Below are 57671 nucleotides of genomic sequence, written 5' to 3' on the forward strand. Positions count from 1 at the left end.
ATTCGGGCTCGTGTTGCCACCTTAATCCTTCCAGATATCCAATACAGGCTTCCTGAGTTGAAAATCTCGTAAATACTTCACTTACATTCATTTGCATAAATATACAAAAATTAAATGTCTATTCATGGGCTATTACTCTCTCGAGAGGGGCAGGGGGTGTGTCCTTTTGCGCCTCTCGTTTCGCCAAATTGCTCAAACCATAGCGATGGGTTTCATACCCATCGCTTTACGGATTGAAAAAGTACTATTTTTGACCAACAAAACAACCCTATGCCCGCAAACCTTACCATACGCCCCGTTACCCCCGCCGATTACCAGCAATGGCTGCCCTTATGGGATGGCTATAACGAATTTTATGGCCGATCCGGCGATACCGCCTTACCCCTCGAAATCACCCAAACCACCTGGTCGCGCTTTTTGGATGCCGGTGAACCCGTACACGCCCTCGTAGCCGAAAGCGAAGGCCAACTCGTCGGCCTGGTACATTATATTTTCCACCGTACCACAACATCCATTGCGCCAACCTGCTACCTGCAGGATCTGTTCACCACCCAGGCCACCCGAGGCAAAGGTGTAGGCCGCGCGCTTATCAATGCCGTATACCAAAAAGCAAAACAGGCTGGTTCAGCCCGCGTATATTGGTTAACCCACCATACCAATACCACCGCCATGCAGCTATATGATAAAGTCGCCGAACATTCCGGTTTTGTGGTGTACAGGAAGATGATGTGATAAACACAGGTGCCCGCGTTAGCGATTGTAGCGGAAAGCCCGGAGTCCCAACCCTTCGTCGGGACGAGGACTTGTAACGAAAAGCGCGGCCCGCAGGGAACGCCCAAATTATCGTCTTCAGTTTGATATTTGCCTCAAACAATCAATTCCCCAAACCGGCTGCCCGCTGCAGGCCAAGAGAGGGTCGACAAGCGCAGCGATGTCGGGGTGAGTCAATCCCGCCATCCGCCCAACCATTTCCCCCAAAAATGCCCCGTCAGGGGCTACCCACCCACCATTCATCCCCCGCAAATAAGAAACAAACCACTCACCCAATCAACCACTCATCCAATCAAACCATTCCTATCCTAACCCTCTGATAACCAAAATTCACCCTCTGTCGCAATACGCAAATCGCCATACGCACATCACCCCCAAGTGGTAAACCTTAACAAATTTTCGTTTGTTGAAAACTTTTAGTGGGAAAAAGTGGTAGAAAGTGGAAATAGTATTTACTTTTACGTTACAAATAGTAGAGAACCGTTAGGTATGTCCCAATTTTTAGGTGAATTTGATTGTAAACTGGATTCCAAACTGCGGATGATGATCCCTGTTGGCCTCAAAAAGCAGCTTCCCGAAGCTGACGCTGAGGGCCTTGTCATCAATCGTGGCTTTGAGAAACACCTCGTCATTTACACCCGGAAGGAGTGGAACAAGATTGTCGACGACCTGAGCAAGCTTAACCAATACGAAAAAAAGACCCGCGAGTTCATCCGCTACTTTACCCGCGGCGCGTCCGAACTCTCGCTCGATTCTGCCGGCCGCGTGCTGTTACCTAAAACACTGTTGGAATATGCAGGTATCGATGCCGATGTGGTATTATCCTGCCAGTTCAACAAAATTGAGGTTTGGGCCAAAGCGGCATACGATTCGCAACTGGATAACGAACCCGAGAACTTCGCCAATCTGGCCGAAGAGGTAATGGGCAACAAAGGAAAGGGGGAGCAAAATGGCTGAATACCATAACCCCGTAATGCTTGCAGAGTGTATCGAGGGTTTAGCCATTAAGCCTTCCGGGAAATATATCGACGTAACTTTTGGCGGCGGTGGCCACTCCAAAGAAATATTAGGACACTTAGGTAAGAATGGATTGCTGGTCGCTTTCGACCAGGATGTAGATGCGCAGCGCAATATCATTCATGATGACCGCTTTGTCTTTGTCGACCAGAATTTCCGCTACCTTAAAAACTTTAGCCGCCTGCACGGCGCTGTTCCTGCTGATGGTATCCTGGCCGATCTCGGCGTATCGTCGCACCAGTTCGACCAGGCCGACCGCGGTTTTTCTACCCGCTTTGATGCCGAACTGGATATGCGCATGGACCAATCGGCTACACTAACGGCAAAACAGGTAGTGAACACTTACGATGAAGCCACGCTCCACAAAATATTCGGCATTTACGGCGAAATACAAAACGCCAAATCGTTGGCGCGTACCATCGTAACCGCGCGCTTAAACGCGCCCATTAATACCATTGCCGATTTAAAAACCGCTATAGCGGGACTCATCCCACGCGGAAAAGAAAACAAATACCTGGCCCAGGTTTTTCAGGCGCTGCGCATCGAGGTAAACCAGGAGTTGGAAGCCTTGCAGGATTTTTTAATGCAAACCGCCGATGTATTGGCGGTAGGGGGCAGGCTGGTGGTGATGAGCTACCATTCGCTCGAAGACAGGCTTGTGAAAAACTTCATCGCCAAAGGCAAATTCAGCGGCGAACTGGAAAAAGATATTTACGGTAACGATAACCGCCCTTTCGATGCGGTAAGCCGCAAGGCCATCACAGCGTCGGACGAGGAGATAAAAACAAACAACAGGGCACGCAGTGCCAAACTAAGGATAGCAGTTAAACGATAAAAGCGTAAAAAGTATGACAAACCGATTGCGTGAAAATATTGAGGTAGCCGACGAGGAGCCAGTTGTAGCCGAGAAGAAGCAGGTAAAAGAAATACCCGACAACTTTTTTACCCAATTGTTTACCAAAGGCATCATCTCTACCGATACAGCTACCAAGGCATTGCCTTTTATTTTATATCTGGCCTTTTTGGGCATGCTGTACATAGCCAACATGCACCTGGCCGAAAAAAATATCAGGCTGATTGATAAACTGGGTAAAGAAGTAAAAGAACTGAACTGGGACTATAAAACCACCAAAGCCGAACTGGCCTTTAAGAGCACCTTAAGCGAGGTGGAAAAACGGGCAGATACGCTCGGCATTAAAGCCTCGGTACAGCCGCCACAAAAATTAACAATAGAAGAAGACAAATGAGTATCAGAACAAATATATTGCTGCGGGTGTACCTGGCATTTGGCCTGATACTGGTCTTTGCCATCGCCGTTATTGTACAGCTGTACCGTGTGCAGTTTGTGCAGGGCAAAAAATGGCGCTCCATGGCCGATAGCCTCACCACCCAGTACAAAAACATCGAAGCAGCGCGTGGCAACATCTTTTCGGTGGATGGCAGTTTGCTGGCCACATCCGTACCCGAGTATGATTTGCACATGGACATGCTGGCTGGTGGCATCGCCGATGACCATGTGTTTTACGAAAAGGTCGACTCGCTGGCGTTCAAAATGGCGCAGTTTTATGGCGATAAATCGGCTTCCGAGTACTCACGCATATTCCGCGAAGCACGCAAGGATAGTTCGCGCTATCAGTTGATCCATAAAAACGTTTCCTTTAAAGATTTAAAGACGATACGCACTTTCCCCATTTTTAATATGGGAAAGAACAATGGCGGCTTATGCGTGGAGCCACACAACAAAAGGATTTTGCCTTTCCGCACATTGGCGCAACGTACCATTGGGTATAAAAACGAAAACGTTAAAAACCCCGTAGGCCTCGAAGGTGCTTACGCCGACTATATCAACGGCGAAAATGGCAAACGCCTTATGCAGCGCGTGGCCGGCGGCGTATGGGTACCGGTAAATAATGGTGTTAATGAAGAGATAGCCGCTAAAGATGGCGCCGATATCATATCCACCCTCGACGTAAACCTGCAGGATGTGGCCCAGGCCGCCCTGAAAGACCAATTGATAAAAAGCCAGGCCGACCACGGCTGCGTGGTGCTGATGGAAGTAGCCACAGGCGAAATTCGCGCCATAGCCAACTTTACCCATACCAAAGACGGCGATTATAAAGAGGAACTGAACTACGCCATCAGCGATGCCGCCGACCCCGGCTCAACATTCAAGCTGGCTACCTATATGACGGCTTTCGACCAGCATAAAATTGATACCAACACCGTAGTGAATGTGGATGGCGGCAGATTCAAGGTGCCAAAAGGCCCGACCATTAGCGACGTGGAGCACGACAACTATGCCATGACAGCCAAAAAAGCCTTCGAAGAATCATCCAACGTGGCAGCGGCCAAATTTGTGTACGAGCATTATTACGATAACCCGCAACAGTTTACCGATAAGATATACAGCTATCACCTCAACGAAAGGCTCGGCCTGCAAATTCCCGGAGAAGGCAGTCCGCTCATCAGAAATCCGCACAGCAAAGGATGGAACATTAATTACTCCCTGCCCGAAATGGCTTACGGTTACGAAATGAAGATGACGCCCCTGCAAATGCTCACCTTCTATAACTCGGTGGCCAACAACGGTAAAATGATCGCGCCCATTTTTGTGAAAGAGATCCGCCGCCTCGGCAATACCGTCGAGCAATTCCACGCCCGCGTCATTAACGAGAAGGTATGTTCGGATGCCACTTTAGGTAAGATGAAAGCCCTGCTCGAAGGTGTGGTTACCGAAGGTACCGCCAAAAATGTATTGACCAGTAAGTTATATACGGTAGCCGGCAAAACAGGCACCGCGCAAATAGCCAATGGTACACATGGTTATGGTAACAAAGCCGGTGGTGGCGGTGGCACAACATACCAGGCATCGTTCTGCGGGTATTTCCCGGCCAATCATCCCAAATATTCCATGATTGTGGTGGTCAACAATCCCAAAACTATTTACCTGGCGGCATTGGTGGCCGGTCCGGTTTTCAAAACCATTGCCGACAAAGTATACAGCAGCGATTTGGATATCAACCAAGGCAACAACATCCGCTTTGTAGGCAACACCCAACCGCCAAAAGCAAAAACCGGCGATACAAAAGCGATACAACAGGTATATACCAAATTGGGTATCAAACCGCTATACGCCTCCAATAATGTTACCTCGGCCGTTGATACCAGCGGCGGCTTACCATACGATGAGGCCACCTATAAAAAAGGCACTGTGCCCAACGTAACCGGCATGGGCCTGAGCGATGCCCTGTACATTATGGGCAACGCGGGTTATAAAGTAACTGCCCGGGGCAGTGGCGTAGTAAAAAAACAATCGGTAACGGGCGGAAGCATGATTCCCCGCGGCTCAAAAATATTGATAGAACTGGAATGAGGTATTTAAGCGACATATTGAACGGCATACCCGCAAGCGAATTGCAGGGCAGTCCCGATGTGGAAATTGTTTCCATCGCTTCCGATTCGCGTAAAGTGGTTCCCGGTTCGCTGTTCATCGCCGTAAGGGGTACATTGGTGGATGGTCATAACTTTATCGAAACCGCCATAAAAAGCGGTGCGGTTGCCATTATTTGCGAAGAACTGCCCGCCCACTTAACCGGCGAAGTATCCTTCATTATGGTTGCCGATTCCGCCGTGGCCCTGGGTCTGCTCGCCTCCAATTTTTACGACAGGCCCTCATCAAAACTAAAATTGGTGGGCGTTACCGGTACAAACGGCAAAACTACCGTGGCTACCTTATTGTACCAACTCTTCCGCGACCTGGGTTATAAATGCGGCCTCCTGTCAACCGTCGAAAATCAAATTAATGGCGAGGTCATCCCCGCCACCCATACCACGCCCGACCCGATCGAACTGAACCGCCTGCTCGACGATATGGTAGCCAAAGGCTGCGATTATTGCTTTATGGAAGTCAGCTCGCACGCCGTGGTGCAGCACCGTATCGATGGTTTAACCTTTTCGGGAGGCATCTTCACCAACATCACGCACGACCATCTCGACTATCATAAAACTTTCGATAACTACTTAAAAGCCAAGAAAGGCTTTTTCGATGCATTGCCGAAAAATGCCTTCGCCCTCACCAATATTGATGACCGCAATGGCGAGGTAATGCTGCAAAACACCAAAGCCCACAAAAAAAGCTACGCCCTGAAAAGCATGGCCGACTACCGCGCAAAAATATTAGAGAATCAATTCGGCGGCCTGCTGCTGCAGATAAACAACGAAGAGGTTTGGTTTAAAATGGTAGGCAGCTTTAATGCCTACAACTTGCTGGCCGTTTACGCTGCCGCAATGCTGCTCGACCAGGATAAAGCCAAAGTACTCACCTCGCTCAGCAAACTAAAGGGCGCCGAAGGCAGGTTCGACTATTTCATTTCGCCCGACAAGGTGATTGGTATTGTGGATTACGCCCACACACCTGACGCTGTTCAAAATGTATTGAGCACCATCCACAACATCCGTAAAGGCAACGAGAAAGTAATTACCATAATAGGTTGCGGCGGCGACAGGGATAAAACCAAACGCCCCGTAATGGCCAAAGTAGCCTGCGAATGGAGCGACAAAGTGATATTGACATCAGACAATCCCCGCTCGGAGGACCCGGCTCAAATTATTAAGGATATGGAGGCCGGCGTGGGCCCCTCACAACAAAAAAAGACCATCAGCATAACCGACAGGCGCGAGGCCATAAAAACCGCCTGCCATTTGGCGGCGCCAGGCGATATTATCCTGCTTGCAGGTAAAGGACATGAGAAGTATCAGGAAGTAAAAGGAGTCCGCACCCATTTTGATGACAAAGAAGAATTGATAAAAGCATTTGCAAATGTGTAAATGTGCGGATGTGCAAATGAAGAAGACAATAAAGGATAAAATAAATGAATGATAAGCCAAACTTGATAGTTGACCTGACATTTAAGTTCGCTTTAAACATTATAGAGTTTACTGAAGAGCTTGAATCCAGAAGAAAGTTTAACATGGCTAATCAACTATTCAAATGCGGCACATCAATAGGGGCGAACATAAGAGAAGCACAAGGTGCGGAAAGTAAAACCGATTTTGTACATAAATGTAAAATAGCATATAAGGAAGCAGAGGAATCAGAGTACTGGTTGCAATTATGCCAATTCTCAAAAAATTATCCCTTTGAAGAAGCATTATTAATTGAAGTAGAAAATATTAAAAAGGTGTTGGGCAAAATCATTTCAACATCAAAAAATAAAACGAGTTGAGAACGACATTAAAACATAAAAAGCATCTGCACATCTGCAAATCTACTCATTTGCATATTCAGGCATTTGCACATTTACACATTTACACATACGCACATTAGCATGTTGTACTATCTGTTTAATTACTTAGACCACAATTTTAACGTACCCGGTGCAGGTGTGTTCCAGTACATTACTTTTCGTACGGCCATGGCGGTGGTTACCTCCTTGTTCATCACAACGGTTTATGGCCGCAGGCTGATTGATTATCTGCATGCAAAACAAGTTGGCGAAACGGTGCGTAATTTAGGTTTGGAAGGCCAGATGCAAAAACAAGGCACCCCAACCATGGGCGGTCTCATTATCCTGCTGGGTATTTTGGTACCGACTTTACTTTTTGCCAAGTTGGATAACGTCTACGTTATTTTGATGATTATCACTACCGTATGGCTCGGTTTTATTGGTTTTCTTGACGATTACATCAAAGTTTTCAAAAAAAATAAAGAAGGCCTTGCCGGTAAGTTCAAGGTGATTGGTCAGGTTGGTTTAGCGGTTATCATCGGCTGGACAATGTACTTTAGCCCCGATATCGTTATCCGCCAGGAAGTGAAGCTGCCTTTAAAATACGATTTGCCGGTTTCTTATCACCTGCGTGGTAATCACGAGGTTTTGACCCAGGAGTACAAATCCACCAAAACCACCATGCCTTTCTACAAAAACAACGAGTTCGATTACGCCAAGGTACTCAAATTTGTAGGTGCCAAAACCGACCATTACTCGCTCATTGTTTTTATGGTCTTCGTTATCGGTATCGTAACTTTTATCTCCAACGGCGCCAACCTCACCGATGGTATTGACGGACTTGCAACGGGCACTTCCGCTATTATCGGGGTAACGCTGGCTGTTTTGGCCTATGTATCGGGTAACACCGTTATTGCCGATTACCTCAACATCATGTACATCCCCAACTCGGGCGAACTGGTGGTGTTCATGGGTTCCTTCGTTGGAGCATGTGTAGGTTTTTTATGGTACAACTCGTACCCCGCACAAGTTTTTATGGGCGATACCGGTAGCCTCGCCATCGGCGGCATCATCGCGGCCTTCGCCATCATGATACGTAAAGAACTGATGATACCTCTCCTCTGCGGCATTTTCGTTATCGAGAATGTTTCGGTAATGATGCAGGTATCCTGGTTTAAATATACCCGCAAACGTTTCGGAACTGGCAGGCGCATTTTTTTAATGGCGCCCCTGCACCATCACTTCCAAAAGAAAGGCTTTCACGAAGCAAAAATCGTAACCCGCTTCTGGATCGTGGGTATCATACTGGCCGTACTAACTATTGCAACATTGAAATTGAGATAATTAAATGGACCAAAATACACACATAACATCACCACAAACCACTCCAAAGGGGGGCAGGTTGGTTGTGCTCGGCGCAGGCGAAAGCGGCGTTGGTGCGGCTTACCTCGCCAAACAGCAGGGGTATGATGTTTTTGTGTCCGATTTTGGCACCATTGCCGATAAATACAAAGCGCAGCTGAACGACTGGGGCATCCGCTACGAAGAGCAGCAGCATACCGAAGCCGAAATATTAAAAGCCGTCGAGGTGGTAAAAAGCCCTGGTATCCCCGAAAAGGCACCCATCATAAAAAAACTGAAAGAGAATAACATCTCCGTCATCTCCGAAATCGAGTTTGCCGGCCGCTATACCAATGCCAAAACCATTTGCATCACCGGCTCCAATGGTAAAACCACTACCACCAGTTTAACTTACCATATCCTTAGTCATGCAGGAGTTAACGTTGGCTTGGCAGGCAATATCGGCAAAAGCTTTGCCTACCAGGTGGCTACACAAAAGTTCGATTGGTATGTGCTCGAGATCAGCAGTTTTATGTTGGATGATATGTACAAATTCAGGGCCGATATCGCCGTGCTGCTCAACATCACGCCCGACCACCTCGACCGCTACGAATATAAAATGGAAAACTACGCGGCCTCCAAGTTCCGCGTAACGCAAAATCAAACCGGCGCCGACTATTTCATCTACTGTGCCGACGACCCCGAAACCATCAAAGGCATGGCCGAACGCACTTTTAACGCACAACTATTACCATTCTCCATCGAAAAAAAAGTGGAACCTGGGGCATACCTCGATCACGACCAAATCATTATAAACACCTCACCTTTAGCACATTTAAAAATGTCATTAACAGAGCTGGCCCTGCAGGGTAAACACAACATTTACAACTCAATGGCCTCGGGTATAGTCGCCAAAATACTCGAGTTGCGCAACGACACCATACGCGAAAGTATGGGCAGCATGCACAACATTGAGCACCGGTTGGAGTTCGTCGCGAATATCTCGGGTATCCGCTTCATCAACGACTCCAAGGCCACCAATGTCAACTCCACCTGGTACGCCCTCGAAAGCATGAGTACCGAAGTGGTATTGATTTTAGGGGGTGTGGACAAGGGTAACGATTACTCGATGTTGAAAGAATTGGTAAAGCAAAAAGTAAAAGCCATTGTTTGTCTCGGTAAAGACAATAAGCGCATCCACGAAGCTTTTGATGACGATGTAGAGGTGATCGTCAACACAACTTCGGCTTCCGAAGCGGCTCTGGTGGCTTTCCATCTCGCCAAAAAAGGCGACACAGTATTATTATCACCCGCCTGCGCCAGTTTCGACCTGTTCAAAAACTACGAAGACCGCGGCAACCAATTTAAACAAGCAGTAAAAGAATTGTAAATGTGCAGATGTGCAAATGAGTAAATGTGCAAATGAATAAAAAAGATAATCAGCGAAATCACAGGAATCAAATTATTCAGCGGTCATGGAAATAGCAGCAAAACGATATATGGACAACATTCTGAGCAAAACCCGCGGCGACCGCTGGATTTGGCTCATCGTTATTTTGCTGTCTGTTATTTCGATGCTCTCGGTATACAGCGCTATCGGTACCCTGGCCTACAAACAAGGCCGCATACCCGAGTCCATATTAATGAAACACTTCGCCATGATATTGGGCGGCATCGGCCTCATGTACATTTCGCATAAGCTCGACTACCGTTATTATGCCGGTATATCCAAGCTGTTGATGTACATCACCATCCCACTGTTGTTGTACACCCTGGTATTTGGCAGCCGCATTAACGATGCCAGCCGTTGGATAGCCATCCCCGGCACAGGCTTAAGTTTCCAGTCTTCCGATTTGGCAAAACTGGCCTTGATAACCTATCTCGCCCGTTTGCTTTCGCGCAAGCAGGAAAACATAAAGGATGTTAAAGAGTCATTCGTCCCCATCATGGGTTCGGTTTGCGTGGTTTTTGTATTGATAGCCCTGGCCAATCTTTCAACCGCTTTAATGCTGTTTGGTGTAAGTATTTTGCTGCTTATTATTGGCCGCGTTAGCATTAAACAAATATCTATTGTATGTTTGGCCGGTGCCGTTTTATTGGTTGGCATTGTTTTCTTCGGTCCGCGCAAGTCTACGTACGCCTCCCGTATGCATACCTTCCTGCACCACGAAAAAGCCAGTACTGATAAAACTTTCCAGTCCGACCATGCCAAAATAGCCATCGCAACCGGCGGCATCCTGGGTAAAGGCATCGGCAAAAGCACCGAAATCAACTACCTGCCCGAAGCTTATTCCGATGAGATATACGCCATCATTGTGGAGCAAACCGGCTTGATAGGAGGGGTAATACTCATCTTTTTATACCTGTTTTTGCTATACCGATGTGTAAAAATTGTAACCAAAGCGCCAAAAGCCTTTGGCGCCTTACTGGCGGCGGGTTTAAGTTTTAGTTTAACCATACAGGCATTTGCCAACATGGCTATCGCTACAGGCATGGGTCCGGTATCGGGTGTGCCGCTGCCGCTGGTGAGTATGGGTGGTACCTCTATACTGTTTACCAGCATAGCCTTCGGCATTATCCTGTCGGTAAGCAAGGATAACGACGAAACACAAAAAGTAGTGGTAGGAGAGATAACCGACAATGTGCAAATGGCATAATGTGCAGATATGCAAATGAAGAACAAATAAAAGAAATCAGCGAAATCACAAGAATCAATAAAAATCAGCGGTCAACAATCAGCGAAATCAAGTAAATCAAAAATAATCAACGGTCAACAATGGCAAAAAAAATAATCATAAGCGGTGGCGGAACAGGAGGACATATCTTCCCGGCTATTGCTATTGCCAATGCCCTCAAACGTCTCGACCCTGCTACCGAGATACTCTTCGTCGGTGCCAACGGCCGTATGGAGATGGACAAAGTGCCCGCTGCCGGCTACAAAATTATTGGTTTGGATATCCAGGGCATACAGCGTAAGTCCATCATCAAAAACCTGATGTTCCCGGTTAAGTTGTACAACAGTGTGCGCAAGGCGCTCGCCATCATTAAAGATTTTAAACCCGACGCCGCGGTAGGTGTTGGCGGTTACGCCTCGGGCCCTTTATTATACGCGGCTTCTATGCGTGGCATACCCACCTTGATACAGGAGCAGAACTCCTATGCCGGCATCACCAATAAATGGCTGGGCAAAAAGGCCAATAAAATTTGTGTGGCTTTTGATGGCATGGATAATTTTTTCCCGGCCGATAAAATCATTAAAACAGGCAACCCTATCAGGCGCGAATCGGTGGATATTGCCGGCAAACGCATACAAGCACTGGAGCTGTTAAAGCTATCTGCCCATAAAAAAACCATACTCATTACGGGCGGGAGCCTGGGCGCCGGTACATTAAACAAAGCTGCGCTGGCTGGTCTCGATAAAATAATAGGCGCCGATGTACAGCTGATATGGCAAACAGGTAAGTTCTATTATAAAGGCATCATTGAAAAGCTGGGGCCCGATTATCACCCCAATATCTGTGTGCTCGAGTTTTTAAACCGCATGGATTTGGCCTACGCCGCTGCCGATGTCATTATCTCGCGCGCAGGTGCAGGTACCATTGCCGAACTGTGCATGGTTAAAAAGCCGGTCATTCTGGTGCCCTCGCCAAATGTGGCTGAGGACCATCAAACCAAAAATGCCCTGGCTTTGCTGCAAACCAACGCCGCAGTTTTTGTTGCCGACCGCGATGCCGAAGAAAAACTGATTGACAAAGCCTTAGAGCTTTTAAAAGATAAAGAATTACAAAAAGAACTGAGCAATAACATCGGCAAACTGGCTATGCCCAATGCTGATGAGGTTATTGCGAAAGAGGTTATCCAAATAACAAATAACAATTAAAGCTAAGCCCCCTCATCCAAAAGGGGGGCTTTTTAAAACAAAAAAATGGAGTTACGCAATATAAAACGGGTTTATTTGGTAGGTATCGGGGGCATTGGTATGAGCGGCCTTGCGCGGTACTTTCACCACATGGGCTGCGCTGTTTGCGGATACGATAAAACATCCACTCACTTAACCGATGAGCTGCAGCACGAAGGCATGCCCATTGTGTTTGAGGATAAAGTGGAACTGATACCGGCCGAGTTTCATCAGCCGGATAGCGCTACGCTCATTATTTATACCCCGGCCATCCCTAAGGATTCGCTGATTCTTAACTTTTTTAAAGATAAAGGTTTCGACCTCCAAAAGCGTTCGCAGGTATTGGGCATCATCAGCAAGGGCATGTTTGCCATCGCTGTTGCCGGTACACACGGTAAAACTACCACGTCGAGCATGATAGCGCATATCCTCAAGGCTGCCGGTAAAGATTGCTCGGCATTTTTGGGCGGCATCGCGTCAAACTATAACAGCAACGTGCTGTTTGGTAAAAGTAATATCGTAGTGGTCGAGGCCGATGAGTACGACCGTTCGTTCCTGACTTTACATCCTGATATCGCCATTATCACTTCCATGGATGCCGACCACCTCGACATTTACGGCGACCACGCGCACCTCACCGATTCGTTCAAACAATTCGCATCGCAGTTAAAGCCGGGCGGTAAACTCATCCGCAAAAAAAACCTGCCCTTAACCGATGGTATCAGCTATTCTATTAAAGATGAAGCCGATGCAATGGCCCAAAACGTGAGGATTGAAAACGGTTCTTTCTGGTTCGATTTCAAAAATGCTGATGTGAGTATTAAAGACATCGAACTAGGCATACCCGGCACACATAATGTGGAGAATGCTACAGCCGCTACGCAGGCAGCTTTGTACGCAGGCGTCAGTGCCGCCGATATTAAGGCTGCGCTTACTTCGTTCCGTGGGGTAAAGCGCAGGTTCGAATACATTGTTAAAACCGACAAACACATCTATATCGACGATTACGCGCACCACCCCGAAGAGCTTCGCGCTTGTATATCGTCGGTAAAAAAACTATATCCCGATAAAAAACTGACTACCATATTCCAGCCGCACCTGTTTACCCGCACCCGCGATTTTGCCGATGGCTTTGCCGAGGTTTTGGCAATGAGCGATGAACTGATATTGCTGGATATTTACCCTGCCCGCGAACTGCCTATTGAAGGTGTGGATTCGGATATGATTTTGGGCCGCGTAAAAATGTTGAATAAACGCAAATGTGGAAAAAAGGAAGTGGTTGATTTAGTGAAACTTGAGCAGCCTGAACTACTTTTGACAGTAGGCGCGGGCGATATTGATACATTGGTTGAACCCTTAAAACAAGTTTTGACAAATGTTTAAAAAACCCATTTGGAGGTACATTTTGATTGGATTTGCATGGGTAACCTGCATCAGTGGCCTTGTTGTGCTGATGAGTTTTATCGAGGTAAAGAAGAACAGCGTTGTATGCTCAAAAGTGGTCATCTATATTCCGGGCAACCAGTATTTTATCGATAAAGACGAAGTAGACCATATTTTAGGTGTTACCGATAACGGTTTGGTGGGATTGAAACTGGAAAATATCAACATTCACGCCCTCGAAAACAAGTTGAAGGCCAACCCTTTTATTGAGTTTGCCAAGGTTTATAATGATATGGATGGGGTAATTACGGTCGAAATCAGCCAGCGCCAGCCCATCCTGCGGGTGATGAACCGTTTCGACCAGGATTTTTATATCGACCAGCACGGGTTAAAAATACCCTTGTCCGATAATTTTACCGCGAAGGTATTGGTGGCCAATGGCTTTGTCGATGAATTGTTCACCAACCGTGTCGATTCCCTGCATACCGATATCGCGCAGCAACTGTTCCGCACCGCCGATTTTATCCGCAAGGATTCGCTTTGGAGCGCGCAAATTGTGCAGATATACGTCAACCAGGACCACGAACTGGAGCTGATACCGCGCGTAGGCAACCACCGCATATTGCTCGGCAATTCCGATTCGCTGAAGGTGAAGTTTGATAACCTGCTGGCTTTTTACAAACAGGCATTGCCGCAAGTGGGGCAGGATACTTATAAAACCATTAACCTCAAGTATACCAACCAGGTGGTGGGCATTAAAAACGAAAATTTAAAAACAGATACGGCAAAGGTAAAACCCAAAGCCGACAGTGTTAAAAAAGCTAATAACAATACAAATACAACATTAACGAATCATTGATATGGACAAGGCTTCACCAAACGAAAAAAGTTCGCCTATTGTAGTAGGTTTAGACATCGGTACTACAAAAATCTGCGCCATTGTAGGGCGTAGAAGTAAAAACGGCAAAATAGAGGTATTAGGCATCGGCAAGGCCGAGTCTGCCGGCGTAACGCGCGGCATGGTATCTAATATTGATAAAACCGTACAAGGCATAACGGCAGCGGTTGATATCGCCGGCACACAGTCAAATGTCGAAATCAAGGTGGTGAATGTTGGCATAGCCGGCCAGCACATCAAAAGCCTGCAGCACCGTGGCTTGATAACCCGCGGGCGCGAGCTCACTACCGAAATTTCCCGCAAGGATATCGAGAAACTCGTGGAAGATATGTACAACCTCGTAATGCCTCCTGGCGAAGAGATTATCCATGTGTTGCCGCAAGAGTTTACAGTAGATAACGAACCGGGTATAAAAGACCCTATAGGTATGGCCGGTGTTCGCCTCGAAGCCAACTTCCATATCATTTCGGGCCAGGTAACCGCCATCAAAAACATTGTAAAATGCGTGAACAAGGCCGGTCTCGAAAGCCAGGACCTGATACTCGAGCCATTGGCATCGTCCGAATCTGTTTTAAGTGAAGAAGAAAAAGAAGCAGGTGTGGTATTGGTGGATATCGGTGGTGGTACTACCGATGTGGCTATTTTCCATGAAGGTATCATCCGCCATACTTCGGTTATCCCTTTCGGTGGTAATAGCATCACCGAAGATATCCGCGAAGGCTGCTCGGTAATGCGTAACATAGCCGAGCAACTAAAAGTGCGTTTTGGTTCTGCTTTGGCCGATGAGAACAAGGATAACGAGATTGTTTGTGTACCCGGTTTACGTGGCCGCGAACCCAAAGAAATATCGGTGAAGAACCTGGCCTACGTGATACAGGCCCGTATGGAAGAAATTGTAGAACATGTTTACTACGAAATCAAAACATCGGGTTACGAAAAGAAACTGATCGGTGGTATCGTCATCACCGGTGGCGGCGCGCAGCTAAAACACCTGCCGCAATTGGTGGAATATGTTACCGGCCTCGATTGCCGCGTGGGTTACCCTAACGAGCACCTGGCCAAAAACGAAGTACTGCCAAAAGGCACTTACGAAGATTTGCAAAGCCCTATGTTTGCTACTGGTATCGGTTTATTGATAAAAGGTATCCAAAAAATGGAAGATATGCTGCAACCCGTACACATCGAAACCAAGGTGGAAAAACCTAAGTTTTCGGAAGATAAAAAGTTCGGTTTGTTTGGTAAAATATTGGAGTCGGGAAGGAAATTTATTAAGGATGATATCAAGGATGAGGACTTTTTGAAGTAGTTTTCAACAAAGGGCAAATTCTCCACATTATACACAGTTGTGGATAAACATTGTGGAAAAAGAGCTAATATTACATGAGTTAAAATCTGATTTATCGTCAATCACATATAACTGAATATAAAGATTATGCAGTTCGAGATGTTAAAAGAAAAGTCGTCTATCATCAAAGTAATTGGTGTAGGCGGTGGTGGGGGCAATGCTGTAAACCACATGTACAAGCAAGGCATTACAGGTGTCGATTTCATTATCTGTAATACCGATGCTCAGGCATTGGAGTTAAGCCCTATACCCAACAAGGTACAACTGGGTGCCAGTTTAACCGAAGGAATGGGCGCGGGCTCTATCCCCGAAGTAGGAAAAAATTCAGCGATTGAAAACATCGACGATATCAAACGCATGCTGGGTTCAAACACCAAAATGTTGTTTATAACAGCAGGTATGGGTGGTGGCACAGGTACCGGCGCAAGCCCTATCATTGCCAAAGCAGCCCGCGAAATGGACATCCTCACCGTAGGTATCATCACTACGCCCTTCTCGTTCGAAGGAAAACGCCGTAAAATGCAGGCCGAAGAAGGTTTGGAGGAATTTAAAAAACATGTGGATTCTTTCCTCGTCATCTCCAACGACCGCCTGCGCGAAATATTTGGAAACTTAACCTTAGGCTCGGCATTTGCCCAGGCCGATAACATATTGACCACGGCCGCCAAAGGCATCGCCGAAATCATTACATTGCCCGGCTATATCAACGTTGATTTTAAAGATGTGCGCACTGTAATGAAAGACAGCGGCGTAGCCATCATGGGCAGCTTTTCTGCCGAAGGCGATAACCGCGCACTGAAAGCCGTTGAAGGCGCTTTGTCATCACCATTGTTAAAGGATAATGAAATTGAAGGTGCACGTTACATCCTGTTGAACATTACTTCCGGCGAAAAGGAAGTAACCATGGATGAAGTAAGCATCATTACCGACTTTATCCAACAGGAAGCCGGTTTAGCTGCTGACTTAATTTGGGGTAACTGCCGCGACGAAAGTTTGGAAGAAAAACTCACCGTTACCATCATAGCCACAGGTTTCCAAACCAAAGATGAGCGCGAAAAAGAGCAAAGCACCAAAAAGGTGGTTTCGATGTTGGAACCTGAGAAACCATTTGTAAGGCCGGTAAACGAGTTTATCACCATCCCTAAACAGGAAGATGAACCGAACGAAATGTACATCAAAGGCGCAAAAGAAGAACAAAAACAAACAGGTTTGTTCGACCTTTTCGCTAAAGCGGATGATACTCCACCGGCTATAAAGAAAATGCCATTGTTTGAAGAAGAGCCCGAAGAAGGCATGGAAGTTTCCGAAATGCCGGAGATGACTTTCAAACTATCGGAGCCCGAAGTTTCGTTTAAACTCGAAGCCGAAGAAGAATATCCCGAAATGATTGTTGATCCAAAACCTGCTCCCGTGGTTGGCGCCGATGACCATAAAACAGATGATTCAATTGAGGAGCAGTTACGCAAATCGCGCGAGCGCATCATGAGGCTAAAAGACCTGAGCATGAAACTGCGCAACGGCGGTATCCAGGAGCTCGAAAATGTACCTGCCTACAAACGTAAAGAAATAGCGCTGCAGGATACGCCCTCATCATCCGAAAGCCAGATATCAAGGTTCAGCTTATTAACCGACGAGGACGGCAAAACGGAGATAAGGAACAACAATTCCTTTCTGCATGATAATGTAGACTAACCGTTAAAACTTTTATCAAAACCCTTTGTAGTATAACAAAGGGTTTTTTCGTTATAACCTATTATAAAAAGTTATACCTATTTGTAAATCCTACGCTTAACTGTTATCTTTGAGGCTAATGCCAAAATAAAAAAGTACTGATTTGGATCTGTTTAAAAAAATATCAAAAAACATGGGCCCCTTGGGCCAGCACCAGAAATGGGCACATGGTTACTTCTCGTTTCCCCGCCTGGAAGGTGATATTGCGGCCCACATGCAATTTATGGGCAAAGAACACCTGGTTTGGAGTTTAAATAACTATTTGGGCCTTGCCAACCACCCCGAAGTTCGTGAGGCGGATGCCCGGGCTGCCGCCGATTACGGTATGGCTTATCCTATGGGCGCTCGTATGATGTCTGGCAACTCGGTACATCATGAATCATTGGAGAAAAAGCTCGCTGCCTTTGTTGGTAAAGAAGATGCTTTTCTATTGAATTATGGCTATCAGGGCATGGTATCTATTATCGACACCTTGGTGGATCGTAATGATGTCATCATCTATGATGCCGAATCGCATGCCTGCATTGTCGATGGTGTTCGCCTGCACATGGGTAAACGCTTTGTTTACGTACATAACGATATTGAAAGCTGCGAAAAGCAGTTGGAGCGCGCCACTAAAATGGTTGCCGAAACCGGCGGCGCTATCCTGGTGATAACTGAAGGTGTTTTCGGTATGTCGGGTGCTATGGGTAAACTAAAAGAAATCATCGCGCTAAAAGATAAATACGATTTCCGCCTGCTTATCGACGATGCACATGGTTTTGGTACCATGGGCAAAACCGGCGCAGGCACACACGAGCAGCAAAACTGTATTGATGGTGTGGATATCTATTTCGGTACTTTCGCCAAATCAATGGCCGGCATAGGCGCATTCGTTGCCTCTACCGAAGAAATAGTGAACTACCTGCGCTATAACATGCGCTCGCAAACTTTTGCCAAAGCATTGCCAATGCCAATGGTAATCGGTTTGCACAAACGTTTCGAACTGTTGAAATCAAGCCCAGAACTGCGCGAAAAACTTTGGGAAATAGCCAAAGCGTTGCAAGATGGTTTAAAAGCCCGCGGCTTTGATACCGGCGTAACCGACACCATGGTAACCCCGGTATTCCTTAAAGGCGACCTGAATGAGGCCACCGCCTTAACTATGGACCTGCGCAAAAACTATGGCATATTCTGCTCTATTGTAATGTACCCGGTTATCCCGAAAGGTTTGATTCAACTGCGTTTGATACCAACTGCCGTACACTCGCTCGAAGACGTGGAGCGTACCCTTACCGCCTTTACCGAAGTGGGCGAAAAACTGCAATCCGGCTATTACCGCGAACAAAAGGTGGCTTACGCCTGATAAACATAAAACTTATTTTAAACGACCGTTGAAGCATCATCGGTCGTTTTTTTTGCAATGTATTTTGTCAGTATTAATAACTATTTATTAATTAAAAATTAATTGATTTTTGTATTAAAAAACACGTATTTTCTGTAGTTGTTGCAAGTGTGGCAAATAGTTTTTGTATTACAATGGTATACTTCGGTATTTGGTAGATTAAATAGGTATTTTGTGATATTTTAAGTTAATTAATAATATATTATTTTTTGTTTAAATGCGCAAGAATGTGGAAAAAAACCGCCTTCAAGGCGTTATTTTGTGCTTTAAATGTTTTTTTTTGACGAAAAAACATTTTACATTAGCAATAGTTTAAAACAATTTTAACCTCATTATTAAAAGGAGTAACTTACAATGACAAAATTCAACGAAGTAAAGGCACTGATCGCTTCATTAGAAGGTGATGCCGACAAGTTCTACAACAAAGGTAACAGTGCTGCTGGAACCCGTGTTCGTAAAGGAATGCAAGATTTGAAAAACCTGGCTCAGGCTATCCGTCTGGAAGTACAAGAATCAAAAAACGCTAAATAATTGGTGTTTTGATCAAATAAAAAACCCGGCCTAAAGCCGGGTTTTTTTATTTAACTATCTTTTGTAGTTCAGTAACTATTTTCGCCTCAGCAAGGCTGCTGATGTTGGCTAACGGCAATCTTACCGTATCGCCGCAAATACCTAAATGTTTCAAGGCGTACTTAACCCCTGCCGGGCTGCCTTCGGCAAACATCAGGCGGGTAAATTCTATCATACCATAATTCAATGGTCGCGCTGCTTCATAGTTGCCTTTCAGGCACAAGCGCACCATATCCGAAAACGCCTTCGGTATGGCATTGCCTATCACCGATATCACGCCCGATGCCCCCATGGCCACCATCGGCAAAGTAACCGGGTCATCGCCCGATATTAGCATAAACTCTTCAGGCTTGTCGCGCATAATCTGGTTAAACTGCTCAAAACTGCCCGATGCTTCTTTCGTCGCTATAATATTCTTAAAGTCATGTGCCAAGCGCACGGTAGTTTCGGCACTCACCATACTCCCCGTGCGGCTGGGTACATTATATAGTATAATAGGTAATGGCGAATTTTCGGCCACAGCCTTATAATGGCGGTAAATACCTTCCTGCGTTGGTTTGTTGTAAAACGGACTAACTGAAAGGATGGCATCGTACCCGTTAGTATCAAATTCTTCGATGCTTTTCAATAGTTCGTACGTATTGTTACTGCCTATCCCTGCAACCAGTGGCACACGTCCGCGGGTAAATTCAACGGTCTTTTTCCATACGTCCTGCTTCTCCTGCTTGCTTAGAGTAGCGCTTTCGCCGGTGGTACCTAATATCACCAAATACTCCACTCCGCCTCCAATAATATGGTTAATTACTGCCTCGAGGCCACCAAAATCAACTGCTCCGTCCGCATGAAAAGGAGTTACCATAGCAACCCCGGTTCCGTAAAATTTGTTCATTAGTTAGTTTAAAGGGTGCTAAGATAATAAATTGACCGCTGATTACAATTGATGATTTTTATGATGACACTGATTTGAGTTTATTCGCACTATATAATCTCTTTGTGTTCTCTGTGAAAAAGCGCTGTGCTGCTCTGTGGTTAAATTAACCACGGAGTTCACGGATGAAAATGCACAGAGTTACACTGAGGCTATCATCTTCAATAACTCCTCATCACTGATAATAGGTATATTCAACTTATTCGCCTTCTCCAATTTAGCAGGCCCCATATTATCACCCGCCACCAGATAGTTTAGCTTGGGCGATATGCTGCTCAATATCTTACCACCGTTTTGCTCTATCATATCCTTCAGCTCATCGCGCGAGTACTTTTCAAACACGCCCGAAATGATGAACGTTTTGCCCGACAAGCTCTCGCTCGCCAGCACCACTTCTTTCTCTTCGGCCACCATTTGTAAACCCTGAGCACGCAGTTTTTCTATTTGTTCAATATGCTGCGGGTCGGCCCAATATTCCACTAAGCTTTCCGCTATCCGGGGACCAATCTCTTCAACGGCGTTCAATTCTTCAACCGATGCCTTCATCAGCGCGTCGATATTTTTAAAATAAGCCACCAGCTTTTTTGCCACCGTTTCGCCAACATAGCGTATGCCCATGCCGAACAGCACTTTTTCAAAAGGCATCTTTTTCGATTGCTCAATGCCTTCCAGCATATTCGTTATCGAGCGTTCGCCAAAGCGGTCCATCTGTTTCAGCTCATCAGCATGGGTATGCAATTCGTATATATCGCTGATGTGTTTAATAAAGCCTTTTTCGTACAGCGTAACAATGGTTTCATCACCCAACCCGTCAATATTCATCGCCTTGCGGCCGATAAAATGCTGCATTTTGCCCATAATTTGCGGCGGGCACCCCTCATCATTGGGGCAATAATGGTTGGCCTCACCTTCCTTTCGCACCAGTTCGGTGCCGCACTCCGGGCAATGCGTTATATAATCAATTGGTTTGGCGTCGCTTTGCCGTTTAGCCACGTTCACGCCCGTAATTTTGGGGATAATTTCGCCGCCTTTTTCAACATACACGCTGTCGCCTTCGTGCAGGTCGAGGCGTAATATCTCGTTGGCATTGTGCAAACTGGCGCGTTTTACCGTGGTGCCTGCCAATAGTACCGGTTTCAAATTGGCAACAGGAGTAACCGAACCTGTGCGGCCCACCTGATAACTCACGCTCTGTAATATGGTCTCGACAGATTGCGCCTTAAATTTATAAGATATGGCCCATCGCGGCGATTTAGCCGTAAAACCCAATTCCTGCTGCTGTTCTAAGCTGTTTACCTTCAATACAATGCCGTCAATGTCATAGCTCAGGTCGAAGCGTTTTTTGTCCCAAACGGCAATAAAGGCCAACACCTCATCGATATGCCTGCACAATTGGGTATGTTCGCACACATGGAAACCCCAGCTTTTTACCGCGTTCAGGCTTTCCCAATGAGTTTTAAACAATTGTTTATCGGTATATAAAAAGTATTGGAACGAGTCCAGTGGCCGTTTAGCCACCTCGGCCGAATCCTGCATCTTGATGGTGCCCGACGCGAAATTCCTGGGGTTGGCATAGGGCTGTTCACCTATTTCAATACGCTCGTTGTTCAGTTTTTCGAAGGCCTTGCGGTGCATAAAAACCTCGCCGCGTATCTCAAAATGGTCGGGGTAATCGCCCGGGTGCAGTTTTTTTGGTATGCTTTGTATAGTGCGCACGTTTGTAGTTACGTCATCGCCCTGTACCCCATCGCCGCGCGTTACGGCCCGTTCCAGCTTACCGTTTTGGTAAGTGAGACTCATGGACAGGCCGTCAAACTTAAGCTCGCATACGTACTCAAAATCATCGCCAATAGCTTTGCGTACCCGCTCATCAAAGTCAATCAGTTCCTGTTCGTTATAAGTATTTCCTAACGACAGCATCGGCCATTGATGCTTTACGGTTTCGAACTCCTTCGTGATATCCCCACCCACCTTTTGCGTTGGCGAATCACCGTCGGCAAACTCCGGAAACTGCTTTTCCAGCTCTGCCAGTTCCTTCAGCTTAAAGTCGAAATCCATATCTGTTATGGTAGGCATAGCCAGCACATAATAGTTATAGTTATGCTGTTTCAATTCAGCCGTAAGGGCTTCTATCCTGTTCTTTGCTTCTGTAGGCGACATGGAGCGAAGATAATAATTTGATGTGCAAATGAGTAAATGTGCGTATGTGCAAATTAAAATTATGGGTATTTATGGGTACTGATCCGATAGAACATACATCTTCCGTCTTCCATTTTACATCTTCCATTGAACCTGGCTCTTTTTCTCTATCTCTGCCTTCAAACAATCATAACACAAACAATCCTCGTTATCCACCAAAGGCATAATATTTGGCAACTCGCTGCACCAGCAATTATTGGTACAACATCCAAACCCGGCTCCGCATCGTGGACAATTCTTTTTTCGCTCGTCAGTGTTTGTTTCCATGGGCAACTTCTTATCGGGAGACTAAGTAAGAACTATACAAAAACATTTCCATCCAAACTCCCAACTTTTTGACTTTTGACTTTTGACTTTTTTTCAAATAGGGGGGAAAAAGTAAGATAGTTTTCAACCTTTCCTAAACCCTGTTCCAATTTTCATTATTCCATACAATATACCAAAAATCAGCAAGAAAAGCAAAAATGTGACGCCATTTTCACCTTTGATGAAGTCGTCAACAGTATACCTGAAGTTGGCGATATGCGATAACCATAAAAACATTTTCAATTATTTAATGTGCCGGCGCGAGGCTCTGCCTCGTGACTTACTATCTTCAGGCCTCCGGCCTGAGGTATCTAAACATCAACGCTTTGCGCCCCGCGCCATGCGCCTTGCTCAATTCTCCCCTTCCAACTGAAACAGCACCTCAACCGTTGTCTCAAACACCTTCGCCATGCGCAAAGCCAATAGGGTAGAAGGGATAAACTTCCCGGTCTCAATCGAGTTTACAGCTTGCCGCGATATGCCGATATGGGTAGCCAGGTCGGCCTGGGTCCAGTTCTTTTTGGCCCGTTCAACTTTTATCGTGTTTTTCATGCCGTGTATTTCCTTTTCGATATAAAGTAACCGATATAGTAAAATACCATGCAGTAAAGCAGCACAAAGCCATAGCCAAAATAATCATAGTTTAATACGTTGGCCACATCGAGCAGGCACAATATCATCAGCAACAGCAGCCCCAACGCAAACCCGATAACCGCGGCTTCAAAATGGATGCGTTGCTTCACCTCGTCCATAGTGGCTATGCTTTTGATGTAGCGGTAAACATAAATAACGAAGGCTGCTATAGGCACCACGGCAATTGCCATGGCCAAAAAGGTATTCAAATGACTGTGTTTAAACAACAACAGCGATCCGTCATAAGTAATCGCCCAAACAATGGCCCATATAATGGTCAGTTTTCTTGCTTTTTTCTTTTCAGTTTCCATGATCTTTGTTTTAAATATAAAACAAAGATAAGTAAACATTTCATAATGTCAAGTAAACATTACAAAAAGATATATATAGTAGTCAATTTAGTGAAATTAGATTTGACAACTTTCAAAAGTTGTCAAATCTTTACAGTAAACCATTTTATTCCGGAAAACCCTTGCCCTCGTCAACCAGTTTTACAAAGCTATCTTTTAAATGGTGCGTCCAGCCGGGTTTGCAGCTCTCGTAACATTCAGCTTCGGGGTTCAGGCCTTTGTGCACAAAATCAACTTGTGTTTTGCCATCTTTCTCGGTAAGCGTCCAAATTACTTCCGTATTTTTCCACTCCTTCTTATCGTTTATCCAGTGCAGGTTGCAGTCGGTAACCAGCCAAACTATTTTTTTACCGGGAATAAACTCCGAAATTTTAAAATCAACAAAAGTATCGGCGGGCCCGCCAAAATATACCGAGAACTCATCATTCAATTCGCTGGCCTTGCCGCTGAATTTTTTTGCCCACCACAAATCAACCTGAGCTATCCTTTTCAAAGTTTCCTCTGCCGAAGCATTGACTACCATACAGTAGCTGAAGTCTTCCGTTGCTACGCTCATTGTCGCGTTGTCGTTTTGATTTTTCATTTTGCTAATGTTTTATTGTTTAATAATGTTTCTAATTTGTTCAGTTTACCGGTCCAGAATTTATCAAAGTAGTCGATAAATTCCTGCAGCTCGTTAAAACCGTCCTGTTTCAGTGTACAATAGCGTTCGCGGCCAACGTCGGTAATCGAAATAAAACCTGCCTTGTGCATTATTTTCAAATGCTTCGAAACAGCGGGCCGGCTCATCTCAAAATTTTCGGCCAGGGCGTTTATCGTCATGCTATCGTTCGATAACAGGTGCATCATCGCCCGGCGGCTGGGGTCGGCAATTACCTGAAAAACATCCAATTGCGGTGCTGCGCTCATTTTTCAACCGCGCTTAAAAGTTCAACCATTTTGTGGCTTAACCTTGTCCAGCCATCGTTGTGTGTGGCCACATCCTCCACCGCTCTAAAGCCGGTATGCAACAGTTCCAATGCGGTTCCGCTGCCTTTGGGTGTGAGGGTCCAGATCACGGTCGAATCAAAAGGTTGATTGTCCAGCGCCGAAACCGCCTGCCACGAATACGAAACCCGTGTATGTGGTTTTAATTCCAACACTTCGCAATGGGCAGCGGCTTTTTCGTCCCCGCCATGGTCGCATCCGCCAACAAAGCGGAACTTGTGACCAACAACAGGTTGAAAGTCGCACTTCATCAACCATTGTTCCAATAATTCGGCTTGGGTAAGGTATTCCCAAACTTCTAAGGGCGACTGGCTAAACTGCCAGTTCTTTTTAATTTCTTTTTCCATAATGCGTAACTTTTGAGTTACCCAAATATAGGTAACTTTAAAGTTACGTGTCAAGTGTTTTTGAAAATATTTTTTTATGGGATTAAATGCTGCTGGCGCGAGGCTCTGCCTCGTGACTTGCTATTATTAGGTCTCCGGCCTCAAAGGGATGCATCTAAAAGCTTTTCCAAATCTCCCGGCTTAACAACCCCCACAACCTCACCCTTCACCTCCACAACAATTCCATCTCCATCCTTCACCAACTGCAAACGCCCCATAAACGCCCGTCCCTCGTCCAAAGCCAAAAACTGTTTTACCTTATAAATGCTTTCTTTCCGGCAAACGTATTCCTCACCGTTTTTAAATACAATCAGCCGTACACGTAGCTTTTGGTAATGCGCTATGCCGAGGCTGTAGTTGGGCGTGATGGGGATGGTGGTCATGGCGCAGACTATTATTTCAATAACTCTTCAACTTCGGTCTTCAAAACAGGCAAATGGTTCATCACTACATTCCAAATCACCATATCATTCACGTTATCATAAGCGTGAATGACCTTGTTGCGCAGGTCGACAATGATTCTCGAATAAGATATAGCAATATCAGGTGATAGTTTCAATAACTTATTTACCGCTTCACCGATTATTTCCAGTTCGCGCTCAACCGCACGACGTTTGGTTTTATTGGCTTTATACTCATCAAAAATACGCCGCCATTCTAAATGCTCATCAATAGAGATGATGGCTTCCAATACATCGGTAAGCAGCTTTTTTTCCTCAATACTCATATAACATCCAGCGTTTGCCTGTTTATACTTTCTATCAGGTAGGGGTTGGTCAAGGTTTCTTCGGCAACCAGTTCAACATCTTTTTTAAGCAGGTTTTGCAGGGCATACAATAGCTTAAAATAGTTGTTTCCGTAGGTCTCGTAGTCCATATCAGGCGCAAAACGTATCACAAAATCAACATCGCTGCCCGCATGCATATTACCGTTTATTGCGCTGCCAAAAGCATAGGCTTTCTCCACGCCATAACTCAGCATGAGTGCCTTTATTTGTTGCAGATTAGTTTGCACGATGTTTTGCATAGGATAAAAATAAGGATTTAATCGCTAATCGCATAAAAACAAAAAAAGCGATGAGAAACCTCTCATCGCTTTTTAATGTATTTCTTCAAGTCTCCCCAACCGGGGGAGATTTAGAGGGGGCTAACGCCTTTGTTGGTGTTATCACCAACAAACCTACGCCGCAAAAACCTCTTTCACCCTATCCGCCGCTTCTTTCAGCAATATCGCCGATTTCACCTTCAAACCTGATTCATCCAACAGCTTCTTAGCTTCCTCGGCATTGGTACCTTGCAAACGAACAATAATTGGTACAGGTATATCGCCAATTTCTTTGTAAGCGTCAATAACACCCTGTGCCACGCGGTCGCAACGAACAATACCACCAAATATGTTGATGAGGATGGCTTTCACGTTCGGGTCCTTCAAAATAATGTTGAAAGCCGCTTTAACTGTTTGCGCGTTGGCAGTTCCGCCCACGTCCAAAAAGTTGGCTGGCTCACCACCGGCAATCTTGATGATGTCCATGGTGGCCATCGCTAAACCCGCGCCGTTCACCATACAGCCCACGTTACCGTCAAGCTTCACATAGTTCAGGTTCGAGTGGCTGGCTTCCACTTCGGTTGGGTCTTCTTCGCTTTCGTCGCGCATCACCGCGTAATCCGGGTGGCGGAACAAACCGTTATCATCCAGGTTCACTTTCGCGTCAACCGCCAATATTTTATTGTCCGATGTTTTCAATACCGGGTTTATTTCAAACATCGCCGAATCCGTCGCGTCATAAGCCTTATATAAAGCGGCAACAAATTTTGTCATCTCTTTAAAAGCCTCGCCGCTCAAACCTAAGTTAAAAGCAATTTTACGTGTTTGGAAACCTTGCAGACCAACTTTCGGGTCAATTTCTTCTTTATGTATCAGGTGTGGGGTATGTTCGGCAACCTCTTCAATATCCATACCGCCTTCGGTGCTGTACATAATAATGTTACGGCCTTTGGCACGGTCTAACAATACACCCATATAAAACTCCTTGGTTGGGCTTTCGCCGGGATAATAAACATCCTGCGCTACCAAAACTTTGCTCACCAATTTACCTTGTGGGCCCGTTTGCGGGGTAACCAAAGTCATGCCCAAAATAGCGCCTGCTTTTTCCTTCACTTCGTCAAGGTTTTTGGCCAGCTTAACGCCGCCGCCTTTACCGCGACCACCCGCGTGTATCTGCGCCTTAATAACCACCCAGTCCGACCCAAAGTCGGCCTTCATTTTCTTCGCGGCCTCAACAGCCTGCTCAACGGTATCGGCAACAATGCCTTCCTGAACCCTTACACCAAAACTCTTTAGTATAGCTTTACCCTGGTATTCGTGAATATTCATTTTTCTTGAAGTATTTTATGTGGTAAAGCTATTAATTTCAACCATTACAAAGAAACTGTAGGTGCTTTTTTACACAATATTTTGCCAAATCCGGTGTAATGTCACATTATTTGCCCGGTGCTTTAGAAAGTAATTTTATTTAGTGGGGTAGGGGTGGGAATACTTTGAAGTTTAATTGAGGAGAATGAATTATTTATATGAGGTTGAGATATGAATATTGAGGTTAGCTATAATGTAGATAATTAGGGCGTTGCCTGCGGCCCGGGCTATCCGCTACAAGTCCTCACCGCTGATAGAAGCGGTTCCGGGCTTTCCGCTGCTATCCCTAACGCAATACCGTCTTAATTCTTGATTCTCCCTCCAAACCCCGTCAGCAAAAAAGCTTCGGCCAAAGCGGGCATAACGTGTGATAGCTTAAATCAAAACGAGCGCCGGCCTTGTCGCAACGGAGCGGGCCGGGCGTATGGCGGGAATGACGGTTTAGCCGCACTGAGTGGAGCATAGCGGAACGGTGCGGCGTTAAGAACCGGCAGGGCGGGCAAGGTAGCAGCGTTGCGACTTGATTTTTTGTTTCTTTTTTATCAAGAAAAAAGAAATAGGCCTCTCCGGCCATCGGGAGTAAGCACCATGCTTTCAAACCATGCAAATAAACCACCCCAATCCCTAAACCTCTTTTTTCAAAAAAATCACTATTTTGCCCTTCTAAACACACTATATGCGTTTCCCACTCATCACCCTGCTCATAGCATGCCTATATATAACGGCAAACGCCCAAACCACGGTCGAAACCGGCGTATCGCGTACCCTCGCCGACTACCGCGCCAAACACATCAGCAATACCCAATACACGCTCGACTTGACTATCCCCGCCGATAAAACCACCGATATCCGTGCAACAGAGACCCTCACGTTCGACTATAAATCAAGCGGACAAGACCTGCAGTTAGATTTTAAGGAAGACCCCATCCGCATCAAAGCCATTGCCATCAACGGCAAACTGGTACCCGTCAATTTTTCAAAAGAACATATCCTGCTTGATGCCAAATATTTATTGGATGGCAAAAACAACATATCCTTCCAGTTTTTGGCAGGCAACGGCGCCCTCAACCGTAACGACGATTACCTGTATGCCCTCTTTGTGCCCGACCGTGCCCGCACCGTTTTTCCCTGCTTCGACCAGCCCAATTTAAAAGCTGTTTTTGCGCTTACACTGCATATTCCCCCAACATGGCGGGCCTTGGCCAACGCGCCCATCCAGGATTCTGTGGCCCGTGCCGGCATGCCCAAAACCTACCTATTTAAAAAGAGCGATACACTAAGTACCTACCTGTTTTCGTTCACCGCCGGTAAGTATGCGTCGGCAAAACAGGATATCGGCAACCTTCACCCCGAATTTTTATACCGCGAAACCGACCCCGTTAAAATAAAACTGAGTACCGATGCCATATTTAAGGCCCATGCCGATGCGGTCAATTTTTTACAGAACTGGACAGGCATCCCGTTCCCTTTCCAAAAAATGGGTTTTGTGGGTATCCCCGATTTCCAGTTCGGTGGTATGGAGCACCCGGGCGAAGTACAGTATAAAGCATCAAGCCTGTTTTTAGATGCCAGCGCCACACAGGAGCAGGTCATCGCCCGCATCAACCTCATCTCGCACGAAACCAGCCACATGTGGTTTGGCGATATGGTAACCATGGACTGGTTTAACGATGTATGGATGAAGGAAGTCTTCGCCAACTTTATGGCCGACAAGGTAACGGGCTCATTAATGGGCGACGAAACCTTCAACCTCAAATTCCTTACCGACCATTTCCCCGCCGCTTATGGCATCGACCGTACACCCGGCGCCAACCCCATCCGCCAAAACCTCGATAACCTGAAAGATGCAGGCTCATTGTATGGCAATATCATCTACCACAAAGCCCCCATCATGATGCGCCAGTTGGAACTGCTGATGGGCAAAGACAACTTCCAGGCCGGCGTGCGCGAATACCTCAAAACCTACGCCTACCATAACGCCACCTGGCCCGAACTCATCAAAATACTTGGTAAATACACCACTTACGATTTAAATGAATGGAACAATACCTGGGTAAACCAGCCCGGCAGGCCGGTATTCAATTACAGCCTCGTATCGCGCAATGGAAAAATTAAGCGTTTCATCCTGTTGCAGCATGCCGAGCGTGGCACTGCCCGGGTATGGCCGCAAAGTTTCGAGGTGACTTTATTTTATAACGGTTCAACAAAAGACATCCACGTCAACATGACCAAAGGCGTGTACGACTTGAAAGAGACCGAAGGCATGAAAAGGCCCAATTTTGTACTCTTTAATTCAGGCGGCGAAGGCTACGGCCTGTTCCCCACCGATGCCGACTTGTATAACCAACTGTCGGATATACAAAGCCCCTTGCAGCGCACCTCGGCCTATATTTCGCTATACGACAACATGTTGGCAGGCCGCTACATCAAACCCGAAACCCTGCTCAATCTGTATACCAACGCGCTGAGCACCGAAAAAGAAGAAATGACCCTGCGCCTCATATCGGGCTATATCAGCAGCATTTACTGGCAGTTTATCACGCCCCGCGACCGCCAAAAAATGAACGCCGCCCTCGAAAACAGTGTATGGCAGGCCATGCTTAGCCAACCAACGGCTAACAATAAAAAAATATTGTTTGGCACCTATCAAAGTATTTACCTGAGTGCCGATGCACGCAGCACGATATATAATGTATGGAAACAGCAGCAGCCACCCGCCGGCGTAAAACTATCAGAAGAGGATTATACCGGTATGGCGTTTTCGCTGGCCCTGCGCAATGATGCCGATACCAGCATCCTTAGCCAACAATACGCCCGCATCACTAATCCCGACCGTAAAAAACGCTTCCAGTTTATCCGCCCCGCGCTTTCGCCCGATGTAAAGGTGCGCGATGCATTTTTCGCCAGCCTCTCCGACCTGAAGAACCGCGCCAAAGAAGCCAATGTGCTCACCGCATTGGGCTACCTGCATCACCCGCTAAGGCAATCCACTTCAGTAAAATACTTAGCCAAGAGCTTAGATATGCTCGAAACCATCCAAATAACCGGCGATATTTTCTTTCCGCAATCATGGTTGTCAAGTACCTTCGGCAGCTACCAAAGCAACGAGGCCGCGCACATCGTCAACGAGTTCTTAGCCGCACACCCCAATTACAACGAAAAATTAAAGGCCAAAATACTCCAAAGCACCGATAACCTGATGCGCGCCAGCGGCAAACTATTGCCAAAAAACGTGGAAAATTAGATTTGTCAACTTTTTGATAGTTGTCAAATCTTTATTCAACATAGGGCCAATGATGTGGATCCGGGTGACTCCCGGTATGTTTTACCTCCCACCAAACGCGTAAAACAATGTAGACCAATATTGCCCAAGCTGTTATACCAAAAGCAGGAGGCCAATTTTCGTAAGTGGTAGTGGTACGCGAATATTGTCCACCAGCCAAAGGGACTTGCAAAAATATGAGGGTTAACTGCGTATACATAATTTTTTTATTGCCCTTGCAATCTAATAAATCATTTACACATCTTCACATTTGCACATCTTCACATTCAAAATCATTTGCACATCCGCACATATACTCATTTGCACATTTATATTAAATTTGCTCCATGCTCAAAGTCCGCTCCATTAAAAAGTCGTACGGTAATTTACAGATATTAAAAGGTGTCGACCTCGATGTGCAGCATGGCGAAATCGTTTCCATCGTAGGCGCGTCCGGCGCGGGCAAAAGCTCACTGCTCAATATTATCGGCACGTTAGACAAAGCCGACTCCGGCACCGTCCTCATCCGCGACCAGGACATCAGCAAACTCAGTAAGCGCAACCTCAGTAACTTCAGGAATAAACACATCGGTTTTATCTTCCAGTTTCACCATTTGCTGGTGGAGTTTAACGCCCTCGAAAATGTATGTATCCCGGCCTATATCGCCGGCCTTTCAAAATCCGAAGCAGAAAAGCGCGCTAAAAACCTGTTGGATCTGCTCGGTTTAAGCAACCGCCTCGACCATAAGCCCAACCAACTATCAGGCGGCGAACAGCAGCGTGTAGCCGTGGCCCGCGCGCTCATCAATAACCCGGCTTTGATACTGGCCGATGAACCATCCGGCAACCTCGACTCTACCAACGCCCGCGAATTGCACCAGTTGTTTATCGACCTGCGCCGCGATTTTAAACAAACCTTTATCATTGTTACCCATAACGAAGAACTCGCCAACCTTTCCGACCGCAAGGTACTGATGAAGGATGGTCTCATCGTCGACCATATCTAAATTGTTATGAGCGTTTTAATTACAGCAGCAAACTCGGCACAGGCTTACCGCCTCAAGGGCATATTGCATATCGACGAACCCGTTCTGTTGGGCGACTTCCAGCCCATTCCCGACCTGATGCTGAAAAACGGGGCCATCCTCAAAACACCCGACCCGCAAAGCCCGTCGTTCGCGCATCAAATGTTGGCCCTTTGCCTGGATAAGGGCATCAACATGCTCTTCCCCTTGCGTAAAGAAGAACTATTGCCGCTGGCCGAAGCCAGGGTATTGTTTATCGAGTTTGATGTGCAAATTATTTTGCCGGCAACACAACAAATGGAGGGCCATTTTACCCCGGTTGAAGGCAGTTTGGTGGTATTGAACAGGAGCGAAGTGATAGGTGGCGATATGGATGCCGCTATCGCCCATCAACTGACTGATGGTGCATTTTTGATTGGTAAAACGGGCGAATACCAAATTTTTACCGCCGACTGATGTTCACTTACGCAGATATCGACCCGCGCAAAAAGGCGTATGTGTTTGAACTGGATAATGTTCTCTATCCCGAAAAGGATTATCTGCTACAGGTATATTACCTGTTCGCCGGTTTTTTGGAATACAAAGAACTGTACGATGCCAAAGTATTGACTAAACTGATGACCGAAACTTACGAGCAGGAGGGAAGCGAACATATTTTCGACCGCGTGCAAGAGAAGTTTTTGATCGACGAACAATACCGCCATAACTTTAACCTGCTGCATTTAACCGCCCGTTTGCCCTTAAAGCTGTTGCTCTATAAGGATGCGTTAACCCTTTTGCAGGATATCGTTATCGATCGCAAACAAATATTTATACTCACCAACGGCATACCCGAGCAGCAGCTCAATAAAATAAAACAAACCGAGTGGCACGGTCTCGAAAACTACCTCACCTGTTATTTTGCCGATGAAATAAAACCCAAGCCCGAGCCCGATGCCCTGCATTATATCTTAAAAACGCATAATCTGGAGCGGCGTGATATTATTATGATAGGCAATAACGAAAGCGACGAGCTTTGCGCTGCCGCCGCCAGGGTGGATTACCTTACTTTTTATCAGTAACAGGCAATATATTGCGCTTTTGCCGTTTATCATTTGGATGATGACCAAATGCCCTTAATGGCAAACAATTAATTAAATACGCTTACATTTGATGACAACTATACCTTTCCTTATTCATGGCATTTAAACAAACCGGTCGTTCTTGCATCAGGCTATGGCTTGCGTTTGTTTGTTTGATGCTCCTGCTCACCAATACTCCGCTGTTTGCCCAATCCAGGTTTACCATTAGCGGCACGGTTAAAGATACATTAACCGGCGAAACCCTCATCGGTGCCACGGTAAGGATAACCGGGCCTGTTAAAAAAGGCGCGACAACTAATACTTACGGCTTTTACTCGTTAACTGTGCCGAAGGGCCAGGATACCTTGAGCTTTAGCTATGTAGGTTATAAAACCATCATTATAAGGCTTTTGGTAACCAAAAACACCACCTTGAATATTGACCTCGGTGCATCTAACGCTTTAAACGAGGTAGTGGTAACTGATAAAGCCGCCAGTAATAACAATATCCTCGAGCCGCAAATGGGTGTAAACAAGCTCGATATCAAAGAAATAAGCAACGTGCCGGTTTTATTGGGCGAAAAGGATGTCATCAAAACCATCGAATTGCTGCCCGGTATTGAAACCACCGGCGATGCCAACACAGGCTTTTATGTGCGCGGCGGCGGGTCCGACGAGAATCTGATTTTGCTCGATGGTGCCCCCGTGTACAACGCGTCGCACCTGTTCGGCTTTTTCTCCACCTTTAACTCCGACGCGATAAAAGACATTACCCTGTATAAAGGCGGTATGCCCGCCGAGTATGGGAGCAGGATGTCCTCGGTACTAGATATAAAAATGGACGAGGGCAATAACAAACAATACACCGCCGAAGGCGGCATCGGCCTTATCGCCTCTCGTTTAAAATTGGAAGGGCCGATAGTGAAAGACAAAGGCTCGTTCATGATTAGCGCCCGCCGCACTTATGCCGATGTTTTTTTAAAGCTTTCTTCCGATTCAACCCTCAACTCGGCCAGTCTTTATTTTTACGATATCAACTTCAAAGCCAACTACCGTCTCAACGATAAAAATGGCATCTACCTTTCGGGATATTTCGGGCAGGACGATATCGGCCTTAAAAACAATTTTTCTACAGCCTGGGGCAATACCACAGGTACCCTGCGTTGGAACCACCTGTTTAGTGGCAAGTTGTTCTCCAATACATCGTTGATTTACAGCAACTATAATTATACTATTCAAAATTTCGATAAAAACTCCAACTTTCAGGTGGTTTCAAAAATCGAGGATGTGAATTTAAAAGAAGACTTCGAGTATTACCTTGGCGGGAACCAGTCGCTGCGTTTTGGTGTAAGCGCGGTACACCATACCATCGAACCCGGCGATATCAGTTCATCAAGCACCTCCAGCTTTAATCCCCAAACCATCGAGAACCGATATGCCTACGAGTTTGCCGCCTATATTTCCGATAATTGGAAACCAACCGATAAACTGAATATAGTTTACGGCCTGAGGTTTAACCAGTTTTTGTTGATAGGCCCCGGTACTTTTGATACTTACGATAGCAACGGTAACGCGATTACCGGTACAACGTATGGTTCAGGGCAAACCGTTGCCCACTATTTTAATGTCGAGCCACGTTTTTCGGCAAGCTATACCCTAAACGATCAAACTTCGCTTAAAGCGGCCTATAACCTCAACACGCAAAACATCCACCTGCTGTCAAACTCCACATCAAGCCTCCCTACCGACTTGTATGTAATGAGCAGCAACAACATCAAACCCGGCATATCCAACCAGGTATCCCTCGGGTATTACCGCAATTTCGATCATGATAATTTCGAGTTTTCTACCGAAGTATATTACAAATGGCTTAGCAATGAGATCGACTACCGCGATAATGCCCAACTGGTGGCCAATCAAAACGTCGAGTCGCAACTATTATTTGGCGTAGGCCGTGCCTACGGTATCGAGTTTTTCCTGAAAAAGAAATACGGACGCTATAATGGCTGGATAGGCTACACCTTATCCCGCACCGAACGTAAATTTGACGGTATCAATAACGATACCTACTTCCCCGCAAGGCAAGACCGCACGCATGATATTTCTTTCGTCAACATGTTCAACGCAACAAAGCGCTGGTCATTTTCAGCAGTATTTGTATTCGGTACAGGCAACGCGGTAACCTACCCGGCGGGAAAATATCAAATAGGTGGGATAACCACTTATTATTACACCAACCGCAACGGTTCACGCCTGCCCGATAACAGCCGCCTCGACCTGGGCGCTACCCTCGAAGGCAAACCGCACAAAAGCTACCACTCCAGTTGGACGTTTAGCATCTATAATGCCTATAACCGTAAAAACCCATACAGTGTGGTTTTCCAAAATACCGATACCAGCCCTGTGCACACCGAAGCGGTTGAAACAAGTTTGTTTGGTATCATCCCGTCGGTAACCTGGAACTTTAAATTCAGATAATATGAAAAAATCAATTGCAATATTGTCGGTCTTGTTCGTGCTGTTAGCCTTATCGGCATGCCAGCGCGTTATCGATGTGCAGATACCCAACGCCCAGCAACAAATTGTTATCGAAGCAAACCTGAACAACCAAAAAGGATTACAAACAGTAAATATCACCAACTCCGTGCCTTATAGCAGCGCCAATGTTTACCCTACCGTTAGTGGGGCAATAGTAACTATAACCGACGCTTTGGGCAATGTTTACAAACTGCCCGAAACACAGCCGGGGGTGTACACTATCAATAATTTTTTTGGTAAGCCGCAAAACTATTACGCCCTGCAGGTAAAGGTGAACGGCCAAACTTACAATGCCTCGGGTACAATGCCCGCGCCGGTAAACCTCGACTCACTTTCGGTTATAGGTCAAAGTTTTGGGTCTAAACTCGTAAAAAGCGTAGCGGTAAATTTTCACGACCCGGCCGGTGTGGCAAACCAATACCGATTTTTAATGTATGTCAATGCCGTACAGGTGCAGCGTGTTTTTACCGAAAGCGACAGGCTTACCGACGGGCGTAATGTAACCTCGGTGTTATATGAAAGCGATATTGTTTTGAAAACCGGCGATGTGGTCAATGTGGAGATGCAATGTATCGATGGTCCGATGTATAACTACTGGTACGCCCTAAGCAGCCAGGGCGGCAATACCCCCGCCGATTCCGCTACCCCTTCAAACCCGACGTCCAACATCAGCAATGGCGCGCTCGGGTATTTTAGTGTGCATACTACGCAACGTCAAACCATCATCATTCCCTAACCCGCGAAGCCAGAGGTCAGCCGTGGGTCAAATATTTTTTATCCGTATTGCTTTTCAGATAAAATCATTATATTGTGATTGCAAACCTTTGCACTATAATTTAAGGCATTCAAATGACGTTATCACTAAAAAACTATAGATAAAGATGAAAAAGGTATATTTTATTTTAGTAGCTGTTGCGGTTTTTGCGGCTTGTAAAAAGAATAGTCAAACAGGCAGTAGTACTTCTACTACTACATTACTAAACCGTATGGAAGACTCGATTTATAATTACTCCACTGAAGAGTATTTATGGTACGATGCTATCCCTTCTTACGCTACGTTCAATCCTTACAGTACTACAGTAGGTGCCGATGACCCCACAACACTGCAAAACGAAGTGGATAAACTATCGCAATATAAAATCAATCCGGCTACCGGCAAGCCGTACGAATACTCTGTTAACTACCCGGGCGAAGCCAAATATTCTTTCATCGATGGCGGACAAGTAGCCACACAATTAAGCGGTACCCATGGCGATTTTGGTTTTTCGGTATTTTATAACACCTATAACGACCTGCGTATAAAATACGTAAACCCGGGTTCACCTGCGGCAACAGCCAACCTGGTGCGTGGCTATAAGGTTATCGCGGTAAATGGCAATACCAATATTGCGTATAACCCCAACAGCTCCAATCCTAACAATGATCCCAATTTATTGTTCGTGGTTAACGCGCTTAGCGGCAGCAGCATTACCCTATTGTTGCAAAAGCCGGATAATACACAGTTTACGGCAACCGTAGCCGTTGCCAACTATACTATAAATCCGGTACTAAAATATACAGTATTAAATCTTGCCGGTGGTAAAAAATTGGGATATGTGGTGTTTTCACAATTTACCAGCCCTACCAATGCCGGTTCGCAACTTGACGCAGCATTTAATAGTTTTATTTCGGCAGGCATTACCGACCTTTGTATCGACCTTCGCTATAATGGTGGCGGCTATGTAGCAACGGCTGAGTATATCGATAACTATATCGTTCCTGCAGCCCAAACCGGCACAAAAATGTACACATCGGTTTATAATAGTAAGTTACAGGCCGATAACTACCCCTTCCTTGCTCAAAAATACCAGATTACGCCCGGTTACTTTAATCAGGCCAACAATACATCGTATTTCGCCAAAAAAGGTACATTGGCTTTAAGCAGGGTGTTTTTTATTGTAACAGGCAGCACAGCTTCGGCAAGCGAACTTACCATTAACAACCTCATACCCGAGGTAAATGTTCAATTGATTGGTACCACATCATACGGCAAACCAGTTGGCTTTTTTGCTATCCCGGTTTATACCTATAACTTGTACATGCCCAATTTTTATACAGCAAATTCTGCCGGTCAGGGTGGTTATTATGCCGGTATGACCCCGGGTTCGGCAACTTATCCCGGTTACTATGATTATGACGACGTTACCAAAGATTTTGGCGACCCAACCGAAGTTCTGCTTTCACACGCCGTGTCATACGTTACAAAAGGTAGTTATACCGCAGTAGCTGCACCAAGGATACAGGGTTTGGCTATACCTGCGGCAACTTTTTCGGATGATGTGGTACGCGACATGACAACAAAATTAGACCCGGCAGCGCATTTCAGCGAAATGGTAAGCAGCAAAAAATTATTACCGAAATTTTAATGTGCAAATGGCTAATTAGAAAATGTGCAAATGAACATTATTCATTTGCACATTTTTTGATAAACAAATAGAAAAGCATTTGCACATACACACATTTGCAAATTGAGTTTCATTTGCACATACGCACATTTACTCATTTGCACATTAAACAAGTTCCCTCATATCCACAGGCACTACCCGCGATATGCCCTGCTCTACAATGGTAACGCCGTAAATAACATCGGCGCTGGCAATGGTGCGTTTATTGTGCGATACAATGATAAACTGCGAATCCGTAGAAAATTCGCGGATAATATTGTTGAACTTGTCGATATTGGTGTCATCCAGCGGCGCATCAACCTCATCAAAAATACAGAAGGGGGCAGGCTTCAACAGGTAAAGCGAAAACAGGATTGCCGTAGCCGTCAACGTCTTCTCACCGCCCGATAATTGATTGATGGACAGCGGCCTTTTACCCTTTGGCTTGGCGATGATATCGATGTCCGACTCCAGCGGGTTATCCGGGTCGCTTAATATCAAATCGCACGAATCCTCTTCATTAAACAACGAACGGAACACCTTAATAAAGTTTTCCCTTACCTGCAAAAATGCCGACATAAACTTTTCCCTCGCCGTATCATCAATCTCCTGTATCGTCGCCATTAACGATGCCTTGGCTTCGCTCAGGTCCTTTTTCTGCGCCTGTATAAAGGTATAACGTTCATTCATTTCGTTATAAGCCTCTACCGCCATCGGGTTGATGGCGCCAAAATCGTCCAATTGCTTTTTTAGCTTTTCGGTCTTGTCGCGCAGGCTGTCTTCTGTTTCATCGGCAGGCACTTCGGCATCCAATAGGTCGTTGATGTCAATGTTAAACTCCACCGCCAAGCGTTCTTTCAAGGCGTTCAGCTCCAGCTTCAGGTTATTTTTACGGTCTTTCAGTTCGTTCTCAATGGTCTCGGCCTGATCCTTTTTTCGTCTCAGTGCCGATATCTCGTTTTCAGTTTCCGTGATGGTCCCTCTGGCGGCATAGTAGTCCTGCTCCGCCTGTTGCACGGCTTTTTCTAACACCTCTTTCTGATTATACATTTCCAACAAATCCTCATCGGAATGATCGGCATGTTGCAGGTTTTCCATTATCGCGGCTTTTACCGCCGCTAATTCAGTATTGTTATTTTTAATACGTTGGTCAAGGTTTTCCTGTTGGCTTTCGCGATAATCCAGGTCCTTTAACAAACCCGAAACCTTATTCTGCTGCTGGTGAAACCGGATATTCTCCTGGTTATACCCGTTCGATTGCACGGCCAGCCGCTCAGTCAGTTCCCCAAAAGCTTCCTGCTTTTCGGCAAGCAGTTCCCCTTGTATTTGCTTTTGGGTTTTTAATTCGGCCAACAATGGCCGTAGCCTAATAGCCTCATCGTTTATGGTTGCTATTTTCGCCGCGATATCATCTTTTCGGTTACGGCTGCTCTCAATAAAGGTCTGGTACTGTTCCCGCCTCGTGCTAATGGTTACCAGTTCGGTATTCAGCCGGTTAAGGTCCTGCTGTTTTTGGTTGAGTTCCGCCGCTTTCCCCGAAGCTTTAAGCGCAACTAAACCACTTTGCAGCTCTTCTATCTTAATTTTGTATTTGGCTATTTCGTTTTCGGCAGACTTGATTTCCTTTGCTAAATTCTCCAGGTTTTTAGCACGACCAATGCGCTTGCCTTCAAACAAACCGACCGAGCCGCCAGCCATTGTATATTTCGATTTGCTGAACTTGCCGCTCTTGCCCAAAATAATGGCGTCGCCGGGCAACTCACTATTGTTCAGATCCGCCTCGGCGCCATCGTTAACCAAATACACGTTATTAAGCAGGTAATTGCACAAAGGCCGGTAGCGGCTTTCCACTTCAATTACATCCAATGCCGCCACCCAATTCTCGTTTATGGTCGAGCTTACCGGCACATCTTTGGGGTAATTGCTCAGCACAAAAAACTGCGCCCTCCCGCGTGATGACCCGCTTAGCAAGTTAATCCCCCTGATGGCCTCATCATAATTCTCCACCACATAGTGGTTCATCAAAGGCTCCAGGTAGTTTTCAATAGCTACACGATAATCTTCGTGGCAAAACAGCACATCACTAAACAAGGGCGAGTTTTTGGCCCATGTGGTATTCCCCTTCAAAAACCGTATCGACTCGGGGAATCCTTCAAGGTTATCAACCAAGCTCTTGGTGAGGTTATACTCATTTTGTTTGGCATCCAGTTTACGGCCTTCGCGGGTAAGCGTATCTTTTAAATGGTTTAGCTGTTCCTCGTTGTCCTGTATCTGCTGGTTTAGTTTGTTCTCAAAATCAACAGCCAGCTGGTATTCATGTTCCTGCGTGGCGGCACGGCTTTCCAGTTCGGCTATGGCTTTATTAAAATGTGATAGTTCAGCTTCCTTACTGCTCGCATCCTCCATATTGCGCTGGCTTTCCTGCTCCAGAGCCTGTTGCTGTATCTGCAAAATATCGAGGTCTTTTTCGGCCTTGTATATCTGGTTTTGCAGGCGGTTGTTAATGTTGTTTATCTCGTCAAGTTCGGCCTTGGCAACTGTTTGCGCCAACCGCGATTCATCAACCGTCGCCTTCAGCTCTGCCAGGTCGCTGATGATGGTCTGCAGTTTCTCATCCTCCTGTAAACGTTCTTCCGCCAGGCGTTTAATGTTGTACAATACATGGTTCAGTTCCTTCGTATCGCGGTCCAAATCTTCGCTCAACCGCTTTTCCTTATCCTGCTGAAACCTCAGTTGCTCGTTCTTTATCTTCTTCTCGCTCTCGTAAGCCCGTATTTTCGATACAAATTCATTCGTGGCTTTCTGTTGTACTGATAGGTTTTTTTCCTTGGTCAGGCTTTCCAGTTTTTGCTGTTGCAGTGCCGCTTCCAATTGGTCTATCGCGGTAACAACACCGGTCTTTTCGTCCTTATGTCTTTGCTCCAGCGCCTCTATGCCAGCCAGCGAATCGCTGAACGAAACGATCCTGAACGAGGCCAGCATCACGCTCAAAACCTTATACTGCTCTTTTAACTTGTAATAACGTTCGGTCTTTTTAGCCTGGTTCTCTAAGGTCTTTAAGTTCTTTTCAATCTCAAACAGCAGGTCGTCAACACGCTCAAGGTCAGCTTCGGTATCTTTTAACTTATTAAAGGTTTGCTTTTTGCGGAGCTTATATTTCGATATGCCCGATGCCTCTTCAAACAAATTTCTCCTTGAGTTCTCTTTGTTGACGATGATCTCGTCGATCATCCGCAACTCGATGATGGAGTAGCTATCGGCACCAATACCGGTATCTAAAAATAGGTCGGTAATGTCTTTCAGCCTGCACTGCACATCGTTCAGCCAATATTCACTTTCGCCGCTACGGTAAAGCTTACGGGTCAACGTAACCTGCGAAAACTCGGTGGGCAAGATGTTCTTGGTATTATCGAATGTGAGCGATACCTCGGCCAGGTTGCCCGGTTTACGGGTTTTGCTGCCGTTAAAGATGACGTTCTCCATTTTTTCCGAGCGCAGCATACGGGTACTTTGCTCGCCCAAAACCCAGCGTATCGAGTCCACCACGTTTGATTTTCCGCAGCCGTTAGGGCCAACAATGGCAGTAATGCCCTCGTTAAAGTTGATGGTGATCTTATCGCCAAAACTTTTAAACCCCTTGACTTCTAAACGTGTAAGCTGCATTTTACCGAACAGTACTCTTCAAAATACCGAACCTTAAAATAAGCGTAAAAAATTGATTTTTGAAAGCAGATAAGCCTTAATGTTGATAATTAACCTCTAAATAAAAGGCATGTGCAAAACTTAAAACTCTACACATAAAATCCTATTTTTGCAGTCCTTTAATAATTGTTTTTATATGAGTATTGGTTTATCAGAGCAAGAAATATTTCGCCGCGAGGCGATGCAGCAATTACGTAATTTAGGTATCGATCCCTACCCTCCCGAAACATTCCCCGTGAATGCCAACGCGAAGGATATTGCTGAAAATTTTGAAGCCAATACCGAAGCTTACCAGGATGTTGTTATCGCAGGCCGCATCATGAGTCGCCGTATTATGGGCAGCGCTTCATTCGCCGAGATACAGGATGCCACTGGCCGCTTGCAGATATACATTAAACGTGATGATATCTCTCCCGGCGAAGATAAAACTATGTACAATACGGTGTTCAAAAAATTGCTCGATTTGGGTGATTTTATAGGTGTCAGAGGTTATGTATTTACTACGCAAACCGGTGAGATATCTTTACATGTTCGCGAATTGACGATATTATCTAAATCCTTAAAACCGCTACCGGTGGTTAGACGGGAAGAAGATGGTACCATTCACGATGCCTTTACCGATCCCGAAATGCGTTACCGCCAGCGCTATGTGGACTTAACTGTTAACCCGGAGTTTAAACAAATATTCATCAACCGCTCAAAGGTGATACGCACCATGCAAAGCTATTTCGATAGCAACGGCTGGATGGAGGTGGAAACACCAATACTGCAAAGCGTTCACGGTGGCGCGGCAGCGCGGCCGTTCACCACGCACCACAACACGCTCGATATGCCGCTGTTTTTGCGCATAGCCAACGAGTTGTATCTAAAAAGGTTGATCGTAGCCGGTTTTGATGGCGTATACGAGTTCGGCAAAATGTTCCGTAATGAGGGCATGGACCGCACCCACAACCCGGAGTTCACTTCCGTAGAAATATACGTAGCCTATAAGGATTATATCTGGATGATGGCAATGGTGGAGCAATGCCTCGAAAAAGTTGCCCGCGCCATCCACGGTTTGCCCATCGTAAAATTTGGCGAACACGAACTCAATTTTGCGGGCCCTTACGAAAAACTATCGATGTATGATAGTATCCTGAAATACACCGCCATCGATGTATCGGCTATGGACGAGGTTGCTTTGCGCGAGGTCTGTAAACAAATCAACGTACCTGTTGACGCTACCATGGGCAAAGGCAAACTGATCGACGAGATCTTCAGCGAAAAAGTAGAGCACCATTTGATACAGCCAACTTACATCACCGATTACCCCATCGAAATGACCCCGCTGGCTAAAAAGCACCGCAGCAAACCCGGTCTGGTGGAGCGTTTCGAGCTGTTTGTGATGGGTAAAGAGATAGCCAATGCTTACTCGGAATTAAATGACCCGATAGACCAGCGCGAGCGCCTCGAAGAGCAATTGCTGTTGGCAGGTAGGGGCGATGAAGAAGCCATGGCGATGGATGACGACTTTTTACGTGCTCTGGAATACGGCATGCCACCAACATCGGGCCTCGGCATTGGTATCGATCGCCTGGTAATGCTCATGACAGGCCAAACTACCATCCAAGAGGTACTGTTCTTCCCCCAAATGCGTGCCGAAAAGAAAGTCAAAGTAGTAACTGTCGACGATTTTGTAAACATCGGCGTACCTGCGGTGTGGGTGCCGGTGCTTAATAAAATGGGCTTTAACACCGTTGAAGAACTGAAAGCCGGCAACCCCAATAAAGTATTTAACGACTTGGGCGGCATGCGCAAAAAACTAAAGCTCGATATATCGATGCCCACAAAGGATGAGGTGATGGCTTGGTTTGTTTAATAAATAAATCGTCATTGCGAGCGATAGCGAAGCAAACTCTGCATTTGCAAGTCGATAATGGCAATCGGAGACCGATCGAGTAGAGATTGATTCGTGCCTTGCAAGGACGTGAAAGCGTCCCCATCTTTTTCCCCACAAAAGTGGATACTTTACAAAAGCTTAATAGAATGTTAAAATGTGCAAAACTTTGGCACGGATTTCTATGTATATTTTTATAGTCCATAGAAATGTCAAACGTTATGATAAACACAAGCATTGAAATAACCGAAAACGAATACCTGATCAAATTGAACCGCAGTAAATTTGACCTGTCTTTTATCCGCAGTTTGCTGAAAATCGTAGAAGTATCTAACCCGTCGGAGGATGACGCGATTTACGATAAAAACTTCACCGGAAGTACATCAGCCAACTCCGACTATTACAGCCACCTTGACGAGAAATAGTAATAGTACCGGCGCTGTTTTATAACAATAATTGCCGGTTAAAACTGGCGATACCCGCCGCGTACTACCTGTTGTTTATCCATCTGTCCCATCTGAGCTTTCATCATCTTGATCTGCTCGGTTAGTAATTTATTCTTGTCCGCTTTGCTTGCTTCCTGTAAATATTGCTGTGCTTCGCGTTTGTTGCGTTTTGCCATTGATATCCCCGCAAGGCTCAGTTTTGCCATAGCAACATTGTGCGACATCTTCATACCCAGCGTAAGTGCTTTCTTAAAATATTTCTCCGATTTTAACGGCGCCGTACGCGATTCGATCAAACCCATCAGCAGGTTGTAATAACCATGTTGACCTTTGTATATCTGCTTTTCGTAGTCTGTTATTTTAAGTAAAAACTCCTGAGCTTTGTCCATCTTCTCTTTGCGCATGTAATATTGTGCGATCAGCATGTTTTCGTTCAGGAAATAGGTCAGCAAAACAAGCCCGCCCAAAAAGATGACCAGCGAGCCCCATCCCCAAAAACCAAACACACAAAGCGCCACACCGCCCAACATCACTGCTATCGAAATTATTAACCTGATTATATTTAACATGAGTTTTTTTGCCTTTTAAACAGTGCAAATATCCGTTTATTTGTAATGTTAACCAATAGCTGTTTTACATTTATGTCGATTGATCTGGAAGCGTCCTGGCTTCAAATTTTAAAGGGTGAATTTGAGAAAGATTACATGATCAAACTCAAACAAACATTGAAAGATGAAAAACAAGCCGGCTATAAAATATACCCCAAGGGTAGTGATATCTTTAACGCTTTTACTCAAACACCCTTTAATCAGGTAAAAGTGGTCATCATAGGGCAGGATCCCTATCACGGCCCCGGGCAGGCACATGGTTTGTCGTTTTCGGTGCAGCGCGGGGTACGTATACCACCTTCGCTGCAAAATATTTATAAGGAGCTGGTTACCGATATCCCGGGTTTTGTCATCCCCCCGCATGGCGACCTTACCGAATGGGCAAATCAGGGCGTATTGCTTTTAAATGCCACCCTCACCGTACGCGAAGGCGAGGCCAACGCCCACCAAAAAAGCGGTTGGGAAACCTTTACCGATAAAGTGATCAGCGAAATATCCGCTAAAAAAGAAGGCGTGATTTTTATCCTGTGGGGAAGCTTTGCAAAAAGCAAAGCCAGGTTTATCGATGCAAAAAAACACACTGTTTTAACCGGTGTACACCCGTCGCCGCTGTCGGCACATGCAGGTTTCTTCGGGAGCAAGCCTTTTTCAAAAACCAATGCGGTGCTAATAAGTCAAGGGAAAAAGCCAATCGATTGGCAGATACACTAATTCAAGCGTATAACCGGGAACTTGGCATGTATGATAGCGCCTGCAAAGCCTAAGTAAACACAATAGTGGGCTATCATATCCAATATCAAAAGGTTTTTATGGGCTTTTTTATAACCATCAGTTTCAAAGGCGAGCAGTACATCGTTATCCGTGTCCGATACAAAATAGTGTACTTCGCCTTTTTTGGGTTCAAAACCTGTTTTATACAAATCTACAACGCCAACTTTTAGCTTGGTTTCGGTATCATGGATAACCCCCTTGTCTGAGATGTCATGATGTGGAATTGATATGAGATATTTAGAGATCATAGGGTAGATTTTCTAAAAAAAAACAATTATCAAACCAATATTTCACGCCTTGTCCGGGCACGCCTTACTGTAATTACCAATTAATATTATTTAACCTTTAATAAAAATGGGTATCTCCTGTTAACTTAAAGAATATCAATAAATGGTCAGGCCTTTTGGTGTGTATTCAATTGAACTGAATTTGTAGTTTATAAACTACAGGGTGTTATGCGTGTACGCTCTGTTTGTTCCTCAGTTCTTCGTACAAAACAATTACTTTTTTTTGCAGTGCATGTATTTCTTCTTCCCGTTCAAGCAGCTTTTGCCTTACCTCGTCTAGCAATTGTTGTTGAGGCTCTTCATTCAGTTCTTCTTCGTCGGCTAACAGTTTTACAGGGCTAACACCAAATATATTGGCAATCTGCTCAATACGCGATAAGTTCACATCGGTAATTCCGGTCTCGATTTTTGAAAATGCCGGTATAGATATTCCCAATCTGCGCGCTACATCTTCCTGGCTCCAATTGTACTGGTGCCTTAATGTGCGGATGTTTTTTGCTAAAACTTTCATTTTTTATGTTTTTCAAAAGGATATCATCATCGTAATTCAAAACATTAGCAAGCCGATGCGTACCTGCCTGGGTTGTTGTACGATAGCGATTGCAAAAAGGTTTTATAAAAAAGCATTAAAATAACAAAGTCATCATGTTTTTACATGATGACTTTGTTTATAAGGTGTTTTTAATGCCTGTATCCTACATCAGGATGCCCGCAATAGTAGCCGAAAGGTAGGATGCGAGCGTACCGCAGATTAAGGCTTTCATACCTAATTTCGCCAAATCGGTACGGCGCTCGGGGGCAAGCTCGCCAATGCCGCCTATCTGAATGGCTATCGAACTGAAATTCGCAAAACCGCATAAGGCAAAACTGGTTATTACCAATGTTTTTGGCTGCATCAAAGCTTTTATTTTAACCAAATCGAGGTAAGCTACAAACTCGTTCAATACCATTTTGGTGCCCATTAACGAACCAGCTGTTCTTACGTCCTGATGCGGCACGCCCATGGCCCATGCAAAAAGCGAAAATATAGCACCCAATATTTGTTTCAGACTAAGCGTTTTAAGGTCGATGCCAATAAAATCGAGGCCCATGTGCAAATGTGTGGCCAGGTTGAAGCCTATAAAGCCCAATACATAGTCAAGCAAGCCAATAATAGCGATAAAACCCACCAGCATGGCAATCACGTTCAAGCCAACCTTTAAACCGTCGCTCGAACCGTGCGATATCGCATCAACGATGTTGGCATTTGTTTTTTTGATTTCGATGGTAACATGCCCCTTGGTTTCCGATACCTCGGTTTCGGGCCATACAATTTTTGATATTACCAGGGCGCCCGGCGCGGCCATTATACTGGCGGCCAGTAAATACTGGGCCGGTACTCCGAGTGCGATATAAACAGCCATTACACCACCGGCAATACATGCCATGCTGCCCGCCATCGATGCCAACAGTTCGCTCATGGTCATCCCCTTTAAGTAAGGTTTGATCATGATTTGCGCTTCAACCTGTCCCACAAAAGTACTGGCCACATTCGATAGCGCTTCCGACCCCGATACGCCCATCAGTTTATAAACAATAAAGGCGATGACCTTTACTATGCGTTGCATAATGCCCAGGTAATAGGCCACGCTCACCAAAACAGCCACAAATATGATGGTTGGTATAATACTGAAAAAGAACACAAAATCGTTGCCGGTGCCAAATGCTTTCACCATAAACTGGTGGTTTACCAGAGGACCAAAAACAAAGTCGGCGCCTAATTGCGAAAAGCCCAGCACCTTGGTAACTTTAGCCCCAAGCCAGGCAAAAACGGTTTTGCCCACGGGTGTATCTAAAATAAATAAAGCAAGGGTGATTTGTATAGCCAAACCCGAAAGAACAAGCCTGTAATTTATTGCCTTGCGGTTATTCGACATTAAATATGCGATTCCAAAAATGAGCACGATGCCGATAAGTCCGGTAAATCTTTCCATGTAACTGAGCCAGTTTAAGTTTAAAAACGGAAAGTAAGGAATTTAATGTAGAAACTAAAAACTAAGGTCAAAAATTTCGACTTTGACTACAACGCTCTCCCAACCTTGGGATATAAAGTTCTTCCCTTAGCTAACGGATGTTTAGGGGGCGGCTCTACGACGCCTTACGCTTGTTCAGTTCATCGCGTATCTTGGCTGCCTTTTCGTACGACTCTTCGGCCAGCGCCTCGGCCAGTTTCGATTTTAGTTCATCAATACTTAAACCGCCGTAATTACTGGATGTTGTGGCGGTAACTGTATTTTCTTCGTGTGGCTCGTTAATGTTTTCGAGGTAAACAAAATCGTTGCCTTCAATGACAATACCTGCCGATGCCAGAATGAATTCATAGGTAAAAATGGGACATTCAAACCTTACCGCCATGGCTATCGCGTCGGATGTGCGGGCATCTATCTCGACAACCTTTTTTCCGTCCGAGCAGATCAATTTCGAATAAAATATACCGTCAACAAGGTTATAAATAATGATTTCCTGAATGTTGATATGATAAGCCTGTGCAAAGCTTTTAAACAAATCATGCGTTAAAGGGCGGCTTGGGGTCATTTTTTCGATTTCGATGGCAATGGCCTGCGCTTCAAAACTGCCAATAATGATGGGCAACCTGCGCCTGCCGTTCACTTCTCCCAAAACAAGCGCGTATGCACCCGACTTTGTTTGGCTATATGACAAACCAACTATGTCGAGCTTAATCTTTTTCATGCTATTACCCATCACAACCTGTCAATTCTGTTTTATTATGAAGCTTTTAACTGTTTTACAGCTTCAATTAATTTTGGTACCACCTCGAACGCATCGCCAACAATACCATAATCGGCAACTTTAAAAAATGGCGCCTCGGGGTCTTTGTTGATGACCACAATTACCTTCGACGAACTTACACCCGCCAGGTGTTGTATGGCCCCCGAAATTCCTATCGCAATATACAAATTTGGACTGATAGCTATACCAGTTTGTCCAACATGTTCGCTATGCGGGCGCCATCCGGCGTCCGATACCGGTTTTGAGCAAGCTGTGGCCGCGCCTAACAGATTAGCTAACTCTTCTATCATGCCCCAATTTTCAGGTCCTTTTAAACCGCGCCCTGCCGATACAACCAATTCAGCATCAGGTAACGATACTTTGTCTGTAGCCTTAACAATGTCTTTTATAATGGTTTTAAAGTCGCTGTCCTTCAGATCCGATGTGAAATCCTCGACCGTAGCATTGCCGCCTGTTTCAACTAATTTGTATGAGTTGGGAGTTAACGATACCACCTTGTTTTCCGATGTCAGCTCAACCACGGCAAACGCTTTGCCCGAGAATACTGATTTTTTCACAGTGAACCTGGCGCCTGCGTCGGGTAAACTAACCGCGCCATCGGAAAGTCCTGCCCCTAATTTAACGGCAATACGCGGTGCCAAACCTTTTCCCGAAAAGGAATTGGAGAGTACCACAATAGTCGACCCTTCTTTTTTTGCCGCTTCCGCTATTACCGAGGCATAGGCCTGGTTAACAAAGCTCTTTAATTTGTCGTTGCTTACGTTCAGTACTTTTTCAGCACCGTATTTTCCTAAAGCGCTTAACTCAGCAGCCGCTACATTGCCGATAGAAAGGGCAACCAGCGTTGTATTATTTTGAGCAGCAATGGCCTTGGCATAGGAAACAGCCTCGAAAATTGACTTCTTAAATTTGCCATCGGCGTTCTCCGCGTATATTAAAACTGACATATTCTTTAGTATTGAGATTTGCGTATTGCGTATTGAGATCCTATTTGCGCCTTACGACAGTGTTTTCATTTTGTTATTTATCATGCTTCGATGTTCAATATCGCACTACGCAATACGTACATCGCAATACGCCTCTAAAACACCCTCGCTTCATTATGCAACAGGTCAATCAGTTTAGCGGCATCATCTGCCGGAACCAATTTTACCTGTCCGCGCGGGGCCGGTGTTTCAAAACTTAAAATTTCTGATAATGTTTTCACTTCCTTTGGTTCAACAACGGTCAACGGTTTTGTCCGTGCCGACATAATGCCACGCATATTCGGTATCTTCCATTCGGCAACACCTTCTGCGGTACCCGCTACAAATGGGAACGGTATGGTGATTACTTCTTTTCCGCTTTCAATTTCACGGTCAACCGTGGCGGTTGTCCCATCAACATCCAGTTTTTTGATAATGGATACCGAAGGGATATCCAATAATTCGCCAATCATTCCGGCCACTTTCGCGCCGTTATAGTCAATCGATTCGCGGCCGGTCAATATCATGTCAAACGCTTTATCCTTGGCATATTCAGCTATCTGGTAGGCTACAAAATACGCATCATGTGGTTTGGCGTTAATCCTTACCGCCTCATCGGCCCCAACGGCCAATGCTTTGCGGATGGTAGGCTCCGTGCTAACTTCGCCTACATTGATAACTGTTACAGTGCCTTTACCGCCTTCGGCAAGCTCAACCGCCCGCGAAAGTGCGATTTCATCGTAAGGATTTAGGATGAATTGTACTCCTGCCGTATTAAATTGGGTGTTGTTGTCGGTAAAGGTTATTTTTGTGGTCGTATCCGGAACGTTGCTAATACAAACTAATATTTTCATTGAGTCGAAAATTGGTCAATGCAAAATTAGTTTAAAAAGTACAGACATAAAAATACAGATGACACGATTAGACAAGCTTCTTGAATTTTATAAAAACGAACCCAACGATGAGTTCCTGAAATATGCCCTCGCAACCGAATATTTGCGGCTGAACGAGACCGATAAATCATTGGTCTACTACGAAGACCTGGTTAACAATCATCCTCGATATGTAGGAACTTATTACCATTTGGGTAAACTGTACGAGGCTTTGAACCGACTGGATGATGCCCTAAAAACTTACGAAGCCGGTATGCTTATTGCAAAGGAATTGCGCGATAACCACGCCCTGTCCGAACTGAAAACGGTGTACATGCAGGCCAAGGGCATGGATGATGACGACGATTATTAAATTTGTGTATTTTGAGAAAGCGTAACCTTCTTTTTATTCGCGATGTAATTGTTTATACGCTTACCTCATTTGGCGGGCCACAGGCACACCTGGCCATGCTGCTCCGCGAGTTTTCAGAAAAACGCAAATACATAAAGGAAGATGAGTTGATGGAACTCAATGCCCTTTCACAAATTTTGCCCGGCCCATCGTCAACCCAAACACTGGTGGGAGTTGCATGGAAATTTGGCGGGCTATGGCTGGCGCTTATTACTTTTTTGATTTGGATACTGCCTTCGGCGGCAATTATGTGCACCGCAGCTATCGGTTTTAACCTGCTCGCGTCTCATGGTAAATATGCCGAAATACTACGTTTTATACAACCGGTAGCTATTGGTATTGTGGCTTTTGCCACTTACACTTTCGCCTACAAGTTTTTAAAAACCAGGGTCAATACCATGTTGGCCATTGGCTCGCTTATTACTACGCTTATACTTCAAAATGCGTACGCTTTTCCAATTCTGGTGATGCTTGGGGGTATCATATCGTCGGCATTAGAGTCGCCGCCACAGGAAACCGAGCTTCGTGTAAGTCTTTTTGCCAATGTTAACCCCCGAAAAGTAAGCTATTTTATTGGCATCCTGCTGTTTTTTGGTGCGTTGGGTGCCATCGTAAATCGTACCTCCCCATTCAGTTTGCCCATCCGTTTGTTCGAAAACTTTTACCGTAACGGTATCCTCATTTTTGGCGGCGGCCAGGTATTGGTACCGCTTATGTATACCGAGTTTGTTGAGGTTAAACATTACCTCACCGCGCCCGAATTTCTGTCGGGCTATGCCTTACAACAGGCTTTGCCCGGTCCTACGTTTTCGTTCACCTCATTTTTGGGCGGCATGGCAATGGGCAATAACGGCGCTGGTTTTTACGGACAAATTATTGGCAGTCTGGTAGCAGTTATCGGCATAAACCTGCCCGGTCTAATCCTCATCTTGTTTATTGTACCCTTTTGGAACGATTTACGTAAAATCACCAGCATCAAAAACTCGCTCAGCGGCATCAATGCCGTTGCCGTGGGTTTTATGGCTACAGCTTTGATTTTGCTCACCCAGCCATTGGGCCTAAATTATCTGTCATACATCATAGTGATAGCCACATTTTTGTTGTTGCGGTTTACCCGGATAAAAACCCCGGTCATCATTATCGCCGGTGTATTGTTAGGTTGGTTTTTTTGATGATTTTTAAAAACCGCGAACATTTTTTTCTCGTAGGTTATTAAGCATAGCAGATTCTTATTTTTTCAAAAAGATATTTTTATTATTTTCATGGTATGATAGCACCCATATTCCCCGACAACGAGAGTACTCGATTAAAAGACGTTTACAAAACCCAACTATTAGATACCCCCGAAGAGAAGGAATTTGACGAAATAGTACAACTGGCATCCGACCTTTGCGGTACACCCATATCATTGATTACCATACTCGATACCGAACGCCAGTGGTTTAAGGCCAGGGTTGGGCTCGATGCTACGGAAACATCGCGCGAGGTATCTTTTTGTGGCCATGCTATTTTACAGGATGATATTTTTGAGATACCCGATGCTTTAAAAGATATCCGTTTTAGCGATAACCCATTGGTTACCAGTGACCCTGAAATACGGTTTTACGCGGGCATGCCATTGGTTACCGAATCGGGGAGCAGGTTGGGAACGCTCTGCGTGATTGACAGGGAGCCGCGCGTATTAAACGAACGTCAAAAATTCGCATTAAAAGTCTTGGCCGGCACCGTTATAAAAGTAGCCGAACTGCGCATCAAAAACAAACAACTCCATTACCTAACCGAAACCCAAAAGCGCATCATATCCATTGTAGCGCACGATGTGCGTAACCCGCTGGCCTCCATCAAATCGGTTATCGATATGAAAAAAGACGATTATATCGACGAAGAAACATCGGCCGAGATGTTAAAGTTGGTGAGTGTGCAATTGGATAGTACGTTGGAGATGGTCGACAATGTGGTAAACTGGGGGCAATTGCAAATCAATACAACGGTTGTTAGCCAAATCAATTTGAAAGAATTGGTTGATGATATTTTTTTGGCGGAGGGATTGAACTCAAAAATGAAAAATAATTCGCTATTGAACCTGGTCGACGAATATACCGTGGTACCTATTGATAAACAGGTTATCAAATTTATATTGCGCAACCTGGTAAGCAATGCTATGAAATTTACAGAGAACGGTTCGATAACCATTACTGCGGAAAAGCATCGCGACAAAACAAAAATAACGGTTACTGATACAGGGATAGGCATGGCCCCCGAAAAGGCCGCAAAACTGTTTAAACAAATTGCGCCGACATCGAGCCTGGGCACCAAAAACGAAAAAGGCAGCGGCTTGGGCCTGATGCTGGTAAAAGAATTTATCGATCAGATAAATGGCACCGTCGAAGTGCAAAGCAAACCCGGCGAAGGAGCGCAATTTATTATTTCGGTCTAAGCCAATAAAAAAACGTGATTGCGGGGCACAGCCTTTCCCGAGACTTCGGGAAAGCAATCTCTACGCTATAGGTAACGAACTATTTATTTTTGACTTTTGACTTTTGAATTAAAACGGCGGGTCTTCATCAATATCATTCATCTTCGACGGGCGGATGATAAAGTTGCTCGGCTTTTCAAAATCTTGCGATGGGGTTAAGCCCGTAAACGGATTTGGCGCCGCGCTTGCCGACGGGAACGAATCCATGCCCGTATCCAAGTCGGTAAACTTCACATATTTGCCCACAAACTTGAGGCGTACGCGCCCGGTTTCGCCGTTACGGTGCTTGGCAATGATAACTTCGCCCACTCCTTGCGTTGGGTTATTGTCCTCATCAACCTCCAACCCGTAATATTCGGGGCGGTATAAAAACAATACCATATCGGCATCCTGTTCAATCGAGCCCGATTCACGTAAATCCGACAGCATTGGGCGTTTTGAACCACCGGGCCTGTTCTCCACCGCACGGCTTAACTGCGAGAGCGCGATAACCGGTACGTTCAACTCCTTGGCAACAGCTTTTAAACCGCGTGATATACTACCTATCTCTTGCTCACGATTTCCGCCTCCCTTGCCATCAACCTTGCCTTGCATCAGTTGCAGGTAATCGATGATGATGAGTTGGATATCGTGTTGTGCCTTTAACCTGCGGCATTTGGCCCTGAACTCAAATATGCTCAGCGATGGTGTGTCGTCTATAATTAATGGTGCTTGTTCCAAACGGCCAATTTGCGAGTGTATCTGTTTCCATTCCCACTCCTCTAAACGGCCCTTGCGTATTTTTTCCTGCTCAATTTCGGTCTCGCCGGATACCAAACGGTTCACCAACTGTACCGACGACATTTCTAACGAAAATACAACCACTGGTTTATGAAAATCGACTGCGGCGTTACGGGCACAGGTTAATATAAAAGCGGTTTTACCCATCGCCGGTCGTGCCGCTAATATCACCAAATCCGACTTTTGCCAGCCTGAGGTTATCCTGTCCAACTCGGTAAAGCCTGAGGCAATACCCGTTAAGCCATCTTTTTTATCTTTAAGCGATTCTATCTCCGCGAGTGTTTCGCGCAACAAATCATCCATTTTACGCGAATCGCGGCGAAGGTTGTCTTGCGCTATCTCAAACAGGTTTTTCTCAGCCCGGTCTAATAGCTCAAGTACATCGCTGGTATCTTCGTACGCACTATTGATGATATCCGTCGAGATACGTATCAGCTCGCGCTGCAAATATTTTTGGATGATGATACGCGAGTGATACTCAATGTTGGCTGCCGAAGCCACCCGGTTGGTTAACTCAGTAATATAGTAGGCACCACCTATCATTTCCAGTTCACCTTGCAGGCGTAACTGGGCGGTAACGGTCAATATATCAACAGGTGATGTTTTTTCGAACAGGGTACGTATGGCCTGGAATATCTTTTGGTGGCTGTCTCGATAAAAAACATTCGGTTTCAAAATATCGATAACCGAAGAAAGGGCGTCTTTCTCCAACATCAAAGCACCCAAAACAGCCTCCTCCAAATCAATGGCTTGCGGTGGTAATTTGCCTAAACTGCTAGTCGGGTTTGTGCTAAATCTACTGCGCTTATCGCTCGAAAATCCTGTTTTTCCAGGCTGGTTATCGTTCTCCAAAATCATACTGTACAAAAATATACAAATTAGGAATGTAATTACTATGCCTGCATTGGTATTCACTAACATCCCTTTTTTTGCTCAAAGCAAAATCGTTGAAAATGGCGTTTTTAGCCCATGTTTTAATTAACAGCGTTTGTTAGTAAGTTGTGGGTAAAAATAAATTGCTATTGATATTCAATAAATTAACCCCTCTGTTAATAACGTTTTTTGTTGTGAAGTGTTTTTTTTAAACTTGTTTCCACTTTCATAAAAATACCCCCTAAATCAATTAATATAACTAATTTCGCTGACTTATTCATCAGGAAAATATGGGGTTCGGCCAGCAATCAAAAAGAGAGAGCAATCAAATGGTGTTTGGCATACGTGCCGTGATGGAGGCCATCCGCTCCGGAAAAGAAATCGAATCTCTTTTTATACAACGCGGCCTCGGCGGTCCGCTGTTTTTTGAACTGAAAGCTTTGCTTGCCGAATATAAAATCGAATCGCAACAGGTGCCTGTCGAAAAACTGAACCGGGTTACGGCCAAGAACCATCAGGGTATCATTGCCATCATTTCGCCCATCACCTATTACAAGATTGAGGACATTATTCCCATGATATTTGAGAAAGGCGAAGTACCGCTTATCTTGATACTCGACGGTATTACCGATGTGCGCAACATTGGTGCCATAGCCCGAACTGCCGAATGTGCGGGTGTGCACGCGCTTATTGTCCCTGCAATGGGCTCAGCCCAAATCAATGCCGATGCCATTAAAACGTCGGCCGGGGCGTTGTACAATATCCCTGTTTGCCGTGAGGGCAGTTTGTTGCAAACCGCAAAGTTCCTGCAAGCATCGGGCCTGCAACTGGTTTGCTGTACCGAAAAAACAAATGATTATATCTACGTACCCGATTATACCGTGCCAACGGCCATCATTATGGGTTCCGAAGATGATGGCATCGGCAACGAACTCATCCGTATATCCGACCATCTGGCCAAAATACCCATGTTCGGCGAAATCGAGTCGTTGAACGTTTCCGTATCAACCGGGGTGATATTGTACGAGGCAATAAGGCAAAGAAGCAAGTCCTAAGTCTTTAGTCGTGAGTCAATAAAAAAGCGCCGTTACCGACGCTCGTAAACTATTTAATAAAAAGACTCAAGACTCTCGACTCAAGGCTTCAGACTAGATAAATTTCGTCCCGTGCTTCTGCTTCACATCGGCAACAATTTGCTTCACGCCTTGTTCTTCCGAGCGCGGGCTAATCATCAACGTATTGTTCGATTCCACCACGATAAAATCGTGCAGACCTTTTATGATCACCAGTTTTCCTTCGGGTACGCTCACCATATTGTTCGATGAATCGTAAGTGATGATTTTATCGGATGGGATAAGCGCATTGCCTGCATCATCTTTTTCAGCCAATTGGTAAATAGATGCCCAGGTACCCAAATCGCTCCAGCCAAATTCTGATGGTATCACATAAACGTTATCCGCTTTTTCCATAATGCCATAATCAATGGATATGTTGGTGCATTGCTGGTAAGCGTTGTGGATATAACCTTTCTCTTTGTCGGTATTGTAAACCGGCTTGGCCTCGTCAAAAATATCGTTTATTTCGGGCAGGTATTTTTTAAATGAGGCCAGTATGGCCTTAACCGACCATACAAATATCCCGGCGTTCCATAAAAAGTCGCCGCTTTGAATAAAGGTTTTGGCTATTTCGAGCGTAGGTTTTTCAGTAAAGGTTTTAACTTTATGAAACTCGTTGTTTAAAATTTTATCGGTATACTGTATATAGCCGTAGCCCGTATCAGGCCTCGATGGTTTAATGCCTAAGGTAACCAAACAACTATGTTGCGTAGCGGCTGTCAACGATTTTTCTATAGTGGCTACAAATGCGGCCTCATCTAATATCAGGTGGTCCGACGGAGCTATCACGATGGCTGCATTGGGGTTAAGGCTTTCAATTTTAAAACAGCCGTAAGCAATGCAAGGTGCAGTGTTACGCATTACCGGTTCCGTCAATATCTGGCCATCGGCCATGTCGGGTATCTGCGTTTTTACCAGGTCGGTATAAATTTCATTGGTAACAACAAAAATGTTTTCCTTGGGGCATATCTTCAACAAACGCTCGTAAGTCTGTTGTATCAGTGTTTTGCCGGTACCAAGTATATCAATAAATTGTTTGGGGTGGGAGGTTCTGCTGATGGGCCAAAAACGGCTTCCAATGCCGCCGGCCATTATAATGGCGTAATTATTACGGTTCATTTTTTGTTAATGTTGTTTTTTGAATTTTCGTTCAGGCCGTGAAATTGGATAATTATTTTGAAACGACATCGTACTATAAAAAAATAATTACGCAAAATGTGTTGGTTATCTCAAATTTAATTCGTAAATTATACTTTCAATATCATAAGTAACTAAAAAAAGCAAAATTAAGTGATATTTCTTTGTTTTTTTTGTTATTTTGATGTTTGGTTTTAAATCTGTTCTGAATAATTTTTGTACAATGATAGAGACGAAGAAGTCACTTTTTGACAACCTTCAAAATTTTTTTGGTTTCGATAACTTCAAAGGGGAGCAAGAAGCCATTATAACCAATATCTTGTCAGGCAACGATACTTTTGTGATCATGCCGACCGGTGCAGGAAAATCCATGTGTTACCAGTTGCCCGCACTCATGACGGATGGTATGGCCATCGTGATATCGCCGCTCATCGCCTTAATGAAAAATCAGGTCGATCAACTCCGCGCCTTTGGCGGATCGGATAGTAT

General features: G+C 45.3%; 53 protein-coding genes (1 of these 53 running past the window's edge). 32 read left to right on the forward strand and 21 right to left on the reverse strand.

Features of this window, described 5'->3' with window-relative positions:
- Positions 1-270: 270 nt before the first annotated feature.
- The 17 genes from QZX97_RS05875 (at position 271) to QZX97_RS05955 (ending at position 19524) form a co-directional block, all read left to right on the forward strand.
- Positions 271-732 carry a GNAT family N-acetyltransferase gene (locus QZX97_RS05875; protein WP_295655338.1) on the forward strand — a complete coding sequence of 154 codons (462 nt, stop codon included), beginning with the start codon at positions 271-273 and terminating at the stop codon, positions 730-732.
- A gap of 528 nt (positions 733-1260) precedes the next feature.
- Positions 1261-1728 (forward strand): division/cell wall cluster transcriptional repressor MraZ, encoded by a 468-nt coding sequence (mraZ, locus tag QZX97_RS05880; protein ID WP_295655340.1) that lies wholly within the window; start codon positions 1261-1263, stop codon positions 1726-1728.
- Positions 1721-2623 carry a 16S rRNA (cytosine(1402)-N(4))-methyltransferase RsmH gene (rsmH, locus tag QZX97_RS05885; protein WP_295655342.1) on the forward strand — a complete coding sequence of 301 codons (903 nt, stop codon included), beginning with the start codon at positions 1721-1723 and terminating at the stop codon, positions 2621-2623. Before mraZ ends, rsmH begins: the two co-directional genes overlap by 8 nt.
- Before the next feature lie 13 nt (positions 2624-2636).
- A complete protein-coding gene (locus QZX97_RS05890) occupies positions 2637-3035 on the forward strand; it encodes an FtsL-like putative cell division protein (protein WP_295655344.1) in 399 nt (132 codons plus the stop codon).
- Positions 3032-5161, forward strand: coding sequence for a penicillin-binding protein (locus QZX97_RS05895; protein WP_295655346.1), 2130 nt, complete (start codon positions 3032-3034; stop codon positions 5159-5161). The genes QZX97_RS05890 and QZX97_RS05895 overlap by 4 nt, the downstream gene beginning before the upstream one ends.
- On the forward strand, positions 5158-6615 hold the full coding sequence (locus tag QZX97_RS05900; RefSeq protein WP_295655348.1) for a UDP-N-acetylmuramoyl-L-alanyl-D-glutamate--2,6-diaminopimelate ligase: 1458 nt from the start codon (positions 5158-5160) through the stop codon (positions 6613-6615). The genes QZX97_RS05895 and QZX97_RS05900 overlap by 4 nt, the downstream gene beginning before the upstream one ends.
- Positions 6616-6659: 44 nt before the next feature.
- Positions 6660-7013: a four helix bundle protein gene (locus QZX97_RS05905; protein ID WP_295655349.1), complete on the forward strand. Its 354-nt coding sequence runs from the start codon at positions 6660-6662 to the stop codon at positions 7011-7013.
- Positions 7014-7115: 102 nt separating this feature from the next.
- Positions 7116-8357: a phospho-N-acetylmuramoyl-pentapeptide-transferase gene (gene mraY, locus QZX97_RS05910; RefSeq protein ID WP_295655351.1), complete on the forward strand. Its 1242-nt coding sequence runs from the start codon at positions 7116-7118 to the stop codon at positions 8355-8357.
- A gap of 4 nt (positions 8358-8361) precedes the next feature.
- The gene (gene murD, locus QZX97_RS05915; RefSeq protein ID WP_295655353.1) at positions 8362-9744 is read left to right on the forward strand and encodes a UDP-N-acetylmuramoyl-L-alanine--D-glutamate ligase; all 1383 of its coding nucleotides are present in this window, start codon (positions 8362-8364) and stop codon (positions 9742-9744) included.
- 109 nt (positions 9745-9853) lie between these two features.
- Positions 9854-11011: an FtsW/RodA/SpoVE family cell cycle protein gene (locus QZX97_RS05920; RefSeq protein WP_295655610.1), complete on the forward strand. Its 1158-nt coding sequence runs from the start codon at positions 9854-9856 to the stop codon at positions 11009-11011.
- A 119-nt stretch (positions 11012-11130) separates the two neighbouring features.
- Positions 11131-12234 carry an undecaprenyldiphospho-muramoylpentapeptide beta-N-acetylglucosaminyltransferase gene (murG, locus tag QZX97_RS05925; RefSeq protein ID WP_295655355.1) on the forward strand — a complete coding sequence of 368 codons (1104 nt, stop codon included), beginning with the start codon at positions 11131-11133 and terminating at the stop codon, positions 12232-12234.
- Positions 12235-12279: 45 nt separating this feature from the next.
- A complete protein-coding gene (gene murC, locus QZX97_RS05930; RefSeq protein ID WP_295655357.1) occupies positions 12280-13635 on the forward strand; it encodes a UDP-N-acetylmuramate--L-alanine ligase in 1356 nt (451 codons plus the stop codon).
- Positions 13628-14494, forward strand: a complete 867-nt coding sequence (locus QZX97_RS05935; RefSeq protein WP_295655358.1) for a cell division protein FtsQ — start codon at positions 13628-13630, stop codon at positions 14492-14494. The genes murC and QZX97_RS05935 overlap by 8 nt, the downstream gene beginning before the upstream one ends.
- 1 nt (position 14495) lies before the next feature.
- Positions 14496-15839: a cell division protein FtsA gene (gene ftsA / locus QZX97_RS05940; protein WP_295655360.1), complete on the forward strand. Its 1344-nt coding sequence runs from the start codon at positions 14496-14498 to the stop codon at positions 15837-15839.
- A gap of 126 nt (positions 15840-15965) precedes the next feature.
- On the forward strand, positions 15966-17570 hold the full coding sequence (gene ftsZ / locus QZX97_RS05945; RefSeq protein ID WP_295655362.1) for a cell division protein FtsZ: 1605 nt from the start codon (positions 15966-15968) through the stop codon (positions 17568-17570).
- 142 nt (positions 17571-17712) lie between these two features.
- Positions 17713-18954: an aminotransferase class I/II-fold pyridoxal phosphate-dependent enzyme gene (locus tag QZX97_RS05950; protein ID WP_295655364.1), complete on the forward strand. Its 1242-nt coding sequence runs from the start codon at positions 17713-17715 to the stop codon at positions 18952-18954.
- A 393-nt stretch (positions 18955-19347) separates the two neighbouring features.
- Positions 19348-19524, forward strand: coding sequence for a histone H1 (locus tag QZX97_RS05955; RefSeq protein WP_295655365.1), 177 nt, complete (start codon positions 19348-19350; stop codon positions 19522-19524).
- A gap of 46 nt (positions 19525-19570) precedes the next feature.
- Here QZX97_RS05955 and dapA read toward each other — a convergent pair whose 3' ends face one another.
- The 11 genes from dapA to sucC form a co-directional block, all read right to left on the reverse strand.
- Positions 19571-20452, reverse strand: a complete 882-nt coding sequence (gene dapA, locus QZX97_RS05960) for a 4-hydroxy-tetrahydrodipicolinate synthase (protein ID WP_295655367.1) — start codon at positions 20450-20452, stop codon at positions 19571-19573.
- Positions 20453-20632: 180 nt separating this feature from the next.
- Complete coding sequence (gene ligA, locus QZX97_RS05965; protein ID WP_295655369.1) at positions 20633-22651, reverse strand: NAD-dependent DNA ligase LigA; 2019 nt, start codon at positions 22649-22651, stop codon at positions 20633-20635.
- Positions 22652-23347: 696 nt separating this feature from the next.
- Entirely contained in the window at positions 23348-23548 is a 201-nt protein-coding gene (locus tag QZX97_RS05970; RefSeq protein WP_295655373.1) for a helix-turn-helix transcriptional regulator, read from the reverse strand.
- Entirely contained in the window at positions 23545-23940 is a 396-nt protein-coding gene (locus QZX97_RS05975; protein WP_295655375.1) for a hypothetical protein, read from the reverse strand. The genes QZX97_RS05970 and QZX97_RS05975 overlap by 4 nt, the downstream gene beginning before the upstream one ends.
- A gap of 145 nt (positions 23941-24085) precedes the next feature.
- A complete protein-coding gene (locus QZX97_RS05980; protein ID WP_295655377.1) occupies positions 24086-24562 on the reverse strand; it encodes an SRPBCC domain-containing protein in 477 nt (158 codons plus the stop codon).
- On the reverse strand, positions 24559-24888 hold the full coding sequence (locus QZX97_RS05985; RefSeq protein WP_295655379.1) for a metalloregulator ArsR/SmtB family transcription factor: 330 nt from the start codon (positions 24886-24888) through the stop codon (positions 24559-24561). The genes QZX97_RS05980 and QZX97_RS05985 overlap by 4 nt, the downstream gene beginning before the upstream one ends.
- Positions 24885-25313 carry an SRPBCC domain-containing protein gene (locus tag QZX97_RS05990; protein WP_295655381.1) on the reverse strand — a complete coding sequence of 143 codons (429 nt, stop codon included), beginning with the start codon at positions 25311-25313 and terminating at the stop codon, positions 24885-24887. The genes QZX97_RS05985 and QZX97_RS05990 overlap by 4 nt, the downstream gene beginning before the upstream one ends.
- Positions 25314-25453: 140 nt before the next feature.
- Positions 25454-25735, reverse strand: coding sequence for a hypothetical protein (locus QZX97_RS05995; RefSeq protein ID WP_295655382.1), 282 nt, complete (start codon positions 25733-25735; stop codon positions 25454-25456).
- Positions 25736-25746: 11 nt separating this feature from the next.
- Positions 25747-26079, reverse strand: a complete 333-nt coding sequence (locus tag QZX97_RS06000) for a DUF86 domain-containing protein (protein ID WP_295655383.1) — start codon at positions 26077-26079, stop codon at positions 25747-25749.
- A complete protein-coding gene (locus QZX97_RS06005) occupies positions 26076-26378 on the reverse strand; it encodes a nucleotidyltransferase domain-containing protein (RefSeq protein ID WP_295655385.1) in 303 nt (100 codons plus the stop codon). The genes QZX97_RS06000 and QZX97_RS06005 overlap by 4 nt, the downstream gene beginning before the upstream one ends.
- 153 nt (positions 26379-26531) lie before the next feature.
- Complete coding sequence (sucC, locus tag QZX97_RS06010) at positions 26532-27725, reverse strand: ADP-forming succinate--CoA ligase subunit beta (protein WP_295655386.1); 1194 nt, start codon at positions 27723-27725, stop codon at positions 26532-26534.
- Between the two features lie 715 nt (positions 27726-28440).
- Here sucC and QZX97_RS06015 point away from each other — a divergent pair.
- From QZX97_RS06015 to QZX97_RS06045, 7 genes are all read left to right on the forward strand, one after another.
- A complete protein-coding gene (locus QZX97_RS06015; protein WP_295655388.1) occupies positions 28441-31008 on the forward strand; it encodes a M1 family aminopeptidase in 2568 nt (855 codons plus the stop codon).
- A 365-nt stretch (positions 31009-31373) separates the two neighbouring features.
- On the forward strand, positions 31374-32033 hold the full coding sequence (locus tag QZX97_RS06020) for an ABC transporter ATP-binding protein (RefSeq protein WP_295655390.1): 660 nt from the start codon (positions 31374-31376) through the stop codon (positions 32031-32033).
- Between the two features lie 6 nt (positions 32034-32039).
- Positions 32040-32507: a hypothetical protein gene (locus QZX97_RS06025; RefSeq protein WP_295655392.1), complete on the forward strand. Its 468-nt coding sequence runs from the start codon at positions 32040-32042 to the stop codon at positions 32505-32507.
- The gene (locus QZX97_RS06030; RefSeq protein WP_295655394.1) at positions 32507-33112 is read left to right on the forward strand and encodes an HAD hydrolase-like protein; all 606 of its coding nucleotides are present in this window, start codon (positions 32507-32509) and stop codon (positions 33110-33112) included. Before QZX97_RS06025 ends, QZX97_RS06030 begins: the two co-directional genes overlap by 1 nt.
- A gap of 116 nt (positions 33113-33228) precedes the next feature.
- Positions 33229-35589, forward strand: coding sequence for a TonB-dependent receptor (locus QZX97_RS06035; protein WP_295655396.1), 2361 nt, complete (start codon positions 33229-33231; stop codon positions 35587-35589).
- Position 35590: 1 nt separating this feature from the next.
- Positions 35591-36385 carry a DUF4249 domain-containing protein gene (locus tag QZX97_RS06040; protein WP_295655398.1) on the forward strand — a complete coding sequence of 265 codons (795 nt, stop codon included), beginning with the start codon at positions 35591-35593 and terminating at the stop codon, positions 36383-36385.
- A gap of 145 nt (positions 36386-36530) precedes the next feature.
- Positions 36531-38054, forward strand: a complete 1524-nt coding sequence (locus tag QZX97_RS06045; RefSeq protein WP_295655400.1) for a S41 family peptidase — start codon at positions 36531-36533, stop codon at positions 38052-38054.
- 144 nt (positions 38055-38198) lie between these two features.
- On the opposite strand, the gene smc is transcribed toward QZX97_RS06045, so the two are convergent.
- The gene (gene smc / locus QZX97_RS06050; RefSeq protein ID WP_295655402.1) at positions 38199-41735 is read right to left on the reverse strand and encodes a chromosome segregation protein SMC; all 3537 of its coding nucleotides are present in this window, start codon (positions 41733-41735) and stop codon (positions 38199-38201) included.
- Between the two features lie 175 nt (positions 41736-41910).
- On the opposite strand from smc, the gene lysS reads away from it, so the two are divergent.
- Together lysS and QZX97_RS06060 are read left to right on the forward strand one after the other, a co-directional pair.
- Positions 41911-43632 (forward strand): lysine--tRNA ligase, encoded by a 1722-nt coding sequence (gene lysS / locus QZX97_RS06055; protein WP_295655404.1) that lies wholly within the window; start codon positions 41911-41913, stop codon positions 43630-43632.
- A gap of 239 nt (positions 43633-43871) precedes the next feature.
- A complete protein-coding gene (locus tag QZX97_RS06060; RefSeq protein WP_295655406.1) occupies positions 43872-44075 on the forward strand; it encodes a hypothetical protein in 204 nt (67 codons plus the stop codon).
- A 38-nt stretch (positions 44076-44113) separates the two neighbouring features.
- On the opposite strand, the gene QZX97_RS06065 is transcribed toward QZX97_RS06060, so the two are convergent.
- Positions 44114-44665: a DUF2892 domain-containing protein gene (locus QZX97_RS06065; protein ID WP_295655408.1), complete on the reverse strand. Its 552-nt coding sequence runs from the start codon at positions 44663-44665 to the stop codon at positions 44114-44116.
- Positions 44666-44737: 72 nt separating this feature from the next.
- Between QZX97_RS06065 and ung the strand changes: the two genes are divergently transcribed.
- On the forward strand, positions 44738-45415 hold the full coding sequence (gene ung / locus QZX97_RS06070; protein WP_295655409.1) for a uracil-DNA glycosylase: 678 nt from the start codon (positions 44738-44740) through the stop codon (positions 45413-45415).
- On the opposite strand, the gene QZX97_RS06075 is transcribed toward ung, so the two are convergent.
- From QZX97_RS06075 to QZX97_RS06100, 6 genes are all read right to left on the reverse strand, one after another.
- Complete coding sequence (locus QZX97_RS06075; protein WP_295655410.1) at positions 45412-45723, reverse strand: hypothetical protein; 312 nt, start codon at positions 45721-45723, stop codon at positions 45412-45414. The genes ung and QZX97_RS06075 overlap by 4 nt on opposite strands.
- A gap of 205 nt (positions 45724-45928) precedes the next feature.
- Positions 45929-46273, reverse strand: a complete 345-nt coding sequence (locus QZX97_RS06080) for a helix-turn-helix transcriptional regulator (protein WP_295655412.1) — start codon at positions 46271-46273, stop codon at positions 45929-45931.
- 184 nt (positions 46274-46457) lie between these two features.
- Positions 46458-47735, reverse strand: coding sequence for a nucleoside transporter C-terminal domain-containing protein (locus QZX97_RS06085; RefSeq protein WP_295655414.1), 1278 nt, complete (start codon positions 47733-47735; stop codon positions 46458-46460).
- A 154-nt stretch (positions 47736-47889) separates the two neighbouring features.
- Positions 47890-48492 (reverse strand): bifunctional nuclease family protein, encoded by a 603-nt coding sequence (locus QZX97_RS06090; RefSeq protein WP_295655416.1) that lies wholly within the window; start codon positions 48490-48492, stop codon positions 47890-47892.
- 35 nt (positions 48493-48527) lie between these two features.
- On the reverse strand, positions 48528-49499 hold the full coding sequence (locus QZX97_RS06095; protein ID WP_295655419.1) for an electron transfer flavoprotein subunit alpha/FixB family protein: 972 nt from the start codon (positions 49497-49499) through the stop codon (positions 48528-48530).
- Positions 49500-49633: 134 nt separating this feature from the next.
- Positions 49634-50371, reverse strand: a complete 738-nt coding sequence (locus QZX97_RS06100) for an electron transfer flavoprotein subunit beta/FixA family protein (RefSeq protein ID WP_295655421.1) — start codon at positions 50369-50371, stop codon at positions 49634-49636.
- Positions 50372-50423: 52 nt separating this feature from the next.
- Between QZX97_RS06100 and QZX97_RS06105 the strand changes: the two genes are divergently transcribed.
- The 3 genes from QZX97_RS06105 (at position 50424) to QZX97_RS06115 (ending at position 53238) form a co-directional block, all read left to right on the forward strand.
- A complete protein-coding gene (locus QZX97_RS06105; protein WP_295655611.1) occupies positions 50424-50762 on the forward strand; it encodes a tetratricopeptide repeat protein in 339 nt (112 codons plus the stop codon).
- A gap of 11 nt (positions 50763-50773) precedes the next feature.
- A complete protein-coding gene (chrA, locus tag QZX97_RS06110; protein WP_295655423.1) occupies positions 50774-51973 on the forward strand; it encodes a chromate efflux transporter in 1200 nt (399 codons plus the stop codon).
- Between the two features lie 95 nt (positions 51974-52068).
- The gene (locus tag QZX97_RS06115; RefSeq protein ID WP_295655425.1) at positions 52069-53238 is read left to right on the forward strand and encodes a GAF domain-containing sensor histidine kinase; all 1170 of its coding nucleotides are present in this window, start codon (positions 52069-52071) and stop codon (positions 53236-53238) included.
- A 108-nt stretch (positions 53239-53346) separates the two neighbouring features.
- Here the strand turns inward: QZX97_RS06115 and dnaB are convergent, their stop codons facing one another.
- Complete coding sequence (gene dnaB / locus QZX97_RS06120) at positions 53347-54915, reverse strand: replicative DNA helicase (protein ID WP_295655426.1); 1569 nt, start codon at positions 54913-54915, stop codon at positions 53347-53349.
- Between the two features lie 305 nt (positions 54916-55220).
- Here dnaB and rlmB point away from each other — a divergent pair, with 305 nt between their 5' ends.
- A complete protein-coding gene (gene rlmB / locus QZX97_RS06125) occupies positions 55221-55985 on the forward strand; it encodes a 23S rRNA (guanosine(2251)-2'-O)-methyltransferase RlmB (RefSeq protein ID WP_295655428.1) in 765 nt (254 codons plus the stop codon).
- Between the two features lie 93 nt (positions 55986-56078).
- Here rlmB and QZX97_RS06130 read toward each other — a convergent pair whose 3' ends face one another.
- Positions 56079-57164 carry a mannose-1-phosphate guanylyltransferase gene (locus tag QZX97_RS06130; protein WP_295655430.1) on the reverse strand — a complete coding sequence of 362 codons (1086 nt, stop codon included), beginning with the start codon at positions 57162-57164 and terminating at the stop codon, positions 56079-56081.
- A 244-nt stretch (positions 57165-57408) separates the two neighbouring features.
- On the opposite strand from QZX97_RS06130, the gene recQ reads away from it, so the two are divergent.
- Positions 57409-57671: the beginning of a DNA helicase RecQ gene (gene recQ / locus QZX97_RS06135; RefSeq protein WP_295655613.1), read on the forward strand. The gene runs 1936 nt beyond the window's last position; 263 of the gene's 2199 nt are visible here — the first part of the coding sequence; the start codon lies at positions 57409-57411; its stop codon lies beyond the right edge, outside the window.

This window comes from uncultured Mucilaginibacter sp. (assembly GCF_903893715.1).
Lineage (GTDB): Bacteria > Bacteroidota > Bacteroidia > Sphingobacteriales > Sphingobacteriaceae > Mucilaginibacter.

Bases quoted from the DNA above. Each gene is read 5' to 3' on its own strand.
- QZX97_RS05985 (WP_295655379.1), bottom strand. From the start codon at position 24,888: ATGAGCGCAGCACCGCAATTGGATGTTTTTCAGGTAATTGCCGACCCC.
- QZX97_RS06095 (WP_295655419.1), bottom strand. From the start codon at position 49,499: ATGTCAGTTTTAATATACGCGGAGAACGCCGATGGCAAATTTAAGAAG.
- QZX97_RS05990 (WP_295655381.1), bottom strand. From the start codon at position 25,313: ATGGAAAAAGAAATTAAAAAGAACTGGCAGTTTAGCCAGTCGCCCTTA.
- QZX97_RS05955 (WP_295655365.1), top strand. From the start codon at position 19,348: ATGACAAAATTCAACGAAGTAAAGGCACTGATCGCTTCATTAGAAGGT.
- murC (WP_295655357.1), top strand. From the start codon at position 12,280: ATGGAGTTACGCAATATAAAACGGGTTTATTTGGTAGGTATCGGGGGC.
- ung (WP_295655409.1), top strand. From the start codon at position 44,738: ATGTCGATTGATCTGGAAGCGTCCTGGCTTCAAATTTTAAAGGGTGAA.
- QZX97_RS06040 (WP_295655398.1), top strand. From the start codon at position 35,591: ATGAAAAAATCAATTGCAATATTGTCGGTCTTGTTCGTGCTGTTAGCC.
- murD (WP_295655353.1), top strand. From the start codon at position 8,362: ATGGACCAAAATACACACATAACATCACCACAAACCACTCCAAAGGGG.
- mraY (WP_295655351.1), top strand. From the start codon at position 7,116: ATGTTGTACTATCTGTTTAATTACTTAGACCACAATTTTAACGTACCC.
- QZX97_RS05895 (WP_295655346.1), top strand. From the start codon at position 3,032: ATGAGTATCAGAACAAATATATTGCTGCGGGTGTACCTGGCATTTGGC.
- QZX97_RS06060 (WP_295655406.1), top strand. From the start codon at position 43,872: ATGATAAACACAAGCATTGAAATAACCGAAAACGAATACCTGATCAAA.
- QZX97_RS06005 (WP_295655385.1), bottom strand. From the start codon at position 26,378: ATGCAAAACATCGTGCAAACTAATCTGCAACAAATAAAGGCACTCATG.
- QZX97_RS05975 (WP_295655375.1), bottom strand. From the start codon at position 23,940: ATGGAAACTGAAAAGAAAAAAGCAAGAAAACTGACCATTATATGGGCC.
- ligA (WP_295655369.1), bottom strand. From the start codon at position 22,651: ATGTCGCCTACAGAAGCAAAGAACAGGATAGAAGCCCTTACGGCTGAA.
- QZX97_RS05970 (WP_295655373.1), bottom strand. From the start codon at position 23,548: ATGAAAAACACGATAAAAGTTGAACGGGCCAAAAAGAACTGGACCCAG.
- dapA (WP_295655367.1), bottom strand. From the start codon at position 20,452: ATGAACAAATTTTACGGAACCGGGGTTGCTATGGTAACTCCTTTTCAT.
- QZX97_RS06025 (WP_295655392.1), top strand. From the start codon at position 32,040: ATGAGCGTTTTAATTACAGCAGCAAACTCGGCACAGGCTTACCGCCTC.
- QZX97_RS05980 (WP_295655377.1), bottom strand. From the start codon at position 24,562: ATGAAAAATCAAAACGACAACGCGACAATGAGCGTAGCAACGGAAGAC.
- QZX97_RS05905 (WP_295655349.1), top strand. From the start codon at position 6,660: ATGAATGATAAGCCAAACTTGATAGTTGACCTGACATTTAAGTTCGCT.
- murG (WP_295655355.1), top strand. From the start codon at position 11,131: ATGGCAAAAAAAATAATCATAAGCGGTGGCGGAACAGGAGGACATATC.
- QZX97_RS06035 (WP_295655396.1), top strand. From the start codon at position 33,229: ATGGCATTTAAACAAACCGGTCGTTCTTGCATCAGGCTATGGCTTGCG.
- QZX97_RS06065 (WP_295655408.1), bottom strand. From the start codon at position 44,665: ATGTTAAATATAATCAGGTTAATAATTTCGATAGCAGTGATGTTGGGC.
- QZX97_RS06115 (WP_295655425.1), top strand. From the start codon at position 52,069: ATGATAGCACCCATATTCCCCGACAACGAGAGTACTCGATTAAAAGAC.
- QZX97_RS05875 (WP_295655338.1), top strand. From the start codon at position 271: ATGCCCGCAAACCTTACCATACGCCCCGTTACCCCCGCCGATTACCAG.
- QZX97_RS06080 (WP_295655412.1), bottom strand. From the start codon at position 46,273: ATGAAAGTTTTAGCAAAAAACATCCGCACATTAAGGCACCAGTACAAT.
- sucC (WP_295655386.1), bottom strand. From the start codon at position 27,725: ATGAATATTCACGAATACCAGGGTAAAGCTATACTAAAGAGTTTTGGT.
- dnaB (WP_295655426.1), bottom strand. From the start codon at position 54,915: ATGATTTTGGAGAACGATAACCAGCCTGGAAAAACAGGATTTTCGAGC.
- QZX97_RS05890 (WP_295655344.1), top strand. From the start codon at position 2,637: ATGACAAACCGATTGCGTGAAAATATTGAGGTAGCCGACGAGGAGCCA.
- QZX97_RS06085 (WP_295655414.1), bottom strand. From the start codon at position 47,735: ATGGAAAGATTTACCGGACTTATCGGCATCGTGCTCATTTTTGGAATC.
- rsmH (WP_295655342.1), top strand. From the start codon at position 1,721: ATGGCTGAATACCATAACCCCGTAATGCTTGCAGAGTGTATCGAGGGT.
- QZX97_RS06045 (WP_295655400.1), top strand. From the start codon at position 36,531: ATGAAAAAGGTATATTTTATTTTAGTAGCTGTTGCGGTTTTTGCGGCT.
- ftsZ (WP_295655362.1), top strand. From the start codon at position 15,966: ATGCAGTTCGAGATGTTAAAAGAAAAGTCGTCTATCATCAAAGTAATT.
- QZX97_RS06100 (WP_295655421.1), bottom strand. From the start codon at position 50,371: ATGAAAATATTAGTTTGTATTAGCAACGTTCCGGATACGACCACAAAA.
- QZX97_RS06020 (WP_295655390.1), top strand. From the start codon at position 31,374: ATGCTCAAAGTCCGCTCCATTAAAAAGTCGTACGGTAATTTACAGATA.
- QZX97_RS06015 (WP_295655388.1), top strand. From the start codon at position 28,441: ATGCGTTTCCCACTCATCACCCTGCTCATAGCATGCCTATATATAACG.
- QZX97_RS06075 (WP_295655410.1), bottom strand. From the start codon at position 45,723: ATGATCTCTAAATATCTCATATCAATTCCACATCATGACATCTCAGAC.
- QZX97_RS05995 (WP_295655382.1), bottom strand. From the start codon at position 25,735: ATGACCACCATCCCCATCACGCCCAACTACAGCCTCGGCATAGCGCAT.
- lysS (WP_295655404.1), top strand. From the start codon at position 41,911: ATGAGTATTGGTTTATCAGAGCAAGAAATATTTCGCCGCGAGGCGATG.
- smc (WP_295655402.1), bottom strand. From the start codon at position 41,735: ATGCAGCTTACACGTTTAGAAGTCAAGGGGTTTAAAAGTTTTGGCGAT.
- QZX97_RS05900 (WP_295655348.1), top strand. From the start codon at position 5,158: ATGAGGTATTTAAGCGACATATTGAACGGCATACCCGCAAGCGAATTG.
- QZX97_RS06130 (WP_295655430.1), bottom strand. From the start codon at position 57,164: ATGAACCGTAATAATTACGCCATTATAATGGCCGGCGGCATTGGAAGC.
- QZX97_RS06000 (WP_295655383.1), bottom strand. From the start codon at position 26,079: ATGAGTATTGAGGAAAAAAAGCTGCTTACCGATGTATTGGAAGCCATC.
- QZX97_RS06030 (WP_295655394.1), top strand. From the start codon at position 32,507: ATGTTCACTTACGCAGATATCGACCCGCGCAAAAAGGCGTATGTGTTT.
- QZX97_RS06090 (WP_295655416.1), bottom strand. From the start codon at position 48,492: ATGAAAAAGATTAAGCTCGACATAGTTGGTTTGTCATATAGCCAAACA.
- QZX97_RS05935 (WP_295655358.1), top strand. From the start codon at position 13,628: ATGTTTAAAAAACCCATTTGGAGGTACATTTTGATTGGATTTGCATGG.
- mraZ (WP_295655340.1), top strand. From the start codon at position 1,261: ATGTCCCAATTTTTAGGTGAATTTGATTGTAAACTGGATTCCAAACTG.
- QZX97_RS05920 (WP_295655610.1), top strand. From the start codon at position 9,854: ATGGACAACATTCTGAGCAAAACCCGCGGCGACCGCTGGATTTGGCTC.
- ftsA (WP_295655360.1), top strand. From the start codon at position 14,496: ATGGACAAGGCTTCACCAAACGAAAAAAGTTCGCCTATTGTAGTAGGT.
- rlmB (WP_295655428.1), top strand. From the start codon at position 55,221: ATGGGGTTCGGCCAGCAATCAAAAAGAGAGAGCAATCAAATGGTGTTT.